Source organism: Dehalococcoides mccartyi (genome assembly GCF_001889305.1).
GTDB classification, from domain to species: Bacteria; Chloroflexota; Dehalococcoidia; order Dehalococcoidales; family Dehalococcoidaceae; genus Dehalococcoides; species Dehalococcoides mccartyi_A.
In genome coordinates, this window is the sequence record NZ_CP013074.1 from 906,201 (window position 1) to 962,638 (window position 56,438).

Here is a 56,438-nt window from a genome sequence, read left to right on the forward strand (position 1 = left end):
AGAAACCCTAAGCGGTGTAGAACTGAAGCCGTTTATAGATATAGATATAGACACAGATCTAAGTGAACTCTGCCCGGCCACCCTGCGTGAACTTGAGAGGCTGGCTCCATTCGGAGAGGCAAACCCGAAACCTGTGTTCCTAAGCCGGGGGCTGAATATTACTGATTACCGCTCCATGGGCAGCAACAACGAACACCTGAAATTGCGTATTAAACATAAAGGCCGCTTCTGGGATGGAGTGGCCTTTCGCCAGGCAAAAGAACTGAATGGTTTTCTCCAATCCCCGGTGGATATAGTGTATAATCTTGAACAGGATAAATGGTGCGGAACAGATACACTCCGCCTGAAGATAATTGATATGTCACCCGCAGGTACCAAGATTTAATAAAAAGGTGAGCAAATGAATAGTTTGATAATGGTTATAATTGCCCTCATTGCCGCATATTTTATCGGCTCTACCCCTGCCCCTTATCTGGCAGGGCGGATTTTTAAAGGCATAGATATCCGTACGGTAGGCTCTAAAAATATGGGGTCTATGAATGTTTTTTACAATGTGGGTTTCTGGCCGGGTATTCTGGTACTGGCGGTAGATATAGGCAAAGGTGCTCTGGCTATGGCAGTTGCCAACTGGCTAGGTGAAGGGCTGGGTATCCAGATGCTGTGCGCCCTAATGGCCATTGCCGGGCATAATTACCCGGTATGGCTAAGATTTAAGGGCGGCAAGGGCGGAGCAACTGCCATAGGTATTCTGGCCTATATGATGCCAGAGGGCATTCCTATATATATCGCTTCTTTTCTTATCCTTATGGCTATTACCCGTTTCCCCACCTTGAGTTACGGCATTTCATTTATCAGCTTCATACTGGTGGCATGGCTTGGACAGCATGATTTGGGGAAAGTGCTATTTTCCCTTTTGGTAGTTATGATACCCATACTTATGTACATACCCCGAATGAAAGAGATAAAAAATAAGGCCGGCTCCGGCAATGCCAAACGGGCTATCTTCCGTAAAAACCTTAAAGAACGGCTTTAATCTTATTTTCCCAGAGCAGACAGAATAATTAAAGACTTGCAGATTTACTTTAAATACATTTGCAAGTCTTATTTTTAATGCTAATAATCCTAAAGTTTAACCTAAGCGTTTCGCGCTTAAGTTATCTTGTCCGCTGCCTTTTGGTTCCGTAAACGGTATATAAAGAGCGGAACAGCTATGGCAATAAGTATCAGTCCCACTACCTGAGCCTGTTCCAGCCCCAAAGCAAAATCATCATTTACCCGCACAAAACCAATGGCGACTCTCCAGGCGGCATAGAGGCTTATGTAAAGCAGGAAAAGCTGTCCGTCAGGTCGCAGCTTTTTGGCAATAAATAAGCTAAAGGCAAAAAGACACAGTAAAAAAATAATTTCGTAAGCCTGGGTAGGTGCTACCGCTATACCATGCGGAGCAGCTGTGGCAGGGTTTGTATAAATCACACTGCAGCCGCTGCCGCCGTATTCACCGTAACAACAGCCATTCAGCAGACACCCCACCCGGCCTATCGCCTGCCCCAGCAGTATGCCCGGAACAGCCACATCCAGCAAGTAACCCAGATTGAAGTGGGAATAACGGCTGTAAATCCACAAGCCTATAGTTGCACCGATAATAGCCCCGAATATGGTTAAACCTTCACCGCTCAAAATAGCTCCGGGGTTAAGGCTGTAATATTCCCAGGCATCTATAACATGCAGAAGCTTTGAAAAAATAATGCCGGAAGGAATAGCAATAATAGCCGCAGTCAGCACCGTATCATAAGAAATATCGGCCCCGCGTTTAATCCGCCAGAATATCCAGGAAATCAGTGCCACCACACCCAGAGCCATCATGATTCCGTACCATTTGATCACCAGCGAACCGATGCTGAAGGCTACCGGGTCTACATTTATTTCAAACATAAATACCAGTCCTGTTTCAATTTTTAAAAAGTACTATATTAAAATTATACCCGAACAAATTCAGCATCACAAACAGGCTTTGCCCAGGCATCTTTCAAGTACGGCTTTAGCCCCGTTTTTATCCAGTGGTTTGTTATTATTGCCGCACTTGGGTGACTGAACGCAACTGGGACAGCCGTCTATGCAGGTGCATTTTCCAATAACGTTTCTGGCGGCTTCCCAAAGGTCGTTGATGACTTCATATCCCTTTTCGGCAATACCTACCCCGCCGGGGTGTCCGTCATATATAAATATGGCCGGGGTACCGGTATCCGGGTGGAGCGGGGTAGAAACACCGCCGATATCTCCCCGGTCACACAGGGCAAATAAAGGCAGCAGCCCGATAAGGGCGTGTTCGGCGGCGTGGATAGCCCCGTGAAAATCCATTTTAGTTTTTTCCATAGCGGAGACTATATCAGAAGGCAGTTTAAACCAGACAGCTATAGTGGGAAAAGTCTGCGGCGGCAAATCCAGCTGCTCCTCGCTCAATACCTGCTCTGTGAACTGGGCTTTACGCCTGTAGCCGGTTACAGTTAAAGTAACATCCACTTTGCCCAGATATACGCTGATATCCCCCACCAGTTTGTTTTTGAGCACTTCAATTATGCTTATTTCGGTAAGGTCACGGGTAACCGTATAGTAGTCCAGTTTTTTCTTTTCCAGCAGGGCTATCTGGGAATTAAGGTCAAAACGGCTTACCAGATAGCTTTCACCCTGATGCAAGTAAACCGCCCCGGGATAAGCTTGCAAAAAGGCGGTTTGAAAGTCCAGCGTTTCAATAATCTGTCCGCTTTCGGCATCTATTAGACAGAAATCCTTGCCCGAAGCCGAACGGATACTGATATCTCCGGCAGGGTAAGAAATATCGGCTGACAGATAATAATTGTCCCGCCGCTTATTAAGCACTCTTTCCTGAGCAAGTGTATCCAGCTCCTCAATCAGGTTTTCACCGAACATATCCGTTTCACTTGCGTTTACCGGCATCTCCCAGGCGGCACATAAAAGATGAACCCTGTAGATATATGAATTTTCCGGATTGATAAAAGTGCCTTCAAAACCGCTGTTAAACAGTTTTTCGGGGTTATTCATATAATACTGGTCAAGGGGGTTATCCAGCCCCAGCAAAAAGGAAAGTGAGTGGCCGCACCTTCGGCCGCTTCGTCCTGCCTGCTGAAAAGTGCTGGAGATACTGCCCGGAAAGCCGGTCAGTATGGTAGCCCCCAGGTCACCTATATCTATTCCCAGCTCAAGTGCATTGGTGGAAACCGCCCCAAGCAATCTGCCTGAGAAAAGCTCTTTTTCTATCTTGCGGCGGTCTTCGGCGGTATACCCACCCCGGTAAGGCTTGATGAGGTCTGCAAACTCCGGCTTTATGGCTATCAGGCGGTCACGCGAATATTTATAAATAAGTTCGGTCAGCCGTTTGGTACGGGTAAAGTCCAGGGTACGGATTTCGTGGCTGACCAGTTCGCTTAAAAGAAACGAAGATTCCGAGTTAGCGCTATGGCGTATGCCGTTAGCCGGGTCAATAATGGGCGGATTCCAAAAAACAAAATCTTTTTCTGACCTGGGAGAGCCGTCATTATCTACCACTGAAAAAGGCAGCCCGGTCAGACTTTGGGCATGAACGCCGGGGCTGGCTATAGTAGCCGAACTGAGAATAAACTGCGGGGAACTGCCGTAGTAACGGCAAAGACGCCTAAGCCTGCGGATAATATTTGCCAGATGCGAACCAAACACCCCCCGGTAAATATGGGCTTCGTCTATCACCACATATTCCAGGTGGCGTAAAAACCGCCCCCACTTCTGGTGAAAAGGCAGTATGGAAACATGGAGCATATCCGGGTTTGAAAGTATAATCCGGGCTTTCAGGCGTATATTCGCACGGCTGTTGCCGGGGGTATCGCCGTCATATACAGCTATTTCCTCATCTGCCAGGAGTGAAGGCACTGCTAGGGATTTCAGGCTCCGCAGCTGGTCCTGTGCCAAAGCCTTAGCCGGGTAAAGGTATAAAGCTCTGGCATTCGGGTCTGAGAGCAGTTTTTCCAGCACCGGCAGGTTATAGCACAAGCTCTTACCGCTGGCCGCCGGGGTGGCCACTATGATATTCTTCCCCTGCCGGCTAAGGTTTACAGCATTTGCCTGATGGGTGTACAAGGGCAAAATCCGTTTTTTTCTGAGGCGTGCATCTATCCGGGGCAACAGCGGGGCGTCAGTTCTGGCATATTCCGCCGGACGGTAAGGCAGGCGTTCAATATGGGCTATCTGCTTCTGATAATCAGGCAGTGATGCAATATAGGCTAAAAATTCGGTAGTTTCCAAAAGCCTTTATCCTAAACCGCCATTATTTCAATCTGAAAATCACGTATAACCAAATCAAACCCGCCGTCAGTCACAAAAGCCAGTACTTTATTCAGTAACTGGTCAGCCACCGCGGCACTGTTGCTGATACAGCTTATACCAATAACCGCCGTCTTCCATCTGTCCATTTCTTCGGCTTCGGCTACCGAAAGATTGAAACGGTTTTGCAGTTGCCTGATTAGCGGCTGAATAAGCTGGCGCTTGCCCTTCAGCGAGGTATTTTCAGGCAAGTCCAGCCACAGTTTTAATATACCGGCGTGCAAACTCACACAAACACCTCTTTTAAAGCCCTTAAATGAATATAGCGTTACCCATATATTACGTCAAGTAAACACTTGCCGGAATATGGTATATTATACCTAAATATAACGCATTTGTTTTACAACACAGGTACAGTGTGATATAATTTTGACTTTAAATTGAGTAGAATAACATAAGGGGAATAAGTTTGGACAAACAGGAAAAATCTCTGATTATTAACGAATTCAAAAAGAGCGAAAACGATACCGGCTCTACTGAAGTGCAGGTAGCCTTGCTCACTGCCCGTATTCACCAGTTAACCACCCACATGATTGCCAATAAACATGACTTTCATACCAAGAGAAGCCTGCTTACTTTGGTTGGCCGCCGCCGCCGCTTGCTCTCATACATGCGCAACAATAACGGGGCCGGTTATCAGGAGCTTATTGCCAATCTTGGCCTTAGAAAATAAATATTGCCAAGGCAAATAACCCTGTAAGGAGATTACGTTATTGATAACTGCCAACTCATTTGAACGAACTATTGGCGGCAGAAAACTTATTATAGAGAGCGGGAAAATGGCCCGCCTTGCAGATGCCGCAGTAACTATCCGCTATGCGGATACCGAATTACTGGTAACACTTTGTGCTGCCAAAAAACCGCGCGAAGGGGTGGATTTCCTCCCCCTGACTATAGACTATGAAGAGCGGATGTATGCCGCAGGCAAAATCCCCGGCGGGTTTATCCGCCGCGAAGGACGCCCCAGTGAACAGGCTATTTTGGCTGGACGTCTAACAGACAGACCTCTTCGCCCCCTTCTCCCCAAGGAGTGGCGGAATGAACTTCAGATTATTATCACCGTAATTGCCTCAGATAAGGAAAATGACGCCGATATCTGGGGTGTAGTGGGTGCTTCCACTGTTCTTGCCATGTCTGAAATACCCTACGAAGGTCCGGTTGGAGCCAGCCGCGTAGGTTATATAAACGGTGAATTCGTGCTTAACCCCACCTTTGCCCAGCTGGAACAAAGCCAGATGGATTTGGTGGTAGTCAGCACCCGCAAAGCCGTGGTTATGATTGAAGCCGGGTCTAAGGAAATTCCCGAAGACCTTATGATTAAAGCGATTGAGTTTGCCCACCAGGCAAATCAGGAGCTGATTGACCTTCAGGATGAAATCCGCGCCAAGCTGGGCAAGGAAAAACTGCCGGTGCCGGTGCTGGAAATACCTGAAGAAGTCAAAGCAGCGGTAGCCGCCTTTGTAAAGGGGCGGGTAAACGAAGCTCTGAGCCATCAGGACAAAACCCTCCGTGAAAATGCGGTTGAAGCCCTTCAGAGCGAACTGGTTGAAGCTTTGGCAGAAACGTACGCCGAGGGCGATATTCTGGCTGCTTATGATAAAGAAATCAAAAAGGCTATCCGCTCAACTATACTTGAAAAAGATATCAGGGTAAACGGACGGGGCATTAAACAGCTTCGCCAGCTGGACGCTGAAACAGGTATTCTGCCCCGCGTTCACGGCTCAGCTTTGTTCACCCGGGGTGATACCCAGGTTATGGCCGTTACCACTCTGGGTTCTTTACAGGAATCCCAGCAGCTGGATGGCTTGAGTGCCGAAGATACCAAGCGTTTTATGCTTCACTACAATTTTGCCCCCTTCTCTACCGGTGAAGTTAAGCGTTCCGGCTCCCCCGGACGGCGTGAAATCGGCCATGGTGCTTTAGCCGAAAGGGCTTTGGTGCCTGTCCTGCCCACTCCCGAAGAATTTCCCTATACCATTCGTATGGTAGCTGACGTAGTCGGTTCATCAGGCTCTACTTCTATGGGCAGTGTCTGTTCGTCCAGTTTGTCACTTATGGATGCAGGTGTACCCGTTAAAAAAGCTGTTGCCGGTATCTCCATCGGCCTTATTACCGGTGAAAATGATACCTACTGCACCATTACTGATATTGAAGGTATTGAAGATAACTACGGCGATATGGATTTCAAAGTTGCCGGTACCCGTGACGGCATAACCGCCATACAGGTGGACATGAAGGTCAAGGGTATCAGCTTTGACGTTATCCGTGACGCTATATATCAGGCCAAAGAAGCCCGCTATACCATACTGGAAGTAATGGACAAGGCTCTTGCCCAGCCCAAGACCGAGCTTAGCCCTTACGCCCCCAGAATGTACAAGATAAGCATTGACCCCTCCAAGATTGGCAGTGTTATCGGCAGCGGCGGCAAGACTATCCGCTCTATTATTGAGCAGACCAATACTACCGTTGATATTGAAAATGACGGCACAGTGGTCATCGGTGCTACTGACGAAGCTTCGGCCCAAAAGGCTATCAAGATAATTGAAGACCTGACTAAAGATATTGAAGCCGGCAGTGTTTACACCGGTAAAGTTACCCGGATAATGACCTTCGGCGCTTTCGTTGAAATCCTGCCCGGCAAGGAGGGCATGGTACACATAAGCGAACTGGCTGACCACAGAGTAGAAAAAGTGGAAGATATAGTCAAGGTTGGTGATGAAATAACGGTAAAAGTTACCGAGATTGATTCCCAAGGCAGAGTAAATTTGTCACGGCGGGTCATTCTCAACCCCAACGCCGTACCCATTTCACGTAACCGTGATTCCCAGCCGCGTCGTTCCGGGCCTTTCCGCCCTCAAGACCGGTCCAACTCATAATATATTAGGAGGCGCTATGACACCTATAAAGGTTGTAGTTCACGGTGCCTCAGGCAAAATGGGCCAGGAGGTCTTAAAGACCCTGTGCCAGGAAAATAACCTTCTTCCGGTGGGAGCAGTGGATATACGGGCTGAAAGCCCATCCCTGACCCTGCCGGACGGAAGCGGCTCTATCCCCTACTCGGCAGACCTTTCATTTATCCTCTCGCAGACCAAGCCGGATGTAATGGTAGATTTTACTATTGCCAAGGCTTCCATGCCTGCCATCCGCATTGCCGCCGCCCACAAGGTTAATCTGGTTATAGGCACTACCGGCTTTTCGCCTGAAGAAATATCAGAAATTGAACTGCTGGCTAAAACCAATGACATCGGGATTATAGTTGCACCCAACTTTGCCCTTGGTGCTATAATAATGGTTCATTTGGCACAGGTTGCTTCACGTTTTCTTTCCAGCGCCGAGGTGATAGAACTTCACCATGATAAAAAACTTGACTCACCCTCAGGTACAGCTTTGGCCACAATAACAGCCATGCTGAGAGCCCGTGGTGAGGCTTTTAACAAACCGACCAAGGAAAATCTGACTGATGCCCGCGGGCAGGAACATGATGGTATAAGGGTGCACAGCGTACGCCTGCCGGGTCTGCTGGCACATCAGGAAGTGATTTTCGGAGCGGCCGGTCAAACGCTGACTATACGGCATGATGCCTTTAGCCGCGAATGTTATATGCCGGGTGTTACACTGGCAATAAAAGAAATAGTCCAAACCAAAGGTTTTGTTTTCGGTCTGGACAAACTGCTTAAGCTTTAGGAGGCAGTCCATGGGTTACAGAGTGGCCATAGTAGGTGCTACCGGTATGGTAGGTCAGGAATTTATAAAAGTACTGGAGAAACGGGATTTTCCGATGGATACCGTTTCACTCCTGGCGTCAGACCGCTCTGCGGGCAAGAAAATGATGGTCAAAGGCGAGGAAATAGAGGTCAGGGAGACCGCCTATGATTCGTTTAATGATGTGGATATCGCCTTGTTTTCAGCCGGTGCGGATATCTCCCGCCATTTTGCGCCTATCGCCGCCCAGCATAAAGCCATAGTGGTGGACAACAGCGCCGCATTCCGTATGGATCCGAAAGTACCGCTGGTAGTGCCTGAGGTAAATATTGAAGACATTACCAAGCATAAAGGGATTATTGCCAACCCGAATTGCTCTACAATTCAAATGGTAGTTGCCCTGTACCCTTTGCATCAGGTAAATCCGATTAAACGCATTGTAGTAACCACTTTTCAGGCTGTATCCGGTACAGGTATAAATGCAGTTGACGAGTTGCGTGCTCAAACACGCCAGTTGCTTGACGGACAGAAGGCTGTTGCCCATGTATATTCGCATCAGATTGCTTTTAATGTACTGCCGGAAATTGATGTCTTTTTTGACAGCGGCTATACCAAGGAAGAATGGAAAATGCTGGAAGAAACCCGCAAGATTATGCATGCTGATAACATACAGGTTTCAGCTACCTGCGTCAGGGTGCCGGTATTTACCGGCCACTCTGAAGCAGTAACTGTAGAATTTGAACGTCCCATGGAACCGGAGCAGGCACGTGATATACTTCTCCGCTCACCCGGCGTCAAAGTACTGGATGAGCCGGCTGTAAAGCTCTACCCGCACCCCTGGCTGGCCACCGGCACCGACGAGGTATTTGTGGGACGGATACGCAAAGACATTTCCAACCCCAATGGTTTGGTTATGTGGGTTGTGGCTGACAATGTCAGAAAAGGCGCTGCCTTAAATGCAGTCCAGATTGCCGAAGAACTGGTAAACCGCGGCATGATAGGAGGTTAGAAATGAAAGACTTAGGCAGACTTATTACCGCTATGGTAACCCCGTTTAAAAAAGATGGGACAGTAGACTATGTTCAGGCTCAGAAACTGGCTCTGGGGCTGCTTGATTCAGGCAGTGATGGTCTGGTGGTAGTTGGCACTACCGGTGAATCCCCTACCGTTACCTGGGAAGAAGAACACGCCCTGTTTGCGGCTGTAAAATCTGCTGTCGGCAACAGGGGAAAGGTTATTGCCGGCACAGGTGCCAACAGCACTCAGGAAGCACTGGAAAATACTTTGAAGGCTGAAAAAATCGGGGTAGATGCCTGTTTGCTGGTAGTACCCTATTATAATAAACCCACTCAAGAGGGTCTATATCTTCATTTCAAGACGATTGCTGAAGCCACCAAGCTTCCCTGCATACTTTATAATGTACCCTCCCGCACCATCACCCACATGAGCCCGGAAACAGTAATCCGCCTGAGCCATATACCTAATATTGTAGGTATCAAAGAAGCCAGCGGCAAACTGGACGATATCGCTCAGATAATAAACAATGTCCGCCCTGATTTTACTGTCTGGAGCGGAAATGACAGCGATACTCTACCCATGCTTGCAATGGGGGCTTACGGTGTTATCTCGGTAGCTTCACATTTGGTGGGTAACCAGATAAAAGACATGATAACCAGCTTTGTGTCAGGCAATACGGATAACGCAGCCGCTATTCACCGCCACCTGACCCCGCTGATACGCTCACTTTTTGTTGTATCAAACCCCATACCCATAAAGTATGCCCTGAATTACCTGGGGTTTAATGTAGGCGGGCTGAGACTGCCCATGACCGAAGCAGATGAAAAGACCGCCGCCCTTATACGTGAAAGCCTTAAGGGCTATACTATCGACCTGCCTATAAAATAAAAATGATACAGTCTGACAATGGTCTCTACCGTTTGGAAAAAACGGATATAAAGCATCTTGCCCAAGCAGCAGCCGAAGCATTCAAGGATGACCCGCTCACTTTGTATCTCCTACAGGGGAATACTCAGAAAGCCCGGCGGCTGCCGATGGTTTTTGAGTACTATGCAGCACTTGGTATAAAATACGGACAGGCTTATGCCTCTTCTCCAAATATGGAGGCGGTTTCAGTTTGGTTTGATGCCCCGGTGCGTATTTCCCTCTTGCAACTTATCAGCTGCGGTTTCCCTGTAAAAAACCTCTGGTGCGGGTTTAATTACTTTCAGCGGGATATGCAGTTAAACAATCTGTGTGACAAAATGAGAGACCAGCTATACCCTTTTAGTAACAAATACCTTGCTTTGCTGGCTGTAGCCCCCAAACACCGTTCAAAAGGGCTTGCCAGTAAAGTCGTCCGTCCTATTCTGGCGGAACTTGACCGGAATAATATAACGTCTTATCTTGAAACCCAAAATTTGCAGAATGTAAATATGTACCGCCACTGGGGTTATGAAGAAATAGGCTCTTTCAGTATACCCCTAGGCAATATTTCACTGCATGCCATGCTCAGGAAAAACAGAAAGGACCAATATGGAGGAAATTCCTCTTCAATATCTCTACAAACTGAATAAATCAGATATACCCAGAGCAGCTGAAGTCTGTGCCCGTGCTTTTCAGAATGACCCTATAATGAAGGAGATTTCAAATGGGAAAGCGGGTATAGATGCTCTTTACCGGATTTTTGAATATATTTTAAAAACCGGGATGGATATCGGGCAGTCATATGCTAGTTCCGCTAACCTGGAAGGAATAGCCCTTTGGGAACCGAATAATGTCCATAAAACATTTCGTCAGCGTATCAGGCACTTGTCCTACCTTTTTCAGGCAAGGAACCAGCTGCCACTTTTAACTGAAATGTCCAGAGTAGATAAAATTAGCCAAAGCCTGCGAACCAAACATGCTCCGGCTATATATTTTCACCTTGCTCTTCTGGCCGTTAACCCTGAATATCAGGGCCACGGGATAGCCGGGCATTTGATACGCCCCATGCTGGACTTTATGAATCAAACAGGCATACCGTGTTATCTGGAAACACAAAGCCCTGAAAATGTGTCTATGTATGAGCATCTGGGTTTCAAAACACTGGCCAGTCAGAGGATTTCAGGTACCAGCCAAACCATATATGGTATGTTGAAAAACCCTGACGGCAAGGTGTCTTAGTTTTTACAGCTAGAATGTAAATATAAAATCCGTCTTGGCAACTATTTGAATTGCAAAAATGGAATAAAAAAGGGGGCTTTTAAGCCCCCTTCGGTATTTAGAGAAATATTAGGTTTATTTGTAGATAGTCTGTTCGCGTGAAGGGCCAATACAAACTGCACTCATCCGGCAGCCTATAAGCTCCTCAATGCGGCATATATAGTCTTTTGCTTCATTCGGCAGATCTTCATAATTTCTGACTTCTTTAGTAGAACAAAGCCAGCCAGGCATCTCCTCATAAACAGGCTTGCACTTAGCAAGTTCCCCTGAGTTTGCTGGAAAATATTTGATTATCTTGCCGTTAAGCTCATACGCAGTACAAATTGATATGGTAGGTAAAATATCCATAATATCCAAGCGGGTCATTATGGCAGTGGTCATACCATTTATCTGGCAGCTGAACTTTCCGGCCACCGCATCAAACCAACCTATCCGTCTGGGACGGCCAGTAGTTGTACCGTACTCGTGGGCTTCATCACGTATGGTATCCCCTGTTTCATCTAAAAGCTCGGTAGGCATTGGCCCGCCGCCAACTCTGGTACTGTAAGCCTTGAAAACACCCAGTGTAGCACTTACTGAAGCCGGTCCTATTCCTATCCCCAGACAACCGCCGGCTGCCAGAGGCGAACTGGAAGTGCCATAAGGATAAGTGCCAAAATCAGGGTCAAGCAAAGCCCCCTGTGCACCTTCCATTATTATCTTTTTGTCCTGGCTGATAGCCTCTTCAATAATATGAGTGGTTTCTTTGATATTGGGTGCCAACTCTTTTCCCCATTTGAGGCAGGTTTCATAAATTTCATCCAAAGAAATAGGCGCTGCGTCATACACTTTGGTAAGCAGCTGGTTTTTACATTCCAGTACATACTCCAGCCGCTCACGCAGATATTCGGGCAGAAGCAAATCACCTACCCGTATGCCCATACGGGCATATTTATCCACAAATGCAGGCCCTATCCCCCTTCGGGTAGTACCCAGTGATTTATTTCCTCTGGCCTCTTCTTCAAGCCCGTCCAGCAGTATATGATATGGCAAAACCAGATGAGCCCGGTCACTTATAAAAACATTGCTAACATTCACGCCGCGGCTGATAAGTTCATTGCGTTCACGTATGAAAACATCAGGATTTATAACCACCCCATTGCCGATAATGCATTTCACACCGGGATAAAAAACCCCTGAAGGAATAATATGAAGTTTAAACTCACCCATAGGGTTGATAACAGTATGACCCGCATTATCACCGCCGGAGAAACGTACTACGTAATCAGCCTCCTGGGCCAGCATATCTACAACTTTGCCCTTGCCTTCATCCCCCCACTGTCCACCGACTATTGCTGTAACAGGCATAACTCCCCCAATTTTGGCTTTAAACATATTTTATCCCCTCACCCAACTACCAGTTGCCGAGGGGAAACCGATAAAGTTTAACAGATTAGGCTGATAAAGTCACTATCATTTGGTCTGGCGGTAAACATTTACAAGCCGCTGAATGACAGTTATCAAACTTAACACGCTTACCAGCACCAACACCGGCACAAGTATGTTAAACATCATGCCTATAGCCAGGGCAACCACCCGTTCAGGTCTGGTAAAAAACCCTTCCTTGCCTTCAAGCCCCATGGCTTCAGCTCTGGCACGTATATAGCTGACCATCAGGGATAAGGTAAGGGTAACTACCGCAAGCACTACTTCAGGTGTTTGCCCATTTTGAGAATAAAGAGCGCATATACCTATAAGTATTGCCGCTTCCGAAATCCTGTCCAAAGTAGAATCAAGTACTGCCCCGAAGCGGGTAACCTTGCCGGTACGTCTGGCCAGTGCTCCGTCCAGCATGTCAAATACACCTGCCAGCAGCATAACAATCCCTGCAAGCAACAGATTTCCATTCACTATAATCCCGGCTGCTACCAGGGTAATAATAAAACCGGTTACCGTAACCATATTGGGGGTAAGACCGGTTTTAGCTAAAAGGTTTATAATGGGATTGGTGACTTTTAGGGCTATTTCCTTACGTAAGCTTGCCATACCAGACATTATATTCAGACTCTTTTCTGCCCTGAGTTGAAGGCAACAGCCAAACTATTTACCTTCCGGACCGTGGTGATTTTTGCTTAACACCAAATGGTAGTACTCTTCAACTTTTTTAGCAACCTTTTTCCAGCTATACTGCTGAACTGTTTTTAAGCCTTCGGCACTAAGCTCAGAACGCATATCGGGATGGGCTACAAGTTTCATCAGGGCTTTGGCCAATTCATCTGCATTTTTAGGCGGCACTAACAGCCCTTCTTTATTATTCGTGAGGACACATTGATATCCTTCTATTTGAGAAGCCACAATCGGCACACCCAAAGCCATAGCTTCCAGAAGTACAATACCAAAACTTTCCTGGCCGGTAGCCGGTGAACAATAAATATGGGCTGTTTTATAATAACGCGGCAGCTCAGTGCAGGAAACCCCGCCCGTAAATACCACATCTGAAAGTTCGTGCCGTTTTACTATATCGCGGTAATGTTTAATTTGCCCGGGTGTACCCGGGCCTACTATCAGAAGCCTTGTCTGAGGGCATAGGGGCTTAATCTGGGCGTACGCATCAATAAGATAACCCAATCCCTTTCGATTCTCCATCCGGCCCACAAAAAGGATATTAAGTTTGTCATCCATATACTCGGGCACAGGCTGAACTTCGGTATTAAATAAATCCAGGTCTATCCCATTGGGCACAATAGTATAGTCACCGGGGATATATTTGGAGGCAAAACGCAAAGCTGCTTTGGAAACCGCCATATGCCCATGGAGGTTGCGCCTGCGCCTTCTCAGGAATATGCGGGTAAAAGGCCAGCCCAAATTATAACCGGGCTTGCCCTGACTGGCATGGAAAGTAGCCACATTACAGGTTTTGGAAAACCGGAGCATAGCACTGCAAAGCATTATCATAAATGGTTCATGCAGATGGATAACATCAAACTTTTCGGTTTCTAGAACCTGTTTTATGCGATTTTTCAGATTCACCGAAAGGCTGATGCGAACTACTGTTCCGGAAGTAGCCAGAGGACGGGGTTTACCGACCCGAATAAAATCAACACCGTATTCGGCCGGAGACTTTGATGCTGGAGCAATGATGCGAACATCATGCCCCAGCATTTTAAGTTCTTTATAAAGCGAGCTAACGTGGTTAACCACGCCACCCGGGTAGGCAAAATCATAAGGACAGACTAAAGCTATTTTCACTGTTAACCGCCAACTAACCTACAGTATCACTAAGGAAGTTCGGGTTATTTTTCTGCCTTCTTTTCAGCCCCAGCCACTTTCTTGGCAGAGGTCTTTTTAATGAACTCTGCAGTCATAAGATGAGCAGCGTCGTCAGTATACTGAACGGGAGGTGACTTCATAAAATATGAAGAGGGTTCGTTCAGTGAACCGGACATGCCGTTATCCATAGCTAATTTGCAGCAACGGATGGCATCAATGACTACACCGGCGGAGTTGGGGCTGTCCCAAACTTCCAGCTTCATCTCCAAATTCAAGGGGACATCACCGAAAGTCCGGCCTTCCATCCGGATATGGCAGAACTTGCGGTCTTCAAGCCACGGCACATAGTCACTGGGGCCTACATGAACACAATCAGGGTCAAGCTTGTAATCAAGCTGAGAGGTAACTGCATTGGTCTTGGAGATTTTCTTTGATTCCAGCCGTTCGCGTTCAAGCATATTCAGGAAGTCAGTGTTACCGCCGAAATTCAGCTGATAAGTTTTTTCAAGCTTTACACCGCGGTCACAGAACAGTCTGGTAAGTACGCGATGGGTAATGGTAGCACCCACCTGTGACTTGATATCATCACCGATAATAGGTACACCGGCAGTTACAAAACGCTGCTGCCAATACTTTTCACGGGCGATGAATACCGGTATGCAGTTAATCATACCGCATCCGGCTTCCAGAATCTGCTCCACATACCACTTGGTGGCTTCCTCAGAACCCACCGGCAGATAGTTGATAACAACATCCGTCTTGGTTTCTTTGAGGATTTTCACAATGTCAGCGGTAGAGCCGGGAGCTTTCTGGATAATCTGGGAAAGATATTTGCCCAGACCGTCATGGGTCATGCCGCGCTCAACTTTGACGCCGGTTTCAGGAACATCAGTGAATTTAAAAGTATTATTTGGTTTAGTAAAAATAGCTTCACTAAGGTCCTTGCCGACCTTATTTTTATCAACATCAAAGGCAGCAGTGAAGTTAATGTCGCTAATGTGATAACCGCCAAGATTGACATGCATCAGACCTGGAACGAATTCAGTGTCCTTTGCTTTCCGGTAATAGTGAACACCCTGTACTAAGGACGAAGCACAGTTACCAACACCGATAATGGCAACGTTGATTTTACCCAATTTTTTCCGTTCTCTCCTTCCAACAGAAGAGGCTATCCTGAAACGTCACTAACCCTTCAGAAGATAACCTCTGAATAATTTGATACCTCTTTAAGCCCACACGGGCATTTTTAAAGCCGTTTGTAAAGATAAACTAAGTAACTTAGCCTATCCTGAAAACCTTCCCGCCGCAAACAGGGCAGGTACCTTGCCAGGCTCCGCGACCATTTTTCAGAGTAACTCTCCTGGCATCTTTGACGTCAATCTTCTTGCGATCCTTGACACAATAAGCCTGTACCATGGCCGGTCTCCTTTCGGGTATTTTGGAATATATCATCTACTATTATAGGCGCATTGTCAAGCATTATAAGTATAATTTTAAGCTAATCCGCATTCTCTTTCAGGCATTGGTTTACGAATACTTTTGCCGGATGCCAACTGCCGTCACTCTCCGGCTGGATTATAGCCGCAAATCTGTTTTTCGTGTTATATACGGCAATTACCTCAGGCCTGTCATTTTGCTCCAGTGTTATCTCCAAACCATTTACCAAGCGTGTTATATTCTTTTCATCAAGGGTCACTCTAGGCAAATGCCCTATGGCTATTTCGGGTGGAAGCAAAATATCCTGGAGTTTTCCTTCATTCTTGGCTGCTTCAAGGTCAGTAAATGAAAGAGATTTTGCCAGATTAAATTGCCCGTAAGCTTCTCTGACCAGTGATTTCAGATATGCCCCGCAGCCCAGTTTTCTGCCCAAGTCAAAAGCGATAGACCGTATATATGTACCATGTCCACATTCTATCCGTAAACGCAGTACAGGCAAATTGCAGTCAAGCAGTTTTATGCTATAAATCATGGCTGTCCGGGGATTTCTTTCTACCTCTAAACCCTGACGAGCCAGATTATAAAGCCGCATTCCGCGATGTTTTACGGCACTATACATAGGAGGTATTTGAGTAATCTCACCCTGAAAATCCAGCAGTGCTGTTTGTATCATTTCACGTGTAATCCGGTCAAAGGGTTTTCGGGAAGTGACCTCGCCTTCACTATCATAACTATCTGTTTCTGTCCCCAGCTCTATTTCAGCCAGATATGTCTTGCTGACAGAAGAAAGGTACTCTATGAGACGCGTAGATCTGCCTAAAAAAACGGGGATAACTCCGGTGGCATACGGGTCAAGCGTACCTCCATGCCCTACTCGTTTCTGAGAGTAAATACGTCTGATTTTTAAAACCACATCAAAGGAGGTTATCCCGAAGGGCTTGTTGATATTCAAGATGCCATCCATGGCTAGTCTTCAGGCTGGTGTTGAGTAACCCGGTCAATAAGGGTATTCAGGCGAACACCCCTCTCTATTGTATCATCCCACACGAAATGGAAAACCGGCATATAGCGGATATCAGTCTTCTTGGCTATTTCGGTACGGAAAAAACCGGCAGCTGTATTCAAAGCAGCCAGAATTTCATCTTTGTGCTCGTTGCCGGATAAATGACTGACATACACGTTAGCATGCCGCATATCTTCAGATATATCTACTTCATTTACAGATAATAACGTATCCAGACGCGGATCACGAACCTCTTTTTGAAGGAGGGCACTTATATCCGCCCTGAAAAGCTGATTCAGTTTCTTTATCCGCCGTGACATCAGCGTGATTTTTCCTTATGATAAAACTCTAAAATATCACTCTTCTGAAATTCATTAAAATCTTTAAGTCCCACGCCGCATTCGTAACCGGCTACTACTTCTTTTACATCATCTTTGAAACGGCGGAGACTGTTGCTGGGTGCATCTACAATCACCTCACCGCCCCGCAGAAGCCTCACCTGAGAGTTCTTTATCAGTTTACCTTCCAATACCATACAACCGGCTATGCTTAGCTTCTTGGTGCTTTCAAAGACTGCCCTAACTTCGGCCCGGCCGTCAATCACCTCTTTGATAGTAGGTTCAAGCAAACCTTGCAGGGCTTTTTCCACATCTTCTACCAGTTTATAGATAATGTCATAATGACGGATATCAATATCTTCGGCATCAGCCAGACGCTGAGCATTGGTTTCGATGCCGGTGCTGAACCCGATAATCAAACCGCCTGACGCCATAGCCAGCATAACGTCACTCTCGGTTATGTTGCCAACACCGCTGCGGTTTATATTTATCTTTATCTTATCCGTACCCAGTTTTTCCAATGAATCTTTGATAGGCTCCAGACTGCCTTGAACATCGGTTTTAAGTATTATGTTAAGCTCTTTTATATTACCCTTGCTCACCTGGTCATAAACATTGGTAAGGCTGACTGCGTTGGTTTTACGGATAACCTGGCTATTTTCATTAACCATATCCCGAGCCTGTTTTTCGGTGGCGACAGCTATAATCTTGTCACCCACTTGGGGTACATTTTCCATACCAAGCAGAGCAACCGGAGTGGAAGGTTCAGCTTTTTTAATACGTTTGCCCACATCATTAAACATAGCCTTTACGCGTCCCCAAGTATTACCTGCAACCACGGTATCACCCAGTTTCAAGGTGCCGCTCTGTACGAGTACGGTAGCCATAGGACCTTTGGTTTTATCCATTTCGGCCTCAATAACCACGCCATTTGCGGGCTGGTTGGGATCGGCTCTTAAATCTTCCAGTTCAGCAATAAGCAAGACTGCTTCCAGCAGTTCGTTTATACCCTTCTTTTCGCGAGCAGATGTCGGGATTGCCAGAGTGTCACCGCCCCATTCTTCAACCACCAGCCCGGCTTCGGCCAGCTGCTGTTTAACTCTATCGGGGTTAGCTTCAGGTTTGTCCATTTTGTTTATAGCCAATATAATCGGCACACCGGCCGCCTTGGCATGATCCAAAGCCTCCAAAGTCTGAGGCATAACGCCGTCATCAGCAGCAACGACCAAAATCGTAATATCGGTAGCCTGGGCACCTCTGGCGCGCATGGCAGTAAATGCTTCATGACCGGGGGTATCCAGAAAAGTTATCTTCTGGCCTTTGATTTCCACCTGATATGCCCCGATATGCTGGGTAATACCGCCGGCTTCTTTTTCCATAACATTAGTGGAACGTATAGCATCAAGCAAGCGGGTTTTACCATGGTCTACATGTCCCATAATGGTTACAACCGGCGGGCGGAGGGGGAAGTTGCTCAGCTTTTCCTTGGCGGGAGAAACTTTTTTAGCGGCACTCTTTTTCAGAATCTTAAGCTTGGCCTCAAAACCAGCCGCTTCTACAATCCCTTTGGCCACCTCAAAATCTATAACCTGATTTATATTAGCCATGATGCCTTTGCGCATAAGGGCTTTAATAACTTCAACAGGGTTTGTATCCAGACTATCAGCCAGTTCTTTTACCGATACCGCTGCCCCAAGTTCAATAACCTTGACCGGCGGAGCAATTTCAGTTTTGGCGCTTGGTTTACTTGTCTTCTCTGCCATTTTCTTTCACCTCACACACTTCGCGCCCATATTTTAACAATTCCTCACGGTTTTCCGTTGTTATGGCAATTTTTAGAGCATGAGTAATATAACTGCCCTTTAGCCCGGATTCCCAGCAGGCTATGTCTTTGCACAAATAGGCGCCACGTCCTTCTAGACGCCCGCTATGGTCTACCCTTACGTCATTATCTTCTGTTCTTACCAGCCGAACAAGCTCCATTTTAGCTTTTTCGGTACGGCAGGCAATACAAGTCCGCATGGGCACAAATTTAGAAGTCGATTTCCTCTGATTCATAATCTGTTACATTCCGCCGTTTTTTGCCCTTCAGCTTGATACCATCTTCAGCGGTATCCTTGCCTTTAACGGTCTTTTTCTTGTTTTTGCTTTTATTTTTGTCATCAATGATAACTTCGCGCCTGGGCAGCAAATCTTCCGCAAAACGCAGTTTGACCGAATCCCCTTCGGATACTTTATCAAGCACATTCAAAGGGACTACCACACCTTGCTCTTCGGGAACAGCTTCTGCCTTTGCCGGTGTTTCTTTAACCGCAGGTTCTATTATTAGTTCCGCAGGCGGCAATTTTCCAACAGATTCCTCTTCAATCTTTGAAACAGGTACCGCCGCAGGTTGTTTCTCAACAGTTTTCTCAACAGCTTCAGGTTTGATGTGCTCAGCCTGCTTGCGGGCAGCTTCTTCTGCGCGTTCAACTTCTTCGTCAGAGGCACTCTTTATATCAATACGCCAGCCTGTCAGTTTAACTGCTAGACGCACATTCTGTCCTTCTTTACCAATGCCCAAACTGAGCTGACGGTCAGGTATAACTACAATGGCAGATTTTTCCGCCTCATTCAATATAACTTTGGTAACTTGAGCAGGGCTGAGTGAATTCGCAATAAAAGTGGCTATTTCATTATCCCAAGCCACCACATCTATTTTTTCTCCGTTCAGCTCGCTGACAATGTTTTGGATACGTATACCCCGCAAACCCACGCAGCAACCTACCGGGTCAATTCCCGGCTGCAAAGCGCCTACCGCTACCTTAGAGCGTGAGCCTGCTTCACGGGCAACAGCCTTTATCTCTACCAGTTGGTTAAAAACCTCAGGTACTTCCATTTCAAACAAACGCCGTACCAGACCAGGGTGTGAACGGGAAACAATGACAGCAGGACCTTTAGCTGTTTTAGCCACGTCCACCACATAAACCTTTATCCGCTGTCCGGCACGATACCTCTCACCATAAGCCTGTTCACTGGCAGGCATTATAGCTTCTACCCGGCCGATATCAACCGTAATCTGTTTGGGCTCTATTCGCTGAACTACACCCACCAGAGTATCTCCAGCCTTGGAGGCATATTCGTCAAATATAGCCGTATTTTCTGCCTCATGCAGACGCTGCAAAATAACCTGCTTGGCAGTCTGAGCAGCAATACGCCCGGCATCAGCCGGAGTATCTTCAACCATCATCAGGTCGCCTATTTTTGCATCTGCTTTTTGCCGTTTAGCCTCAAGCAAACGCATTTCTTGGCGGCTGTCAATCACTTTTTCAACTACCTGCTTTTCGGCCATGACTTTTACCTTACCGGTAAGCGGGTCTATTTTCACCGTGATATTCTGGTTTGGAGCAAAGCTCTCTTTACGATAAGCCGATACCAATGCCGACTCAACGGTAGCAAGTACTACTTCTTTTGGCAGATTCTTCTCTGCCGAGAGCTGGGTGATAGCGAGCAAAAAGTCGCTTTTCATCTCGGTTCTGTATCCTCCTCAGTTTATCCCGATACAACAAAAAAGTGGGTTTGAACCCACCTCAACAACGTGATTTAGCTTTTACGGTAGTATAACACAAAGCCTTGTATATTGGCAATATACAAGGCTTTAAAGTCCTGCGAATATATCCCGTTGACACCCATCAAGCTTAACTGTAACATTAACTGTTATGCTTGCAAAAGTATCAAGTTGTGCCCTTATTGGACTGGAAGGCACTATTGTTGAGGTGGAAACCGACATATCTGCCGGGTTGCCGTCATTTACCATTGTAGGACTGCCGGACGCCGCTGTTCAGGAAGCCCGTGAGCGGGTAAGAGCAGCAATCCGTAACTCCGGTTTTACTTTCCCTGTCAAACGCATAGTTGCCAATCTGGCACCGGCTGATTTCAAAAAAGCCGGCCCTGCATATGATCTTTCAATAGCTTTGGCTATTCTTATAAGTTCCGAACAGTTAAAAGCAGACATATCTCAAATAGTGTTCCTGGGGGAACTCTCGCTTGACGGTAGTCTTCGTCATACCAGCGGCATATTGCCTATGGTTGCGCTTGCCTACCAAAACGGTTATCGCGATATCATTGTGCCCGCCTGCGATGCCCGCGAAGCCTCACTGGTTGAGGGTGCCAATATACTTCCATTTAACGCGCTAAAAGAAATCACTGAATACCTGCAGGGAGACCGACCTGCACCCAAGGTATGTGAAATAAAGGAAGATTTTAAAAATATTACCCAAACTAATTATGTTGATTTGTCTTTCATAAAAGGGCAGGAAAATGTAAAACGGGCGTTGGAAGTAGCTGCCGCAGGCGGGCACAATATGATAATGACCGGTCCGCCCGGCAGCGGTAAAACCATGCTGGCAAGGGCGTTAGTTTCCATACTCCCGCCGATGACCAGCGCTGAAGCTCTGGAAGTTACCAAGATATACAGTATTGCCGGTCTGCTGCCTCCAAATACCCCGCTTATAAACAACCGCCCTCTTCGGTCTCCTCACTATACTATTTCTTCCGCCGGGCTGGTCGGCGGAGGCACTTTCCCCAAACCAGGGGAAATCAGCTTAAGCCACCGTGGGGTTCTTTTTCTGGATGAACTGCCGGAATTCGGACACAGCCTGCTTGAGCTTCTCCGCCAGCCTTTAGAAGACAAAACCGTGACCATAAGCCGGGCGCAGGGGAGTGTCAGTTTTCCGGCCAATTTTATGCTGGTAGGTGCTATGAATCCCTGCCCTTGCGGCTTTTTTGGTGATAATTATAAACATTGTACATGCCCGCCGGGGTTGGTAACACGCTATCAAAGGCGAATCAGTGGCCCGTTTTTAGATAGAGTGGACATAGTTATAGATGTACCCCGCATAGAATATGAAAAACTTTCCAGTGACCGCCTTGGCGAATCATCAGAGGCAGTCAGCCGGAGGGTGGGGAAATGCCGGGATATTCAGCTAAGGCGTTTTGCCACAAGTAAAATACTTTCCAACGCGGAAATGACCCCGGCAGAAATACGCCAGTTTTGCATGCTTGAAGATGCCGCCCAGAACTTGCTGCGTACCGCTACCAAACAACTGTTTTTGTCCGCCAGAGCTTATCACCGTATATTGAAATTAGCCCGCACCATTGCTGACCTTGAAAATAATGATATAATCAAATCACATCACTTGGCCGAAGCGATACAATACAGGCCACGCTGGCAGGTATAAAATGAAGGACCAACTTACTCTTCAAACACCCCGCCTGGAATTGATACCGGCAAACGCCGACATGCTTAATTGCGAAATTCAAGAACAAAAGCAATTGGGGCAATTGCTGGAAGCTGAAATTCCAGCTAACTGGCCGCCGGAAGGTTACGGTTGTGAAACCCTTAAACGCTTGCTGACAAAATATGAAGCAAGTAAATTTAAAACCGGTTATCTAAACTGGTATATAATTCTGAATCAATCCGGCACTCACCGCCAGCTTATCGGGGAGGCAGGTTTTAAAGGTGAACCTACCGCTGAAGGCCGTATGGAAATTGATTATTCTATACTTGCCCACTACCAGCACCACGGATATGCCATGGAAGCCGTCCACAGCTTGATAGGCTGGATACTCCAAGACCAAGATGTCAAAGAGATTATAGCCCAGACTTATCCCGAATCTATAGCCGCCCAAAAACTTCTAGTAAAAATAGGTTTCAGCGCTTCCGGTAAAGGCATGGAACAGGGCACCATACTCTTTGTTCTTCCCCGCGAAGACTATAAAACCGAATTACCTGTGATGACTGAAGGAGAAAAAAACGTGAAAGAAGACCTCAAAGCTAATTCCCGTAAAGCCGCTGAAAGCTTTGGTGATATGCTGGCCGCTTTTGGCAGCGCCGTCAGTGAAATATTTAATGACCCTTCTTTAAAAGAAAAGGCCAAGGAATTCGGCAAGAGTGTTTCAAGTTCGGCAGAAGCGGTAACCAACCGCTTTAAAGACGAGGAAATAAAGGTAAAGTTTAAAGAAGTGGGTGACGCCGCCCAAATTTTCGGCAAAAATGTAAGCAATATCTTCAAAGATGATAAAAAAGAATCTAAAACAACCGATGCCGAGGATTAGTTTATATTCCGCATACTGCAATGCATATATTTAGCAGATGTATTTACAGGTGCATCTGCATTTTGACGTGCTCTATCCCATCCTCCACAAAGGACTCTCCGTCAGGAGCATAACCCAAGCTGGTATAGAAACCTAATGCACTGGTCTGAGCATGAACTACTACTCTATCTACATTTTCTGTTTTTAACATGCTTACAGCGTAGTTCATCATCTTCCTTCCCAAACCAAACTTGCGGTGGTCAATATCTACAGCCACTCTTTCAATCTTAGCAAGGCTTTTATCCAGCATTCTTATACGGCAACAGGCTAAAGCCCGTTCTCCGTTATGTATAACCAGATGACGGGCAGTTTTATCGTACAAATCATATTCGGTATCTGGGTCAATCCCCTGCTCGGTTACAAATACTCTGTACCGAAGGGCAAAAACCATTTGCAAAATATTTTCGTTTTCAACTAAGCATACCTGATACATAATCATGGTATTATATTTAAACTATAACGCACATTCAAACACCACCTATATGCAAAGTGTTTTTACTGCTAAACTATAATAAAACCGAATTTTTCCGGAGGCTAAATATGTCACCACCCAATAATAAGGCCCTAAAAATAATCCGTAATCGTTTTTTTACCGGTCTTGCCTTTGTTTTGCCCATCGGGGCGGCACTGGGACTGCTTATTTGGGTATTTAATATAGTAGACGGTATGCTAAAGCCTGTCATAGAGTTTTTCTTCGATTGGTATTTCCCGGGATTGGGCCTTTTAGTAACATTGCTCCTTATATATCTGGTAGGATTGGTGCTAAGTAACTATTTCGGCAAGCAAATATTGGGGTGGATAGATAAGTTACTGACAAAAGTACCTATATTTAATCAGGTATACAACAGCGCCAAACAGGTCATAGAAACACTGGGGGTGAGTAATAAAGTCTCCTTCAAAGAGGCTGTAATGGTAGAATTTCCCCGGGCAGGTATGCATAGTCTGGCATTCATTGCTAATGAAACCACCAATTCCAGCGGTGAAAAATTGTATCTGGTTTATGTACCCGGCTCCCCCAACCCGACCAGCGGCTTTTTAGAGCTCCTCAGGGAAAATCAGATTGAGAGGGTAAATATATCGGTTGAAGATGCCATGAAAACCCTCCTTTCGTGTGGTTTGGTGTTTCCTGAAACGGTTCAGAGTATTGAGATTGGCAAGGGGGATTTACGCCCCGGCAAAATCTAGGGCATCAGTTTTTTAATAAAACAAAGGGGCAGAGACCTGAAAGTCCCCGCCCCTTTGTTTTTACTTTTATCTGGCTAAAGGTTATTTAATTTCTACGGTAGCGCCGGCAGCTTCAAGAGCCTTCTTGGCGGCATCAGCTTCTTCTTTGCTGACATTCTCTTTAACAGCCTTGGGAGCGGCTTCAACCATATCCTTGGCTTCTTTAAGACCCAGGCTGGTAAGTTCGCGGACAGCCTTGATTACGTTAATCTTGTTGGCACCGACATCCTTCAGGATTACGTTAAATTCGGTCTTTTCTTCTTCAGCAGCAGCAACAGCGGCACCGCCACCGGCAGCGGGGGCAGCTACGGCAACAGCAGCACTTACACCAAATTCCTTTTCGAGGGCCTTTACCAATTCGGACAGTTCAATAACGGTCATGCCCTTAATGGCACTCATCATTTCGTCAATAGTCATGAAAATACTCCTTATAATATTTTATTACTTTATTTAGCCTTCAAGCTGTTTCATACGGGCTTGAAGTACAATGGCCAAACCACGGGCAGGACCATTGAGTACCATCGCCAAACCGGCAACAGGACTCTGCATACCAGCCAAAACCTTGCTGATAAGCACTTCGCGAGACGGTAACTTGGCAAGCTCTGCTACTTCGTCAACGGAAATAAGCTTGTTGCTGAGATAACCGCCGGTTACTTTTAAAGTGGACTTGGAGCTGGCCAGATAGTCCATCAAGACTCTAGCCGGAGCAACCACGTCACTCGAAGAGTAAGCCATAGCCACCGGGCCTTCAAATGCACTCTTGATATTTGTGTGGTGAGTGTTGTCAGCGGCACGCCGAGCCAGGGTATTTTTAAGCACCCGGTAACCCACACCAGCTTCACGCAGTTTTACACGTATAGTGGTCAACTCTGATGTACTGATACCGCGGTAATCAGTAAAAACCGCAGACTGGGCAACAGCTAAAGCGTCAGTTAACTCATCAACTGCTATCTTTTTCTTTTCACGTATCTTCTTTACCAAACCGCACCTCCTTTTCTAAAAAATAAAGTCCTTATGCCAAAGCACAAGGACTTATAAAACCCTTAATAAAAAGTCTTGTATCCTCGGCAGGCAATGTATTAAGCCAATAGGCACCCACGTCTCAGGAAATATTCAGTTATAAATACGGCTGACTTATGCGCCACCCATGGCAGACACAGCCCTGAGATCCATCTTTACACCAGGCCCCATGGTAGTAGCCAGATAAGCACTCTTGATGTACTGGCCTTTGGCACCGGTGGGCTTTGAACGTATAATAGCATCTATCACAGAGGTCATATTCTCCAGCAAAGCCTGCCCTTCAAAACTGGCCTTGCCCAATACGATATGTACAATGCCTGAACGATCCAGTTTGAATTCCACACGTCCTTTGCGGGCTTCGGTAACAACTTGTTTGAAATCTTCAGCAGGGACTACAGTGCCGCTCTTAGGGTTAGGCATAAGACCGCGCCGGCCCAGAACTTTACCAAGTTTACCAACTTTGCTCATCATGTCAGGGGTAGATATAGCAACGTCAAAATCAAGGAAACCGGCTTCAACCTTCTTTATAAGCTCTTCACCACCGTATACATCAGCACCGGCCGCTTGAGCCGCTTTTTCAGCTTCACCCTGGGCGAATACCAATACACGTACGGTTTTACCTAACCCATGGGGCAATACGGCTACACCGCGCAACTGCTGGGTAGCATTTTTAGGATCAAGGCCCATCTTCAGATGCATTTCAACGGTCTCATCAAACTTTGCCGCAGCCATTTTCTTGGCCATATCAATAGCTTCAGCCGGAGCGTAAGCCAAACTCTGGTCAAGCAGTTTTATTGCGTCCTGATATTTTTTACCGCGTGTTACCATCTGTTATTCCACCTTAATGCCCATGCTGCGGGCAGTACCTTCAATAATTCTCTCTGCACCCTCAATATTAACTGCATTCAGGTCCTTCATCTTGACCGAAGCAATTTCTCTGAGTTGGCCCTTTGAGATAACAGCAACGACGCTCTTGCTGGGAGTACCAGAACCTGCCGCAACACCAGCCGCCTTTTTCAAAAGGTCAGCCGCGGGAGGGGTTTTGGTGATAAATGTAAAAGAGCGGTCATCATAAATAGTTATCTCTGCAGGTACAATAGTGCCCATCATAGAGGCTGTGCGTTCGTTATATTCTTTACAGAAACCCATGATATTGATACCGTGCTGACCCAGCGCCGGACCAATGGGAGGTGCAGGATTGGCTTTACCTGCAGGTATCTGTAATTTTACAATTGCCTTTACTTTTTTTGCCACGTATGTCTCCTAAAGCCTCTAGAGCTTTTCGACCTGCAAAAAGTCAAGTTCCACAGGAGTTTCCCGCCCGAACAGGGAAAGAAGCACCTTGACCTTGCCTTTTTCAGTGTTAATTTCGTCTACCATGCCGATAAAATCAACGAACGGTCCGTCAATAACCCTGACACTCTGTCCCTTGCGGAAACCAACCTTAACTCTGGGCGATTCAGCTTCCATTTGGTCCAGTATACGGCTGACTTCTTCGGGCGGCAAATTGGTCGGCTTACCCTCGGAACCTACAAAGCCAGTAACACCGGGAGTATTGCGGACTATAGTCCAGCTTTTATCATTCATGTTCATCTGCACCAGCACATAACCGGGCAGGATTTTCTTTCTGATGGTTCGCCGCTGACCGTTTTTAACTTCAACTTCTTCTTCGGTAGGCAATACAACCCGCTCTATATCATCCTCGGCATCCATAGACTTAATCCGTTCGTCAAGACCTTTACGGACTCGTTCTTCATGCCCGGAGTAGGTATGCACCACATACCAATTCTTTTGTTTAACAGTCATAAAATTTCACCTTGTCAGTCGGCAACCCATAACATTTCTAAACGCATTATTTTACAAATACGTTATCAATAAACCAGCTAAAGCCGTAATCTACAACGCCCAGTACAACACCAACCGCTATAGCAACCACCAAAACCATGGTGGTTAGCTTTATAACGTCTGGCCGGCTCGGCCAGACTACTTTTTTTAATTCGGCAACAAGGTTGGAAAAGAAACCAGGTTTCTTACCAGCCGCCTTGGCAGTTTGCTGTGCGGAAGGACACATATTACCTAGCTCTCCTCCTTTAACTACTTGGTCTCGCGATGTACCTTTGCCTCACGGCATCGCGGGCAATACTTACTTAGTTCTATTCGCCTGGGATCATTACGCTTGTTCTTTTCGGTGGTGTAATTTCTTTCACCACAGTCCGTACAAGCCATATTAATCACAATTCTTGTGTCAGTTTTTTTGGCCATTTTACGCTAATACCTGAGAGATGGCACCCGCACCAACGGTCTTACCGCCTTCACGGATGGCAAAACGCATACCCTTTTCCATAGCTACCGGATAAATAGTGGAAATCTTCATTTTCACATGGTCACCGGGTACAACCATTTCAACGCCTTCGGGAAGATGAATCTCACCGGTAACATCAGTAGTACCAAAGAAGAATTGAGGTTTGTAACCATTGAAGAAAGGTGTATGGCGGCCGCCTTCGTCCTTGCTGAGTACATAAACTTCAGCTTCAGCATTAACATGAGGCTTGATGGAGCCGGGTTTGGCAAGTACCATACCGCGCTCAATATCTTCACGCTCAACACCGCGGAGAAGCAACCCGACAGCATCGCCAGGTTCAGCGGAGTCAAGAATCTTATGGAACATTTCCAAACTGGTAACAACAATCTTGCGGGGCTCATGATGCAGACCGACCAAGTCAACTTCATCGCCGCCTTTAATAACACCGCGTTCAACACGGCCAGTAGCAACAGTACCGCGGCCTTTAATGCTGAATACATCTTCAACCTTCATCAGGAAGGGCTTGTCAACAGGACGGGGAGGAATGGGTATGTAGGAATCAACAGCATCCATCAGTTTCCAGATTCTGCCGCACCATTCACATTCACGCTTGCCACAGCCGCACTCAAGGGCTTTAATGGCACTTACTCTAACTACCGGAATTTCATCACCGGGGAAAGAGTTTTTGGTAAGAAGTTCACGAACCTCAAGCTCAACCAGCTCAAGCAGTTCTTCATCATCCATCATATCGCATTTATTAAGAGCTACGACTACAGCAGGTACTTCTACCTGATGAATCAAAAGTACATGTTCACGGGTCTGGGGCATGGGGCCATCAGGCGCGGAAACCACCAGAATAGCACCGTCCATCTGAGCGGCACCAGTGATCATATTCTTGATATAGTCAGCATGTCCAGGGCAGTCAATATGGGCATAATGCCTGGTCTCGGTCTGATATTCAATATGAGAAATAGCAATTGTCAGACCTCTAGCTTTTTCCTCAGGAGCGTTGTCAATCTGGTCATAGGCGCGGAAATCAGCCCAGCCCTTGGTTGAAAGGGTCTTGGTGATAGCCGCAGTCAGGGTAGTTTTGCCATGGTCTACGTGCCCAATAGTGCCTACATTACAATGAGGCTTAGAGCGGTCAAACTTTTGCTTTGCCATTTCTTTTAATTATTCCCCCTTATTATTATGGAGCCCACAATCAGATTCGAACTGATGACCCCGTTCTTACCAAGAACGTGCTCTACCTACTGAGCTATGTGGGCAACGCTTACATTATATTTATTTTAATACCCACTGTCCAGCCCGACGGGGTCATAAAATACTCTGGAGAGGGCAGGGTTCGAACCTGCGTAGCCCTTAGGGCGGCAGATTTACAGTCTGCTCCGATTAACCACTCCGGCACCTCTCCATGATGCTGTTAAAAAAGCCCAAAAAAAAGTTAGCGGCTCAGCCCGAGAGGGGATTCGAACCCGCTAACCTACCGATTACAAGTCGGTTGCGCTTCCTTTGCGCCACTCGGGCAATATTTTTATCACGTTTCAGGCTGATTGTCAAACAATCAAAGTGAGATTATACGTAAATAAAGCTCTAAAGTCAAGCAAAATCAGCTGTTTTCGTATCTATTTTCGAAAGCATGGCATAGCTGACAGTTATTCGCCCGAAATGGATTACATACCGGTTAATTTACCACCACATATCCACCCTGTGAAAGGATTCGGTTTTTATATATTTTTCGGCATCCGGATACATATCTATATATTTACCGATATCACCATTCCCGCTCAAAGCCAGAATAACTTCATCCATTCTGCCGCCGCCCTGACTTTTGTGGCATGAAATAGATTTGAGCTTCAGTATTGCCGTCTGGCTGATATCTACCTGATAGTTGGGCTCCTGCGGATTTGAAAGTAAAAGTTCGGTAACTTTATGGGGTTCAAGACCTTCCGCAATAAGGTCAGGATAGGCCAGATGGTCACGCGAATACGGGAAAATAGCATCCATCACGGCTTCTCCGCACTGGCGGTGGTCTCTATGCCACCACATATAACGCTGGTATGGGTCAGTAGTAATAACAGTAAACGGTTTAAAAGCGCGTATCTGCCGCACCAGCTCCTTGCGCAATTCGGGTGTATTCTCAAGCCCCTGGTCAGGTTTACCCAGAAAAACCACCTTGCTTACGCCCAAGACAGCTGCCGCCTGACGTTGTTCATCCTCGCGTATTTTTATCAATTCAGATGGTATCATATTGCGGTCAGAAGTACCTTTATCTCCATTGGTACATACCACATAAGCCACTTTTTTACCTTCGGCGGTCATTTTGGCAATAGTGCCGCCAGCACCGAACTCGGCATCATCCGGATGAGGCATGATAACCAATACATCTGCTTTTAAAGACATAACCCCTCCGTTCTAATTAACACCTGCTGCTTTAACATTTAAAAGACTGTAATAAACTGATTCTATTTGAGCAGACACAGACTGCCATGAATATTCTACGGTTGCTCCCCGTATAGCCCCGGGGTCAGATTCTTTCATAAAAAGCCATTCACGAAGACAACCCGCCAGTTGTTCCGGCTGATTATCAGGTACAAGGCAGCCGTTAACTCCAGACTGAATGATATCGGGTGCAACCCCGACCCTCCCGCTGATAACCGGAGTACCGCAGGCCATAGATTCAAGTATAACCATGCCAAAACTCTCATAATACGACGGGACTATACAAACACTGGCGGCATTATAATATTTTACCAGTACACTCTGTTTGACTGCCCCGTAAAATTTCACTTTATCCGAAATGCCAAGCTTTTCAGACATTTTTTTCAGTCTTTTTCTTTCACCCTTGCTGTAATCATCACCACCCACTACAAGCAGTTCCATATCGCCCTCGAGCAGTGAGACCGCTTTGAGCAGATTATCCAGCCCCTTCAGTTTCTCAAGCCGTCCCACAAACAGCGCTTTAGGGGCAGATGAAAGGCACAGTTCAGCTTCAACCTCAGCCCGACTGGTGATGAAAAATAACTCTGTGTTAACTCCGCAGGGGATTACCTTAATTTTGTCTGCTGCCGCTTTGTACAAAGATATCAGGTCATTTTTTTCATTTCGGGTAGCAGCTATTATCAAGTCCGTTTCGTGGACTATGTTCTGCTCGGCATCTAAGCGGAGCTGGGGATCAACCTGTGCCTGCATCAAACGGTTTTTAACCTTTCCAAGTGTGTGAAACATAACCAGATGGGGAACTTCCCAAAGCTTGCTCAATACAAGCCCGGCTCTGGCAGACAGCCAATAATGGCTGTGGATAAGATCATATTTAATACCTTCGGAATTACGGAATGTTTCCAGCCCGCAGACAAAACTTTCCAGATGCTCGTACTGAGCCAATTTCCCCATATCTTCTACCGGCCCGGCCTGAATATGAATAAGCCGGACATTGGGAGCTAAAAACTCCCAGACATCATCACGCGGGTCATGGGCACGGGTATAGACATCAACATGGTGGCCTATACCTCCCAAAGCACGTGCAAGTTCACAGATATATACATTCATTCCGCCGGTATCCCGTCCGCCGGGTTGCCCCAAAGGACAGCTGTGAAGGCTGATAAGGGCAATATGCAATATATTCTTAGCCAATATTTTGCACCTTACTATCCAAAATTATCCGGCACTTGTGAACCGGCTGAGATTTTCCGCCCAAATGAAATTTATACTTTTCTTCACCCCGCAGGAAATCAAAGGCATCACAGCCTTTTTCTATTGCGTCTTTGACAGCCAAAACCTTGGAAAGCACACCCACGCTTAGGTGGGAATACTCGGCACTGTAACCGCTGTTATACAAATATCTTATATTATTATAATCAAAGCAAAACAGGCTTGCCAAAACAGTATCTCCTGCCTTTAGAAACGCCAAACGCAGGTAACCCTGACTACCAAGCCAGTTTGCCAAGCTTTTGAAATAACAGCGCATTTCAGAAGATAGAAAAAGTGCTTTCTCGGGGTGACTTTCTTCCATTTGGTCAAGCAAAATATCAATATTTTCAGAGTTGGTTTCTATTTCCAGTCTGGGTGTTAAAACTTCCTCAAGACGGCGGAGTTTACGTTTAAGCTCGTGGCGTTGGTGTTTTTCTAGTTGAGCCAGATATATTTCAAAGTCATTCGGCAGCTCAAGCAACGGAGAAACATCGGCTTGTTCGCAAATTACCTGAAACCCTTTCTTTTTAGCCAGCGGCAGCAGGTAATTATAAGCTTCAGACCGGGTAGTAAGTGCCTCCAATTCCAGCGTCTCAACTTGATTTTGCTGTAGCAGTTTCAGCAGAAGCTCAAAATATCCCGGCTGGTGGCCGGGCTTTACCACAAAATCCAGATAATCAAAAACACTCCCGGCAGCTATAAAACGGGCAATTCCATTATTTATACTCAAGGCTACTAAGCCTATAGTTTCATCCCCATCATTAACCAGTCCGCAAACCTGCCTGCCGGATGGCAAAAAACAATCTTGCCAGAGATACTGCCAGCTAGGATGAATAAACGGATAAGTAATATTTATCCCTTGTGAGACAGTATCAAAATTACGGCTCAATTCGCCAAGCTCAATTTTTTTAAAAATATATACCATCTTTAAAGGATATCACCTGCCCGCTTGTAAGACAATTTTCATCAAAAACGGAAATATTATTTGACAGTCTGTTAACAAGACATTATTATATTCTTATATGCGCATATGGGGGTTTTATGGAAAAATATGTGAATATCTTTAAGGCCCTGGCAGACGAATACCGTCTGCGTATACTAAGTTTGCTGTTCAAGCAGGAGTGCTGTGTCTGTGAAATCCAGCAGGCACTAGGCATAAGCCAAACTTCTGCATCCCGCCACCTGCAAAACCTGCATCAGGCCGGGCTTATAAAACTCCGCCGTGACAGGTTATGGGCACTTTACTCAGTTGATTTAACCGGCTTCCCGCCTGATGTCAATAAAATCATGCGGGGTCTAGAAGAAATGCTATCTCAAAATCCGCTTACTAAGGCGGATTTTACTCGGCTGAAATCCAGTTGCCGGAGAGGTAACACCTGATGGACTTTATTATCAATCTGCTGGCGGGTGGATTTTCTGCCCTGTTTGAATATCTTTCAGCCCATGTTATAGCCTGTCTGGTGCCGGCATTTTTTATTGCCGGGGCTATTTCAGTATTTTTGAATCCGTCTATAGTAACCAAATATTTCGGCAGTAACGTAAACCCCTTTGTATCATACAGTATAGCCTCTGTATCCGGGTTTATACTGGCAGTGTGTTCCTGTACGGTTTTACCCCTGTTTGCCGGCATTTATAAACGCGGCGGGGGTATCGGCCCAGCAGTCACTTTCCTGTATTCAGGCCCTGCCATAAGCATTTTGGCGGTTTCCTTGTCTGCCGGAGTACTAGGCTATGACATCGGCTTTGCCAGGGCTGCCTTTGCCATCATATTTTCTATACTAATAGGCCTTATCATGGCCTACCTTTTCAGCAAAGATAAACCCGCTGTTTCCCAGCCGGCAGCCGCACTGCCTGCAGATACAGCCCATGAACGCCCCATGTACCAAACCCTTATTTATTTTGGCAGCCTTATCGCCATACTTATATTCGCATCCGCCAAAAATATACCCGCATTTCTGCTTGCTCTTTTAGTATTGCTGTTCAGCCTTTGGCGGTTTTTCAATATGCCGCAGATAAAAGAATGGCTTTCTGAAACTTGGCGTTTTGTAAAGCTGATTTCCCCATGGTTAATAGGCGGTATCTTTATAGCCGGGGTTTTGAAAACCCTTATCCCTACTGATTTTATCACCAGTTACGTGGGCAGCAATAACCCCATTTCAAACCTTATTGCTTCATTCTCAGGTGCTCTGCTATATTTTGCCACCCTGACCGAAGTACCCATAGTCAAGGCCTTTATTGATTTGGGTATGGCCAAAGGCCCGGCACTGGCTTTGCTGCTGTCAGGGCCGGCTGTCTCTCTCCCCAGTTTTTTAGTTATCCGCAAAATATTGGGCAATAAAAAGGCATTTTCCTATATAGGGTTGGTGATACTAAGTTCAAGTTTAGCCGGGTATATATTTGGGATATTTTAAATACAAGGAGAACCAAAATGATAATCAAGATATTAGGTACAGGTTGTGCCAAGTGCAACAAACTGGAGGAAATGGCCAAAGAAGCCGTACTGGAACTGGGGTTGTCAGCTCAAATAGTAAAAATAAAAGATATAGATAAAATATCCGCTTATCCTATACTGATGACTCCGGCTTTGGTTATAGATGAAAAAGTAGTTATCTCCGGTAAACTGCCTACTAAAGAAGAAATGCTGAAAATCATACTATCAGCTTCTAAATAATATTCCATAAAAAAGCCGGCACACTCAAGGTCAAAATACCCTGAACCGTGCCGGCACTCCCTGAGAATGCTTTACTTAACAGCGTTTGCTGCTAGAGATATCTCATATTTACGGCGTACAATTCCACTCCCGTTCGGACTGGCAGGAATTTCATTTACCTTGCCTACCATACTCAATTTCTTAAGCACATCCAACAGGCTGTTGGGTTTATTTTCGTATACAATAATTACAGGGTGATTGGGGCGGGGTATCAATTCCACCACTTCAACCTCACTGGCGTTTTCCAGTTGGTCCATTATTTTGGTAATTTTTACTGCATCTACCGGCGGCAATATTTCCAGTTCTATTTCTTTATCCCGTACAATTACTTCCTGAGTAGTGGATTCTATAATATCCGAGGTAGCAACCGCTTTGGCCATAAAATCATCCGGCTCACTCTTATTGGTTTCTTTGGTTGCAGAATGTGCAAGTTCAACAACCGCGGCTTCACCTTCAGACTTAAAATCAAAATCTTTATCCAGACTGTTTACCTGCTGTTTCAGAGTATTCAACTGGCGATAAATCTGTTCATATACTTTTTTAGCTTTTTCCTCAGCCTTGGCAAGCAAACTGTCAGACTCCGCTTTAGCTTTGCTTATAGCCTCTTCTTTAATCGTAACCGCAATTTTATCAGCCTCCACAACAGTTGCATCCGCCAGCCTTTTTAAAGAATCCAGATGCTCAGCCTGTTCTTTCAGCTTTCCCAATTCAGTTGAAAGGCGGCCGTTTTCTGAAAGCAGATTCTCAACGAAGGATTTTACCTGCTCAGGATCCAGACCCTTTTGGATTATATTAAATTCGTTATCTTTTATGTTAAATATATTAGGGTTGTTTCCAGCCATTTCCGTACCCTCCAATCAGTATGCTCTAACAGAATAGTTGTTTATCTGAGTATAGTTAAATAGCCAATTAGTAACTTTTAGATAGTTACCTAAGTACCATTAATATTTAGCATCATAACCCTTAACCCCATCAGAAAAACCTGAATTAATTTAGCTATTGCAAGTGCAAATATCTGTCTTTCCAAAACTAAATTATACCACTGAAACTACCATATCTATACTTTAACTATATCAAACCATAGTACGGGGTTACAAACCCTCAAACAGTTTTTACCAGCTAAGAATATGCACACAGAGATACCGAATTCAAACTGAAAAGCGGAAAATTAATAGCGGCTTAGAGACTGTCCATTAAGACTGACGGTCTTACGAATTAATCTACCCCAGATATAAAAACCCACAGCCGAAAGCAAAGCCAGAGCCGCCAGAGTACCCCAAACCGATAAAGCACTGTCAGGGTGAGCATCAAGCAAAGCACCGCCTACCATAGGGCCAAGTGAAAACCCCAGCATTTCGGATAAACCATAAAATCCCATATATCTTCCCCTCTGCTGGGGCGGAGAAAGATCTCCAACCACCGCCAGAGTAGTAGGTGCAAAAACTATTTCGCCCATAGTGATAACACTCATAGCCAGGAAAGCCATACCAAGACTGGATGTCCAGGCAAACATCAGATACCCGGCAGCATAAATCAAACTGCCCATGACTACTACATGCGACTTAGAGACGTTATGCAAAATCCGGGTAACCGGTAATTGCAGGGCAAACACCATCAGCCCATTCAAAGTAAGCAGCATGCCATAATCAGCCTCCGAAAAGTGCAGGCGGTCAACTGTAAAAACAGAAAGGGTACTGATAAATTGCCCTACTACTATGAATAAAAGTATGCTCAAAATGGTAAACCAGAGAAATGCCCTGTCCTTGCCGGCCGAAAATATTTTGGTCAGGCTGACCCATTCCACCGAATTTGATATGGATTCTTTGATATATTTTGAAATTATATACAAGGTTATTAGGCAAACGATTGCCCCCACGCCAAACAGATAGGCATAAGGAAGCCCGATGAGCAAAAATCCCCCCAGCATCGGCCCAATAGCCCATCCCAGGTTGTTACCAATACGTACTATTCCGTAAGTTTCCGTCAGACGGTCTTTGGGGGTAAGGTCTGCAATCATAGCCTGTGAAGCAGGGCGGGTAGCCATTAAAGCACAACGCAGCAGTATATAGGTTAGAATAATCATCATAACGGGTACATCAAACCCGATAAATATCGTCATAGCCCCGTAGATAACGGCACTGGCAACTGAAGTTAACAGCATCACCGGTTTTCTCCCGAAAGTATCCGCCAAAGCTCCTGCAATCATCTGGATAATAGCCGATGCAAATCCGCTAAGCAGGATAACCAAACCTACTTGAGTCATGGAAAGTCCCCGTTCCTGGTAGAGGTATAGCGAAATAAACGGCAGTGACAGGGAAAATGCGGCACTGTTTATCAACCCGATAAGGGTCAGTATCCAAACCCCGCGGTCAAAGCGGTCTATCAACCCTGTCTTTAGACGGGTTTTCAAGTATGATGGAGAAAACCAAAAAGAATTCATCTTTAACTCTGGGACAAAATAGCGAATGCCGGACAGCCTGCATGTCCAGCATGTGTTTTATACTTTACTACCATTTTCCAGCATATTCAAATAAACAGATCGTCTTTTATTTCTTATAGTTCTTTTAGCAGTTTGCCAGCTTCATAAATTCTCCATAATATATTCATAACCCCTGCACAGCCGCCCGCTAGACTATAAACATGTTCAAAAATCCTTTTAAACACCTTTCTGCCGCAATTGCAGGATTTTTTCTGGCGGTAACAATTCTGCTGTCCACACCTAATCCCATACTAGCCTGTGATATATCTATTTTACCAGCAGTGCCTAGCGGTGCAAGCGGCAGCGAAATAAGCCTTACGGTAAATGTGGCATTGACCCACCGTGTCTGCACAGTGCCAATCAGCCAGACAGATATCACCCTGACCAATATGACACTGGTCAGCCAAACCGACTGGAACAAAATAAATAATTCGCTCTATCAAGCCACTTTGATAGTCAAGCTGGGAAACAGCGGAACAGGTACAATCACGGTGGTACGGGAATGCACCAAAGGAGGAGATACTGCCAGTGTAAAAATAACCATACAGTCTGCATCGGCAGATGTATCTGTAGCTTTGCCGTCAGATACCATTCCCGCAGTGACTGACCCTCCGGATGAAAATCTAATACCCACCATACTACCCGCAGACATTATAAATACGCAGACAAATACTCCTGCCGAACAAGAACTGGGATGGATGGAAGCGATATATCAGGCATTAAGTGAGCCGTACATGCTAGCTTATATAGCCCTTATGTCGGCCGGTACTATCAGTTTTCTGAAAGGCTGGCGGAAAAACCGCCCTATTCTGATGGCGGTTTCATTATTTTATCTGGGTTTTTTTGTGGGAGGCTGTCCCTGTGCCATTGGTTCGCTTCAAAGTGTACTCTTGCATACCGGGGAAATGAAGATTTATATGGTTCAGTACATACTTCTCTTTATCCCCGTAATTACCACTCTTTTCTGGGGAAGAATATTTTGCGGCTGGGTATGCCCAATGGGAGCACTGCAAAATTTTATCTACCGGAAAGAAACGGGCATAAAGATAAACGCAAAGCTGAACCATTATCTTGGTTTTATAAAATATATATTTTTATTCGCCCTTATAGCTGCGGTACTGATAACAGGTACCACAGTGTTTGCTCATATAGACCCGTTCAAAGCCCTTTTCAATTTTGATTTCAACTGGTTTACCGGGATTTTTCTAGGTCTAGTTCTCACGGGGTCTATCTTTATATCCGGTTTTTGGTGCCGCTATTTATGCCCGTTGGGGGCATTTCTGGGACTGTTGAGCAAACTATCATATTTCAAACTAAAGTTTGGCACTTCCTGCAAACATTGCGGCATTTGCCAAAAAACGTATTGCGAATACGGAGTTATAAACGGCAGCGGCAAAGAGCTTAAATTAGATAATTCGGAATGCGTACGCTGCGGAGAGTGTTTAAAGCGCTGCCCTAAAAATGCAGTCAAACTCAGCCATAACAGGGTAATCCTGATTTCAGGTATCCCCAACCCCGTGTCCCAAGAAATCATCTCCAAGGAAGAGTTCAAGCCAGATCTTTTAAAAAGCCCTTCATTCGGCTCTGAGCCATAGACAGTACCAGGGCACTGGTAACCACTGCAATAAATACCCCGGGGCTAAATCCGGTTATAGCCACACCCAGTGCCGTACCGGCCGCCGGGGCATGTTTCAAGTTCATAACTACCATCAGGAAAATACAAAACCCCACTGCCATAGCATAAACAAGGGCATCTGTCAGCATACAGTGGTGAGGTATCAAATTTACCAGACAACCAATACAAAAACCCAGTATATGTCCCCAGAATATGCGGCGTGGTACTGCCGGAGGGGAACTGGGTTGAGTAAAGACAATGAAGGCGGTAGAAGCAATGGAAGCAATGACTACCGCATTTTCTATACTAAGGGTCAAGGCTATTATAAAGAGTACAAGCGTGGCCAGAAAGCTTTGAAAAACATACAGCTTCCAGTGTGTTTTAAGTTCACGTATCTGCTTTTGCAGATAACGGTAAACCCTTTTTAGATAATTAAGCTGCATCTAAGTTTCTTCATTACCCCCGGCCACACCAGCCTTTTTCTATCCGAAATACATATCCTTGGCAGAAGCTACAAACTCACTGTTGCAGATAGGGCAATAGAATGCAGCCTTTTCCACTGATAAAACAGTGGTATCATTTTTCTCCACCCGTGACACCTGTGCCTCAAATCCGTCGTTAGGGCACTTGGCACATATATAACGTTTGAGACCTGTCTCCGTCTCGGTGAAGACTTTGGCATCAGCCAACAACTCGCAAATTAGATCGATATCAGACATGTAACCCTCCGGATAATATTATTTTTTTATTATACCCTAAAACTGTTTTTTTTAAATCCCGATTTTATATATACAGAGCGGAATATAGCTAATAACAGCTTTATTTTGCCAGTTTTCAGCCCTGAAATGCATTGTTACTTGACTGCTCAAAGCAAATGTATATTTAAAATTTCCCCAAATAAAAAACCGGCTCCTTTTAGGGGAGCCGGGTAGCTTTCTAATTCAGCTTTGGGTTAACCGTGTTATTTCTGGGTTTTGTTTTCATGGGTGGCAAGCTCTGTAGTAATGTCTTCCACCATCTTGTTAAAGACGTTGCGGATCTTTTTCATAACAGCTTCGGCTGCTTCTTCGCCGGCCCTGCGCGCTTCTTCAGCTGCCTTTCTGGCATCAGCGGCGGCCTGTTCTGCCCGGATAATACTGCCGTCAATTTCGTCCAGTATCTGGGGCAGGGGCTTGCTTAAGATCTCGTGACTGCCTTTTGTTGGTTGGTTCACTGCTTTCCTCCTCCTCTAGCACATCCTGATAGTATTATACAATTTATAAATATTTATTATTTAAGCTACTCATAGCTAAGGTCAAAATAATTTTTTTTATGTAAATTAGCTTACCGTCATCATCGCCCTGTCAAATACATATCCCGCCGCATAATGGACGGGATATGTACCATATTTATGTATCAGAATCAGGCTAAAATTGTCTCCGCCTTTTCCGGGTTGCTTACCTTAAGTACAATCCTGGCCTTACCCGGTGTGGAGTCCAAAAAGGCGTAAAAATAATCTATATTTATATCTGCCTTGCTGAGAGGCTCAACTACTGTTTTTAAAAGTCCGCTGGGAATATCCGGGATCTCAGCGGTAACCATCATATCAGTACGGCTGGTGAATCCAGCGGCTTTCAGGGCTTCAGCCCCGTTATCCGGATTATCCAGAATCATACGCACAATTCCAAACTCGTCTGTTTCGCTGACGGATAATGCCCGGATATTTATTTTTGATTTATCCATAGCCTTAAGTATGGCAGACAGCCGCCCTGGTTTATTTTCCACAAAAACGGAAACCTGTTTTATCATCATTTTCCTCTTCCTCCTGTTGCTACCTGTTTTCAGGTAATTCGGAACGGTCAATAATCCTTTTTGCCTTGCCTTCAGTTCTGGCTAGGGTACGCGATTCAACCAGTTTTATTTTGGCGCGTATCCCCAGCACACTATCCAGTTCGGCCTGAAGTTTTTTCTGAAGGGCATTCAAGCGGGACATCTCATCAGAGAAAATGCCTTCGGAAACCTCCACCCATATTTCCAATTCGTCCGAGGCAAAGGCATTGTGTCTGTCCACTATTATCTGGTAATGGGGTTCGATACCCTCTACAGTAAGCAATACACTCTCAATCTGCGAGGGGAATACTGAAACACCTCTAACCCGTATCATGTCATCACTGCGGCCGGTAATTTGGGACATACGTACCATAGTCCTGCCGCAGCCGCATTTTTCGGGCATCAGACTGGTAATATCTTTTGTCCTGAAACGCAGTACCGGCTGGGCCTCTTTATTGATGGTAGTGATTACCAGTTCACCTTTCTGGCCATACGGAAGCACTTCACCTGTTTCAGGGTTTATTATTTCGACCAGAAAATTATCCTCCCAGATGTGTAAGCCGCACTTCTCGGGACATTCCATAGCTACACCCGGTCCGGTTATTTCAGTCAAGCCATATATATTCAGGGCAGTAATACCCAGTTTGGTTTCTATCTCACGGCGCATATTTTCACTCCATGGCTCGGCACCCATAATGCCAAGCTTGAGCGACGAATTATGGAAATCCAGTCCCATTTCGCTACCGGCTTCATACATTATCAGAGCATAAGACGGGGTGCAGGTAATCACGGTGGTACCTAAATCCTGAAGCAGCATAAGCTGCCGTTTTGTGTTGCCGGTAGAAGCTGGAACTACCGCCACCCCCATTTTCTCCGCCCCGTAATGAATACCCAAACCGCCGGTAAAAAGTCCGTACCCGTAGGCATTTTGCAGGATATCTTCTGGCACAACACCGGCGCAGCTTAAGGAGCGGGCTACCAGTTCAGCCCAGGTATCCACATCTTTAGCAGTATAGGGGGCGATTACCGGTTTACCTGTAGTGCCAGAAGAGGATTGAATACGGGATATCTCATTTTTTGGCACACAGCATAACCCGAAAGGATAATTCTGACGGAAATCTTCTTTACTGGTGAAAGGCAGCCGGGCAATATCTTTCAGGGTTTTAATATCTGCGGGTTTTACCCCCAATTTGTTCATACTCTGGCGGTAAAACGTATTTCTTTCATAGATATAAGAGACTGTTTCTTTAAGCCTTTTCAACTGCAGCAGGTCCAGCTGCTGTCTGGGCAGCGTTTCATATTCGGGGTTACGTATAACCACTTGCTCCTCCTAATATAGCGGGAACTATTACAGGGTAAACGCCATTACCAAAATAGTATTGCTTTTACCGAAATAACAGAAAATATTTTACCCCTTTTTCTTAAAATGAGGAAATGTTTTGTTCATAAAAAAGCCCCAGTCGAAACACAGGCTTGCATACTCTTTCAGCATCGCATATGACGGCTCTAATATTCAGACAAAATTTATATCAGTCTGCTTTTGAAAGTATCTTGGCCAGTGCACTTTTTAACACTGCAATATTAAACGGCTTTTTAATACACGGGATATCATGGTTAATCAGAAGCTCACTGGATGTATCACCGGTAATAAAGATAACCCGTTTAGTCAATTTTGGCCATTTGGCAATTATCTCTGAATAAAGTTCAATGCCACTCACCCCGGGCATACGTATATCTAAGAGAATTGCATCGTATCTATTTTTTTCAATCATGGACATAGCTTCCTGAGGCACGGCACACTCATCCACTTTGTAACTATCCTGAACAAGCACAATCCGTATCAGTGTCCGAATTGTAGCTTCATCATCAATTACCAGTATTGATGCTTTTTGGGTTGGACTTTGAACCGCAGCATTTGGGTCAGTAACTGCATGCATTCTATCTGAAGTCATTACCGGCAGTTCAATAATGAATTCAGCTCCTTCACCGGATGTACTCTCACCCCGAATAGTACCCCCATGTTCCAGAATAATGCCATGTGACAGGCTTAGACCCAAACCGGTACCTTCACCGGGTTCTTTGGTAGTAAAAAACGGCTGGAATAGTTTTGCCAGTATTTCAGGCGGCATACCCAACCCGTCATCACGGAAAGACAGTTTCACCCTATCACCTGCTCTGCTGACAGAGATATTCAGAGTACCTTTTTCATGAGCTTTTTTCATAGAATACTCTGCATTCAGTATCAAGTTTAAAATTACCTGCTGCATCTGGCCGGGGTCAACCGTCAATAACGGCAGATCAGGCTCATATTGCTTTATCACAGCTATATTGGCAGTTTTAAGCACATAACTGCGTAACTCCAAAGTATTATCAATAAGTTCGGTAATATTTACCTGATGTCTGACCGGTTTGGCTTGACGGGCAAACGTAAGCATACGCTTTACAATATCTACTACCCTTTGGCTGCCGGAATTTATTATCTGTAGCTGCTCCATTACATCTCTTGGTAAATCTTCCCTTTCCATAAGTATAGAGGCAAAACCTATTACCCCGGTGAGAGGGTTATTTATCTCATGTGCAATGCCAGCCGCCATTTCGCCTACTGCCGCCAAACGGCTGGACATCTCTGACTGGTAACGCAGTTTTTTCTGTTCCTCTTCCAGCTTTTTACGTTCGCGTATATCTCTGGCAAGTGTAATAACAGTACGCTTACCACCAAGTTCAAACATACGTGAATGCAATTCCACTGGGATTAATTCGCCTTTTTTGGTTACCAGTGTATACTCAGCTACCACTTCATTGCTTTGCTCCACGTTTCTTATAACATCGGGGGCTTCATCTATCCGATATTTACCATCCAGTAAAATTTCCGCCGGAGTAATTTGCAGCAGTTCTTTCCGGTTGTAGCCCAACATTGACATGGCAGCATCATTTACTTCTATAAATTTCCCGACTGAATAATCTGCTTCAGGCTGATGCACTAAAATAGCATCCGTAACACTGTTAAAAAGCACCTGATAATTTTGCAAGCTTTCATTAAGTGCATTTTCAGCCTGCTTCCTTGCAGTGGTATCACGGATAATATTTATCAGGGTTGTTGTGCCTTCAATATCTGCTCCGCGTGAACTGACCTCTACCGGGAAAATACTACCGTCTTTACGCATATGGGAAGTTTCAAAAAGCATACCGTGAGCATAAGCATAATCAATCTGCTTTTCGGTAAGCATTTTAGCCTGTGGGTTACGCAGGTCCTGTATTTTCATGGTCAACAGTTCTTTACGGCTATACCCATAAGCTTTTACAGCTGCATTGTTAGCTTCCAATATTTGTCCTGTTATTCTATCCATAAAAAGGATAATATCCCGGCTGTCTTCAGCAATTAGTTTGTACTTTTGCAGTGCATCTTCGGCTTCTTTGCGTGCGGTAATATCCATAATCATAGCCAGATAATATAAAAAGTTACCATCTGAATCCTTGATAATCGCAACTGAAATATGTGCCCAGAAAATACTGCCATTTTTGTGGAGATATCTTTTATCTGTTTCATAACGGTTTATATCCCCGTTTTTCAGGTGATTTAATTGGTCTATATCCTGATCTAAATCATCTGTATAAGTGATATCTCGTACTGTCAAACTATTAAGCTCTTTATCAGAGTACCCTAACATCCGGCAGAATTTATCATTTACCTGACGGTATTTTAAATCCGAATCATATATTGCAGCACCTATGGGTGACTGGTCAAAAGTTGAGCGGAATCTGGCTTCACTGACACGGAGCAATTCTTCAGCCTGTTTTCTTTTAGTAATATCCTGTATAGTCCCGAAAACCACATTCCGCTCAGGGTCAAACTCTGCTATAGAGTGTATATATAAGATAGCCCCATCGGAAGGACGCTTAATTTTGAACTCGATATCATACGGAATATTTTGGGTAATCAGGTTATTTAACGCCGTATCCAAAAAGGCACGGTATTCTGGGACAGGTATCATCTGAACAAAAGAAATGGTCACTGTATCTTCTGTCAAGCCATATATCGCTCTGGCTCCTTCAGATGGATTCACCAACCCGCTTGACAAATCAAACTCCCAATACCCGAACCCGGCTACCTGTTCGGCTTTTATCAAACGGCTATGGCTTTGTTCCAGTTCATAGGCAGCTATTTTACGGTTGCTGATATCGTGGGCCAGAGTCAACACCGCCGGTCGGCCCTGCAAATCAAATAAATGGAATGTTATTTCCACAGGGATAATATGTCCATCTTTATGCCTCAGATTTGACTCACGGGTTATCATATGCTGCGCATACAGGTCATCAGTAGTCTCTTTTAACAGGAGACCGGATGAAGCGTAAAAAAACAGATTTTTTGCAGATATTTTCAGCAGTTCTTCATGTTCATACCCCAGCATGGAAGATGCCATTTTATTCAGCTCAACAAATTCATCAGACCATTTGCGGCTTTCAATATAGCAGACAAAAACCGCATCGCTTATACTTTCAAAAAGAGCTTTATACTTACGCTGGTTTTCCTTGATAGCTTCTTCCGCTAAATGCTTTTGGGTGATATCCTGCAACGTACAATGTGTTTGTTTAAAATTTCCTTTAGCATCACGGGCTATTTTCCCGCTGAATGCCATCAGCACTACTGAACCATTTTTTCGGCTCATATAAAACTCAGTTGAGGCATTGCCGGTAGCTTTGAAAACGGGAAAACGCTGTCTAAAAAGCTCCACCTGGTCAGGCAGTAAAAAATCCCCGAACCAGTGCCCGATAACCTCGTCCCGTTGGTATCCCATATCATCAAGCCAGGCTTGATTTATCTCTATAAAACGGCCTTCGGAATCCAGTGATTGATAGCCAATTGGTGATTTTTGATAAAACTCCCGATAGCGTTCCTCGGTTTTGCGTAATTCTTCTTCGGCCAATTTCCGGTCTGTAATATCCCGAAAATTGCACTGGAGGATTTTCTCTTCACCCACCCGGTAAATATTACTGGTAAATTCAACCTCCTGCACTTTACCGTTTTTTGTCAGAAGCGGAAAATCATCATAGCGGATATAGTCTTTTCTTTGCAGATCGTCAAAAGCTTTGCGGCTGGAAGCTATATTTTGGAATACACTAATTTCCCAGATTCTTTTATCCAGAATTTCTTTCTGAGTGTATCCCAGCATATTTAACAAAAATGGGTTGATATCAGTTACTTTACCGGATAATACATCAACAATAAGAATACCGTCTTGGGCGGTTTCGAAAAGGCGGCGGTATCGCAGTTCGGAAGCTTCTAAGTCCAGCCTTTTGTCATTCATATATATTTATCCTGATATCCAGAGAGTTGAATAATCTTGATAATACACAATTATTTACAGTTATGTCAGCTTTTTATCCGAAACATTCAAATCTGCACACTATAACTTTACCCCGTAATATTGCTGTTGTCTATGAAAATTAGGTTTCCCCGTAATAACCGCCAGCATCAAATCTGCCTTATTTTATAGAAATTAAACCCTCAGCAAACCGCGAAATCCTCTGCTGCTATACCATGAAGTGGCGCTGTTATGAAAAACAAAAACATGCCCGTAACGATAATCAGCAAAAACAGCCCCGCCCAGTTTTCTGATATCAGGCGGCGTTTTTAGCCAGCTCTCGGTCTTGGTGTCAAAATTACCGTATTCCTGCAATTGGCGGTATTGCCCCTCTGTTAAAAGCTCAATACCCATGTCCTGTGCCGCATCCACAACGTTACCGCCGGGTGCTGCCCGTTTTTTGGCTGCCTCACCGTCATAACACATTTTGCGGCGTCCTTCGGGGCTTTCGGCTGAACAATCATAAAATATATATTCACCTGTTGCCTTATCATAGTCAATCACATCCGGTTCACCGCCGGATTTTTCCATTTCATTTAGTGACCACAGCTTTTCAGCATTTGCCGCCAGCCTTTTTTCTATCTCACCCCATTCAAAACCTTTATGGCGGTTCGTATTTTGTTCAAAACGGGTTTTCAGCACGTTAAAAACTTTGACACGCTGATCCGCCGATAATTCTTTTCCGATACCATTATTGTTATCCATACTTTTATATTACCCCTATTTCTGAGGCTTTTAAAAGTACATATTCAGCCAATGCAAAAACTTTTTTCGACTCATTCTAATGAACAGGTTTTATACGGCAGGCTCACAAATATTATACCTATAACAATTGCCCGCAAGTATATTTAATCATAATATTTATGCAGGTATAAAACGAAACTGATGCAAAGATTACATCTGGATATGTTGAAACCCGGAATGGTCTTAGGGCAAAACCTGTTCGATCAATGAGGCCGCCTGATTTATGGCAATGGCATGAAACTTTCCGAAGAATATATACAGGTCCTGCAGAGTTATGGAATGAAGGAAATACTGGTCCATAACTCTAACATGCTGGATATACCCGTCCAGTGTTTGTACTCACCTCTCATTGAAGCAACTTTATCAATAGAATTGCGTGAACTTTTTACTGAAATGCGGGGTGGGGCTGAAATCAGTGAAAAAATGATTGATAAGGGATTTGACCCCATATATTAAATGGCAGGCGAACTTTTCCCTGAACTCATTGGTGAACCAAATTTAAATCTGAAATTAAAAGCCAAAGTATACCAATTTGTATATCTCGTAAAAGTAGCCGGAATTTGCATGCTTCTGGGTAAACGGGCAGGATATGGCATATACGACCTGCCAGTCTTAGGAACTGCCGCTTTGCCGATGAATTTGGGATATATAAACCTGAGCGGAAATGAAATAAATATGATAGACCCGTTTTGTGAACCTCAATCTGTCAATATAAAAAATCATCCGCTTGAAACATGGAAAATACTCTTAAACTATAAATGCATTCACCCCGACACACTGAATGCTATTAAACACCACGAACGGTACGATGGCAACGGATACCCTGATAAGCTCTCAGGAGTACTTACCCCTCTATCATCCCAGATACTGGCTGTAGCAGACTCTTATGACGCTATGACATCACTCCGTCCGTACCGTCAGCCTCTAAGCCAAGAGGCAGCTGTAAAAGAACTTCTGGCCTGTAGGGGCAGTCAATTCAATCCAAAGGTGGTAGATGCTTTTGTAGAAGTACTTAACAATGTAAATAAACCCTCTGCGAAACCAATTTATCTTTAGCGATAAGGCACATTATGATAAATCAGAATACTATAAAACAAAAATATCTGTTATCACTGATGGAATCTGAGGGATGCCCCGGTTGCGGCCGCAAGTTCAACAGCCCGGTTTGCCCTTTTTGTGGTTTTCCCAACGCAATTACCCAGCCAATAAATCCGGTAAATAGCAGTCAACCTTTGCTTCTGCCTGAAGACAATTCCGTTTTACCCGTACTGCCGATTAAACCAGTATGCCAGTTTACCTCACCTAACCAGATTACTCGTATTGCCACGCAATCAGAAAATATTCCGAATGAACAACAGCACACTATGGGAAATACCTTTGATCCTGAAAGTATTCAGTCAGAGGCAATATTAAAACTTCAATATCAGATGGAATGCGAACTGCACTCATCACTTAATCAGGCACGGCATGAAGCCCAGCAGATTATCAGAAAGATGCTCAAAGCTGCCGAAAAGAGAAAGCCTGGCTGAAACATCTAAACTTCGAGCAACAATAAAAGCCAAAATAAAAGAAGAATCCCGAAATGTTGTTGAAAAAGCCAGTATTAAATCAGAGCATTTATTGAAGCAGGCACGCCGAAAAATATCCCGCAAAAGAGAGCTTGAAAGCGTCAAGTTTGTTTCCCGTTTGCGTGACCAATCCCGCCATAGTATTAACACTTTGACAGATGAAGTCCAACAGGAATTGGAAGCCACAGTGAAAATTGTAGTAGATGAAGCTTTGAAATGCTCTGAAAATAACGCTGCAAAAGCAATTTCAGATGCCCGCTTGGAAGCTGATATTATTCTCCAGAAAGCTATCAGCAGACTAAAAAACAGGCTGACAGCTTAATTTCAGAAGCTCTGCATCAAACAGAAGAAAAAAACATGCTCCTGCTGGCAACGTATCCCACAGACTGACTATCCTCAAAAACACAAAAACCACCGAACCTATTGAAACTGTGACGGTGATATCGGAAAAAACCAGCCCTACCCTGGCGGATAATTATCCGTCTGAAGCGGTCAATTTTTATAACCAGGGCAATGATAAAGCCTGTCAGGGAAATTTCGGAATAGCCATTAATTTTTATACCAAAGCCATATCTTATGCCACAGGCTTCAGTTTGGCTTACACTAACCGTGGCTTTGCCTATTTCGCCCTGAAAGAGTATTCAAAAGCTATCTCGGACTGTAACTATGCCATCAAGTTGAACCCAAATGACTCCAGAGTATATTTCAATCTGGGTCACTGTCTGTTGGCAAAAATAAAACGAATAAAGCTAAGGAAAATTTCAACAAATGCCTTAACCTTGCCAATGACCCCTCTCTTATAGAAGCCGCAAGTCAAAGCCTCAATACAAAACACATGCCAAATAACACATTACAGCTGAGTAAAGTATCTCAAATAAATTAATAATAAGATATCTTGGCCTCATATTGACTGTTTGTACATATAAGTGTACATTAATTCCTAATAGTCATTAAGGAGTACCCATTGAAAAGATCACACTGGGTTTTATGGATAGTATCGGGTATTATTTGTACAGTTCTTTCAGGCGTGATTTCTTCCATTAGCTCTGTTTTTATAGTTCTGGCAATATATTGTTTCGCAGGCGCAATGGGTTTGTTAAACTTTAAATCTAAGAATAAACCTTCTTAAATAAATTCATCTAACCCATCATGAATATCCAAAACAGGCAATTAATAATGTGCAGTACACACAAGACATCTGCCCATTATCTAGAACGATTAAATGCTTATCTGTAACTAAAACCATATTTAAAGAGTAAATAAACAAGATATTTAGCATTTTTTCACAACACTACTATTTGATACAAATGGAAAAGCCCTAAGATTAACATTAATCTTAGGGCTTCGCTGCATTTATTAATTTTCATTCAACACTTTCCCGAAGAGATTTTATGAAGGCTTTATGGTGGGCCATCTTGGTCTCGAACCAAGGACCTCAGTCTTATCAGCTCCAACGGCTAAAACCAGTAACTCTCCTGTTAGCCGCCTCCTTAATGTTTTAACCTCTTGGTTACTTCAATTATTACAGCTATTGCCTGGCATTCTTTTACAGAATGAGTACCATCACCATTCTTAAGGATATATTCTCCATTATGTTCAATGATTTTTGCTACTCTGAGTTCATCGTCAATAAGGCATAGGACAATATCTCCACGCTCAGGAACCATATCTCTATCCACAATTACAATGTCACCATTTTCAATCTTGGGTTCCATACATTTACCCTTAACTATATACGATTCTATATTATGGCGCGGAGCTTCACGTACACGTGTTCGATAAATGTATTCAACTGGTGCAAATCCCGTATCACCTGCATGCGCTCTAAATTCAGAATACACAGGGATACTCATTGGAGTAGCCAATCTTAATCGTTCAAGTATTTCTTCAGGACTTTCAAGCCGACGTTCTGGTACCTGAGCAGTATTATTACGTATTCCCATCGCTTCATAAAATTCATTAATATTTACGTCTAAGACACTTGCGAATTTTACTAGCTTCTCAGCACTGGGATTTGGCCTCCGGCCTTGCTCTAATTGACTAATATTAGTCCTAGGAACACCAATCTTATCAGCAAGTTGTTGCTGAGACCATCCCTTAGCGATCCTTAAGCTCCGTATCTTTTGAGGCAAATTATTCATAAATCACCTATCTTTACCAGATACTATTATACCTGATATTACGCAAAATAGAGAGATTAAGCAAGATAGTAAGCTCAATCAGGCGGTTCATTTTGTACCACTTGGTGCATTTGCTTCCTTTTCCGATTGACCCGTTTTGTGCCAAGTGGTACATTTGTACCTATGAATAACTTGCTAAAACTACTTACCAAAAAACAGTCCGAGTTAAAGCTAAGTGACAATAAATTCGTCGATTTCCTTAATAACCATAGCTCTGTTACCGTCTCTCGTCCTCTATGGTCACAAACAAGCATAGGTCGCCGTCCAATCGGCATCACATTGTTAAGGGCCACAGTACAAACGTTCCCTGATCTTGAAATCGCTGTCATCGATTATCTTAAGAAAGACAATACCAATGAGTAAGACAGCCTGCGGTAATTCCACCTTACAAAAATACGGACCGGAATACTATCGGGCAATAGGTCGTCTGGGTGGTAGACCTAAATACCAAAACAGCAAACAAGGGCGTACAGCCTCGTTAGTATCAAATGAAGGAGTTTGGCATGGAGAAGACAAATCCCTTAAAGGTCTTAAGAGGCTGTACGCAGAAAGGAGTACGAGGCAATGCCTCAACAAGTAACTTATCGTATCAGGAATGAACACACCGGTCAATGGTGGTCTGGGTCAGCTGATAGTCCGGCCGATGCCATGCGCAAAGCCGCCCTCGAATTCCCTGTAAAAAACCCTAAGTTCGGCTGGACGGCTGAGAACTGCTGGGTACGCCAATGGTGCTCTGGCGGCTACGGGTCATGGGTAACGCTGACTATGGCCGCTAAAAAAATGGAGATGGTGCAGGCATGAAGTTCAGATTTCTAATGTCCAATGCTTTCGCGTTCCTCGGCGGCGAGTATCTTCTCCTCGCAGTGTGGTCGTTTAGCGAGGGGTCATTAACGGGCATCGCCTTTTTGATTATGGCACTCCTATTTTTATATGTAACTCACGTGCTTAATAAGATAGAACAGGAGACTGACGAATGAAATCCTTTAACACTGATAAAAATGCCGAGAAGACTGACGATAAGAATGAACCTGCCGCCGGCGCAGCACACCAGAACCGGCAAGGGCGTAGAGAAGAGGTTTATAAATCCAATAAGAAAAAGGGTGACCTCACTCGCCAGTCAACCCACAAAATGCGCTCTCATACCGGTCAGCGGGATTATGTTGATAAGGTTGTCGATGGTTTTAACCGGATACAGGCAATTGGCGGTAAATCCAAAGAGAAGGAACTGCGATGAGCGCCAAAATGTTTATCTCTCTGCTAATACTCATAACCGTAATATTTTTGGTGTTATTGGTAGTGCTATGTGGAGTGATTTTATACATTAAGAGGAGTAAGCGCGGAAATGACTAGTGGAATGGTTATCTTAGCTGAAATACGTACCGAGACTGAACAAGGCCGTCCTGCCCCTACTCCGGGCTGGGAATGGACTGCCGGCGATACTCCCAAAACAGATCCTAGCCCGGGCACATGGTTTGTACGGCGTATGGAAGACTGCTTTGCTGTCTGTTTCCGTTCAAAGCTGATACCGGGGCTTAAGGGTAACTGGCCTGAATATCAGATTATCACCTGCCCGCCTACTGAGGCCGGAGAATATGTAGCCCGCGAAACCGCTCTTAAGCTGCGCAACGAATCTCACAGACAGGAGGCCGAACGCAATGGTCACAGCGACTAAATCTATTGAATTGTCCCAGCGGCGTTATCGCCAGGGGAATTATATGTACTGCCCGGTAAAGGCTGACCACAACTACAAATGTCCGGCATGCGGCTGCCTGGTACAGTGCGGGGAAGTAGGGTTTATGCGCTACCGGATTATACATGATCTGGTAACCGAGCCAATTGGTGACGTACTGCATGCCTGCTGTGTGGAGGTGGGGAAATGATCAAACAAGAAAATAATTGGGATTTCTGGAAAGACTTAGTATGCAAACCAGACGGTAGCTTAGATATAGAAGCAGTTAAGAATGAACTCGCCGATTATTCCTGGCTTATGGATGCATACAGCAAACTGATTTATCACTTCAGCGGAGGGGCTGCCAGCAAACCGGACACAGATCCTCAGTATGTCATCGATAAAGCTCAAGAAATCATGGACAAGGAAATGAAAATATGCGAACAAGAAGCAGTAGAAAAACATTTGGATGACATTTCCCAATTAGCAGCCTGGTCAAAAAAGTTACCCGAGGCCGAAGGCCTTTACTGGTGCTGCTATCGTCCAGAATATAAAGTTGTCTTATTTATCGTAAAAATTTCCGGCGATACTCAAAACTCTATGAGACTTTCGTTTATTGGTAATCGTGGAGATGTTCCGCTGTCATCATTCATTTCTCCCGATCCTGAGGGCTACTATTGGAAGCTAATCCCATCTCCTGCTTTACCAGAAGTAAAGGCAGCAAAATGAATCGCACTAAGATTGAATATCTAGACTACTGCTGGAACTTTGTTACCGGCTGTAATAACTGGAAGGATCCGAGAATTTGCGGCGGCGGCGGTTCAGAGTTTGAGTGCTGGGCTAAGGCTATGGCCAAACGCTTCGGCCGTAGTTTTGAACCCACTGTACATACTAATCGGCTGTATGAACCATTTACAGTAAAAACTCCGGGAGCCAGAATAGGCGTTTGTTTCACCGGAGACCTATTCGCAGATGATATCAACCCATTTGAAAAAAAATGGCTGCCGATTGATGATTCAGGTTTAGTCGAATGCTCATTACGTGATTCGGTATTTTCCATTGTCCGGGCTAATCCTGAACAGCAATTCTATTTCCTGACAAAATGCCCTTGGAATCTGAGCAAATGGGGTGTATTCCCGGACAATGCTTATGTGGGTATATCCATGACGGGCGGGAAATCATTTCCCGATTGCTTCGCCTTAATCAACTTTTTAAAGGTAGCCCAGGCAAAACATAAATGGATATCGTTTGAACCGCTGACGACCTATATTCCTTCGCTATTAACCCTCAGAGCCATTCAATCCGTTGACTATGTGGTCATCGGGGGATTCTCTCCCTCCCGCTTCCCTGTCCTGAATAAATAGTAATCGAGGTCCATTATGACAACAGCAACACGTAAATATACGATAGACGATATACTGGCCAAACTACAAGGCGTTAAAAAGAATGGCTCCGGTTGGATGGCCTGCTGCCCTGCCCATGCCGATAAAAACCCGTCTCTGTCCGTCAGTGAAAAGGATGGCAAAGTACTCCTGAAGTGTTTCGCAGGATGTAGTTATGAACAGATAGTAGCCGCTTTAGATATGCCACCAGATGAACAACCCCATGAGGTTAAAGCACCTTCGAAGCAATCCAAGAAAAATTCACCGCTGGGCAAGATAGTTATAGCGTACCCTTATGAGAAAAAAGACGGGTCTTTATGCTACGAGCATGTACGCTACCAACCAAAAACTTTCAGATTTAGACATCCGGACGGCAAGGGCGGATATATCAACAATATGGATGGGATAGACCATATTTTATACCGGCTGCCTGATCTGGTACGCGGGATAGCCGAAGGTAAATCAGTCTACATTGCTGAAGGTGAACGGGACGTTGATAACGTACGCGGCTTAAACTTGGTCGCAACGTGTAATGATTGTGGCGCCGGTAAATGGGAAGACAGGTACTCTGACGAATTAAAAGGTGCGCCCCAGGTAATCATAATCTCCGATAAAGACGAACCTGGACGTAAACATGCGTCCGAGGTTGCCCTATCTGTCCATAACAGAGGCGTACCGGTCAAGATTATCGAGATGCCGGGGGAATTCCAAAAGACCGAGGACGGCTATACCGGGGTTAAAGACTTTACTGACTGGCTGAATGCCGGCGGAACTGCCCCCCAGCTGGAAAAACTGGTAGCCGAGGCGCCGGTCTATGTACCGCCGCTAATTCAGGACTCGCTCCGTGAAATATCCGGAGAGCGGTATTGTGTGGAAAACGGCCGGGTCTGCCAAATAAAAGGCGGCAGAGACGGGTCTTTAACTCTCCCCCTGTGTAATTTTACAGCCAGGGTAACAGAGGAAATAACCAGGGACAACGGGGTAGAAGTATCCAAGTTTTTCCGGATACTTGGCCATGATTACGCCGGTAATAATCTGCCCGCTATTGAGGTATCAGCTTCTTCCTTCCCCGGGTTAAACTGGGTAGTATCTGAGTGGGGTATGAGGGCTATCATAGGCGCCGGCCAGAGCGTTAAAGACTGCCTGAGAGAGGCTATGCAGCTGCTCTCCCAAAATGCCCAAGCCCGCCATATCTACACTCATACCGGCTGGCGCCATATCAACGGGCAGGATATATTCCTCTCCCAGGGCGGGGCTATCGGCTGTGACGGTGTGGATGTAGACCTTGAACCCCAGCTCCAGCGCTACTTCCTGGGCACACCAGATCCAGAGAAGTTAAAAGAATCTATCAGGGCCAGCCTGAACTTTCTCTACATTGCCGACCTATCCGTTACCCTGCCGCTCTGGACAACGATGTATCTATCCCCGCTAGCCGAAGCTCTTGAACCGGCTTTTACCCTGTGGCTGGTAGCCGTATCCGGCAGTTATAAGTCAACACTGTCTGCCTTGGCACTCTGCCACTTCGGGGATTTTGATAATAACCATCTGCCGGCGTCTTGGCGGGATACCGGTAACCAGCTGGAAAAGTTGTTATTCACCGCCAAGGACCTGCCGTTGGTTATAGATGACTGGGCACCCGGTCAGGATAATAATAAAAAACGAGAGTTGGAAGCCAAGGCTGAACATATCATCCGTGCCCAGGGCAACCATCAGGGGCGCGGCCGGATGCGCTCAGATACAACCTCACGCCTGAGTTATTATCCCCGCGGCATGCTTGTTACATCCGGAGAGCATACACCCTCCGGCCATTCTCATACTGCCCGTATTATCAGTGTCCGGCTGGAAAAAGAAATGGTTGACCTGGGCTTAATGACCGAGGCTCAGACTAAGGACCGCCATCTATACCGCCAGGCCATGGCCAACTATATCGCCTGGCTACAACCGAACTGGCTTGAGCGCAAATGTGAACTCCGGCAGCAATTTACCCGGCTGCGGGCAGAGATTACCAATGAATTAAGCGACTGCAAAATACATTCCCGCCTGCCGGATGTAGTAGCCATCCTGTTGATTGCGCTGACTACTGCTTTAGAGTTTGCCAAATCTACCGGCGAGCTTAAGGCGGATGAATACGATTTATTCATGAATGAGGGCCGGCGGTATTTCATGGACATGGCCAAGGAGCAGGGCGAAATGGTTGAAGAGCAGCGCCCGGGCCAGAGGGCTATTGAGGCTATCCAGGCATCACTGCGTATCGGTACGGCAGTACTACGCAATAAAAACGATGCTGCCCTGACTGAACTCCCCTCAGGTAAAACTGCCATCGGCTGGCGAGACTACATGAACGGGCATACCCTGCTGGATCCGGCTGCCACTTACCAGGTAATAGTCCAGCACTGCGCTAAGTCCAACAATCCCTATACCATCAACGAGCTGGAAACATGGCGGGATTTAAACCGCATGGGATTTACCGAGGCCTCAAATGACGGCAGGCCTACGGTTATGGCCAGAGTTACAGCTATCCCGAAGTCATTCAGGGTAGTTAAGGTGAAAAATGAGGCTATCGGGTTGGCAGAAACAACATCCCTGCCGCTGGATGGTATGGAAAATGTGTAAATATTTTTTACCGGCGGGGGGTATATCAAAATTTTGGAAACATGGAAACAAACCACTTTTTCCAATCGTGGCTCACGTTGTTTCCAAGACCTGGAAACAAGCCCCAAATTTTGGAAACATTGGAAACAGACATAATGTTGGCTGGAAACATTTTGGTAACACGATTGAATTACGAATAAATAAACTACTTAACAATAATAAAATGGAAACATTTTGGATACAACGTAACTTAGCTTTGTCTTTAACTCATTGTTTCCGTGTTTCCAAGAAAATAGGAGTTGGCTGACATGAATATGGATAAAGAATCACAGAAAAAGTTATGGCTGAGAATTTGGAAGGAGACGTTTTTCATTTCTAAATTCATTAGCCTGCAATGTGTTTTTATTACTTTTATTATATTTTTCCCTGACATCGTTACTAAATTTACGGCGGCCGAATCAATCTTTAATCCCAAGCTGATATTTTTAACTGCATTAACCCCTCCTTGCTTATGGTATTGTTTCCTATTTTGGTATTTCTATTTCACCTTCAAATTACTACAGGGTATTAAGGGATAACGATATGAAAGTAGCGTTATATGCCAGGGTAAGCACTGTTGATAAGAACCAGAACCCGGAAGTCCAGATGGCCGAGC

The 56,438-nt window shown here is 45.1% G+C and carries 64 protein-coding genes, 3 tRNA genes and 1 other annotated feature (2 of these 68 cut by a window edge); of the genes, 29 read left to right on the forward strand and 38 right to left on the reverse strand.

From position 1 onward, the window contains the following. Both recJ and ASJ33_RS04900 read left to right on the forward strand, forming a co-directional pair. Nucleotides 1-385 carry the final stretch of a single-stranded-DNA-specific exonuclease RecJ gene (recJ, locus tag ASJ33_RS04895; RefSeq protein ID WP_041330959.1) on the forward strand. The gene continues 1,316 nt to the left of window position 1, outside the view, so the window shows 385 of its 1,701 coding nt (coding positions 1,317-1,701); its start codon lies beyond the left edge, outside the window; it ends in the stop codon at nt 383-385. A gap of 15 nt (nt 386-400) precedes the next feature. Further along, entirely contained in the window at nt 401-1,033 is a 633-nt protein-coding gene (locus ASJ33_RS04900) for a glycerol-3-phosphate acyltransferase (RefSeq protein WP_023652382.1), read from the forward strand. 116 nt (nt 1,034-1,149) lie between these two features. Here the strand turns inward: ASJ33_RS04900 and ASJ33_RS04905 are convergent, their stop codons facing one another. From ASJ33_RS04905 to ASJ33_RS04915, 3 genes are all read right to left on the reverse strand, one after another. Beyond that, nucleotides 1,150-1,932 carry a prolipoprotein diacylglyceryl transferase gene (locus ASJ33_RS04905; RefSeq protein WP_041330961.1) on the reverse strand — a complete coding sequence of 261 codons (783 nt, stop codon included), beginning with the start codon at nt 1,930-1,932 and terminating at the stop codon, nt 1,150-1,152. Between the two features lie 66 nt (nt 1,933-1,998). After that, nucleotides 1,999-4,293 carry a DEAD/DEAH box helicase gene (locus ASJ33_RS04910; RefSeq protein ID WP_041330963.1) on the reverse strand — a complete coding sequence of 765 codons (2,295 nt, stop codon included), beginning with the start codon at nt 4,291-4,293 and terminating at the stop codon, nt 1,999-2,001. 11 nt (nt 4,294-4,304) lie between these two features. Beyond that, complete coding sequence (locus tag ASJ33_RS04915) at nt 4,305-4,601, reverse strand: DUF503 domain-containing protein (protein WP_023652385.1); 297 nt, start codon at nt 4,599-4,601, stop codon at nt 4,305-4,307. Nucleotides 4,602-4,780: 179 nt separating this feature from the next. On the opposite strand from ASJ33_RS04915, the gene rpsO reads away from it, so the two are divergent. The 7 genes from rpsO to ASJ33_RS04950 are packed head-to-tail and all read left to right on the forward strand — an operon-like array spanning nt 4,781 to nt 11,235. Then, on the forward strand, nt 4,781-5,044 hold the full coding sequence (rpsO, locus tag ASJ33_RS04920; RefSeq protein WP_010936671.1) for a 30S ribosomal protein S15: 264 nt from the start codon (nt 4,781-4,783) through the stop codon (nt 5,042-5,044). 40 nt (nt 5,045-5,084) lie between these two features. Then, nucleotides 5,085-7,247, forward strand: coding sequence for a polyribonucleotide nucleotidyltransferase (locus ASJ33_RS04925; RefSeq protein WP_023652386.1), 2,163 nt, complete (start codon nt 5,085-5,087; stop codon nt 7,245-7,247). Between the two features lie 16 nt (nt 7,248-7,263). After that, a complete protein-coding gene (dapB, locus tag ASJ33_RS04930; protein WP_041330964.1) occupies nt 7,264-8,055 on the forward strand; it encodes a 4-hydroxy-tetrahydrodipicolinate reductase in 792 nt (263 codons plus the stop codon). A 10-nt stretch (nt 8,056-8,065) separates the two neighbouring features. Next, nucleotides 8,066-9,082: an aspartate-semialdehyde dehydrogenase gene (locus ASJ33_RS04935; protein WP_041330966.1), complete on the forward strand. Its 1,017-nt coding sequence runs from the start codon at nt 8,066-8,068 to the stop codon at nt 9,080-9,082. A gap of 2 nt (nt 9,083-9,084) precedes the next feature. Next, nucleotides 9,085-9,978 (forward strand): 4-hydroxy-tetrahydrodipicolinate synthase, encoded by an 894-nt coding sequence (dapA, locus tag ASJ33_RS04940; protein ID WP_012882128.1) that lies wholly within the window; start codon nt 9,085-9,087, stop codon nt 9,976-9,978. Between the two features lie 2 nt (nt 9,979-9,980). Next, nucleotides 9,981-10,646 (forward strand): GNAT family N-acetyltransferase, encoded by a 666-nt coding sequence (locus tag ASJ33_RS04945; protein ID WP_023652390.1) that lies wholly within the window; start codon nt 9,981-9,983, stop codon nt 10,644-10,646. After that, entirely contained in the window at nt 10,606-11,235 is a 630-nt protein-coding gene (locus ASJ33_RS04950) for a GNAT family N-acetyltransferase (RefSeq protein ID WP_023652391.1), read from the forward strand. Before ASJ33_RS04945 ends, ASJ33_RS04950 begins: the two co-directional genes overlap by 41 nt. 114 nt (nt 11,236-11,349) lie before the next feature. On the opposite strand, the gene ASJ33_RS04955 is transcribed toward ASJ33_RS04950, so the two are convergent. The 10 genes from ASJ33_RS04955 to nusA form a co-directional block, all read right to left on the reverse strand. Then, nucleotides 11,350-12,621: an adenylosuccinate synthase gene (locus ASJ33_RS04955; protein WP_041331738.1), complete on the reverse strand. Its 1,272-nt coding sequence runs from the start codon at nt 12,619-12,621 to the stop codon at nt 11,350-11,352. 105 nt (nt 12,622-12,726) lie between these two features. Beyond that, on the reverse strand, nt 12,727-13,308 hold the full coding sequence (locus ASJ33_RS04960) for a CDP-alcohol phosphatidyltransferase family protein (RefSeq protein WP_041330968.1): 582 nt from the start codon (nt 13,306-13,308) through the stop codon (nt 12,727-12,729). Between the two features lie 45 nt (nt 13,309-13,353). Next, nucleotides 13,354-14,502 carry a glycosyltransferase family 4 protein gene (locus ASJ33_RS04965; RefSeq protein WP_012882133.1) on the reverse strand — a complete coding sequence of 383 codons (1,149 nt, stop codon included), beginning with the start codon at nt 14,500-14,502 and terminating at the stop codon, nt 13,354-13,356. Between the two features lie 44 nt (nt 14,503-14,546). After that, complete coding sequence (locus ASJ33_RS04970) at nt 14,547-15,659, reverse strand: inositol-3-phosphate synthase (protein WP_012882134.1); 1,113 nt, start codon at nt 15,657-15,659, stop codon at nt 14,547-14,549. A gap of 142 nt (nt 15,660-15,801) precedes the next feature. Next, nucleotides 15,802-15,939 (reverse strand): DUF5679 domain-containing protein, encoded by a 138-nt coding sequence (locus ASJ33_RS08480; protein ID WP_023652395.1) that lies wholly within the window; start codon nt 15,937-15,939, stop codon nt 15,802-15,804. Nucleotides 15,940-16,021: 82 nt separating this feature from the next. After that, complete coding sequence (truB, locus tag ASJ33_RS04975) at nt 16,022-16,924, reverse strand: tRNA pseudouridine(55) synthase TruB (RefSeq protein WP_041330970.1); 903 nt, start codon at nt 16,922-16,924, stop codon at nt 16,022-16,024. Between the two features lie 2 nt (nt 16,925-16,926). Further along, nucleotides 16,927-17,283: a 30S ribosome-binding factor RbfA gene (gene rbfA / locus ASJ33_RS04980; protein ID WP_012882136.1), complete on the reverse strand. Its 357-nt coding sequence runs from the start codon at nt 17,281-17,283 to the stop codon at nt 16,927-16,929. Next, entirely contained in the window at nt 17,283-19,064 is a 1,782-nt protein-coding gene (gene infB / locus ASJ33_RS04985; RefSeq protein WP_023652397.1) for a translation initiation factor IF-2, read from the reverse strand. Before infB ends, rbfA begins: the two co-directional genes overlap by 1 nt. Further along, nucleotides 19,045-19,359: an RNase P modulator RnpM gene (gene rnpM / locus ASJ33_RS04990; protein ID WP_023652398.1), complete on the reverse strand. Its 315-nt coding sequence runs from the start codon at nt 19,357-19,359 to the stop codon at nt 19,045-19,047. The genes infB and rnpM overlap by 20 nt, the downstream gene beginning before the upstream one ends. Beyond that, nucleotides 19,334-20,809, reverse strand: a complete 1,476-nt coding sequence (nusA, locus tag ASJ33_RS04995) for a transcription termination factor NusA (RefSeq protein WP_023652399.1) — start codon at nt 20,807-20,809, stop codon at nt 19,334-19,336. Before nusA ends, rnpM begins: the two co-directional genes overlap by 26 nt. 190 nt (nt 20,810-20,999) lie before the next feature. Between nusA and ASJ33_RS05000 the strand changes: the two genes are divergently transcribed. Together ASJ33_RS05000 and ASJ33_RS05005 are read left to right on the forward strand one after the other, a co-directional pair. Continuing rightward, on the forward strand, nt 21,000-22,520 hold the full coding sequence (locus ASJ33_RS05000; protein ID WP_041330972.1) for a YifB family Mg chelatase-like AAA ATPase: 1,521 nt from the start codon (nt 21,000-21,002) through the stop codon (nt 22,518-22,520). A gap of 1 nt (nt 22,521) precedes the next feature. Then, on the forward strand, nt 22,522-23,397 hold the full coding sequence (locus tag ASJ33_RS05005; RefSeq protein WP_041330974.1) for a GNAT family N-acetyltransferase: 876 nt from the start codon (nt 22,522-22,524) through the stop codon (nt 23,395-23,397). A 43-nt stretch (nt 23,398-23,440) separates the two neighbouring features. Here ASJ33_RS05005 and ASJ33_RS05010 read toward each other — a convergent pair whose 3' ends face one another. Then, nucleotides 23,441-23,869 (reverse strand): GNAT family N-acetyltransferase, encoded by a 429-nt coding sequence (locus tag ASJ33_RS05010; RefSeq protein WP_236886579.1) that lies wholly within the window; start codon nt 23,867-23,869, stop codon nt 23,441-23,443. A gap of 107 nt (nt 23,870-23,976) precedes the next feature. Between ASJ33_RS05010 and ASJ33_RS05015 the strand changes: the two genes are divergently transcribed. Further along, complete coding sequence (locus tag ASJ33_RS05015; RefSeq protein WP_023652403.1) at nt 23,977-24,621, forward strand: DUF502 domain-containing protein; 645 nt, start codon at nt 23,977-23,979, stop codon at nt 24,619-24,621. Nucleotides 24,622-24,702: 81 nt separating this feature from the next. Here ASJ33_RS05015 and rplL read toward each other — a convergent pair whose 3' ends face one another. The 14 genes from rplL to ASJ33_RS05085 all read right to left on the reverse strand — a co-directional run bounded on the left by rplL (nt 24,703) and on the right by ASJ33_RS05085 (nt 32,597). After that, entirely contained in the window at nt 24,703-25,077 is a 375-nt protein-coding gene (rplL, locus tag ASJ33_RS05020) for a 50S ribosomal protein L7/L12 (RefSeq protein ID WP_012882143.1), read from the reverse strand. A gap of 33 nt (nt 25,078-25,110) precedes the next feature. Beyond that, nucleotides 25,111-25,641: a 50S ribosomal protein L10 gene (gene rplJ, locus ASJ33_RS05025; protein ID WP_023652404.1), complete on the reverse strand. Its 531-nt coding sequence runs from the start codon at nt 25,639-25,641 to the stop codon at nt 25,111-25,113. A 12-nt stretch (nt 25,642-25,653) separates the two neighbouring features. Next, nucleotides 25,654-25,785: a sequence feature (ribosomal protein L10 leader region), on the reverse strand. A 9-nt stretch (nt 25,786-25,794) separates the two neighbouring features. Further along, a complete protein-coding gene (gene rplA / locus ASJ33_RS05030; RefSeq protein WP_023652405.1) occupies nt 25,795-26,508 on the reverse strand; it encodes a 50S ribosomal protein L1 in 714 nt (237 codons plus the stop codon). A gap of 3 nt (nt 26,509-26,511) precedes the next feature. Further along, complete coding sequence (gene rplK, locus ASJ33_RS05035; RefSeq protein WP_041330976.1) at nt 26,512-26,934, reverse strand: 50S ribosomal protein L11; 423 nt, start codon at nt 26,932-26,934, stop codon at nt 26,512-26,514. A gap of 18 nt (nt 26,935-26,952) precedes the next feature. Continuing rightward, nucleotides 26,953-27,486, reverse strand: a complete 534-nt coding sequence (gene nusG, locus ASJ33_RS05040) for a transcription termination/antitermination protein NusG (protein WP_012882147.1) — start codon at nt 27,484-27,486, stop codon at nt 26,953-26,955. Between the two features lie 46 nt (nt 27,487-27,532). Beyond that, nucleotides 27,533-27,751, reverse strand: a complete 219-nt coding sequence (gene secE / locus ASJ33_RS05045; RefSeq protein ID WP_023652406.1) for a preprotein translocase subunit SecE — start codon at nt 27,749-27,751, stop codon at nt 27,533-27,535. Nucleotides 27,752-27,774: 23 nt separating this feature from the next. Next, a complete protein-coding gene (gene rpmG, locus ASJ33_RS05050) occupies nt 27,775-27,942 on the reverse strand; it encodes a 50S ribosomal protein L33 (RefSeq protein WP_011309437.1) in 168 nt (55 codons plus the stop codon). A gap of 1 nt (nt 27,943) precedes the next feature. Beyond that, entirely contained in the window at nt 27,944-29,146 is a 1,203-nt protein-coding gene (gene tuf / locus ASJ33_RS05055; RefSeq protein ID WP_012882149.1) for an elongation factor Tu, read from the reverse strand. Between the two features lie 28 nt (nt 29,147-29,174). Next, nucleotides 29,175-29,250 (reverse strand) — tRNA-Thr (locus ASJ33_RS05060). 62 nt (nt 29,251-29,312) lie between these two features. Next, nucleotides 29,313-29,396: transfer RNA gene (locus ASJ33_RS05065), tRNA-Tyr, on the reverse strand. A gap of 40 nt (nt 29,397-29,436) precedes the next feature. Next, nucleotides 29,437-29,509, reverse strand: a tRNA-Thr gene (locus ASJ33_RS05070). Nucleotides 29,510-29,671: 162 nt separating this feature from the next. Beyond that, a complete protein-coding gene (locus ASJ33_RS05075; RefSeq protein WP_023652408.1) occupies nt 29,672-30,385 on the reverse strand; it encodes a PIG-L deacetylase family protein in 714 nt (237 codons plus the stop codon). 12 nt (nt 30,386-30,397) lie between these two features. Further along, a complete protein-coding gene (locus ASJ33_RS05080) occupies nt 30,398-31,615 on the reverse strand; it encodes a glycosyltransferase family 4 protein (protein WP_023652409.1) in 1,218 nt (405 codons plus the stop codon). Beyond that, nucleotides 31,608-32,597: a GNAT family N-acetyltransferase gene (locus ASJ33_RS05085; protein WP_023652410.1), complete on the reverse strand. Its 990-nt coding sequence runs from the start codon at nt 32,595-32,597 to the stop codon at nt 31,608-31,610. The genes ASJ33_RS05080 and ASJ33_RS05085 overlap by 8 nt, the downstream gene beginning before the upstream one ends. 116 nt (nt 32,598-32,713) lie before the next feature. On the opposite strand from ASJ33_RS05085, the gene ASJ33_RS05090 reads away from it, so the two are divergent. Genes ASJ33_RS05090 through ASJ33_RS05100 form a run of 3 tightly spaced genes read left to right on the forward strand, consistent with a single transcriptional unit; the run spans nt 32,714 to nt 34,343 of the window. Then, nucleotides 32,714-33,052, forward strand: a complete 339-nt coding sequence (locus ASJ33_RS05090; protein ID WP_023652411.1) for an ArsR/SmtB family transcription factor — start codon at nt 32,714-32,716, stop codon at nt 33,050-33,052. Further along, a complete protein-coding gene (locus ASJ33_RS05095; RefSeq protein ID WP_023652412.1) occupies nt 33,052-34,083 on the forward strand; it encodes a permease in 1,032 nt (343 codons plus the stop codon). Before ASJ33_RS05090 ends, ASJ33_RS05095 begins: the two co-directional genes overlap by 1 nt. Nucleotides 34,084-34,100: 17 nt before the next feature. Further along, nucleotides 34,101-34,343: a thioredoxin family protein gene (locus tag ASJ33_RS05100; protein WP_023652413.1), complete on the forward strand. Its 243-nt coding sequence runs from the start codon at nt 34,101-34,103 to the stop codon at nt 34,341-34,343. Between the two features lie 71 nt (nt 34,344-34,414). Here the strand turns inward: ASJ33_RS05100 and ASJ33_RS05105 are convergent, their stop codons facing one another. Together ASJ33_RS05105 and ASJ33_RS05110 are read right to left on the reverse strand one after the other, a co-directional pair. Further along, nucleotides 34,415-35,224 carry a DivIVA domain-containing protein gene (locus tag ASJ33_RS05105; protein WP_023652414.1) on the reverse strand — a complete coding sequence of 270 codons (810 nt, stop codon included), beginning with the start codon at nt 35,222-35,224 and terminating at the stop codon, nt 34,415-34,417. 326 nt (nt 35,225-35,550) lie between these two features. Then, a complete protein-coding gene (locus tag ASJ33_RS05110) occupies nt 35,551-36,822 on the reverse strand; it encodes an MDR family MFS transporter (protein WP_012882157.1) in 1,272 nt (423 codons plus the stop codon). Between the two features lie 200 nt (nt 36,823-37,022). On the opposite strand from ASJ33_RS05110, the gene ASJ33_RS05115 reads away from it, so the two are divergent. Further along, complete coding sequence (locus ASJ33_RS05115) at nt 37,023-38,456, forward strand: 4Fe-4S binding protein (RefSeq protein ID WP_041330978.1); 1,434 nt, start codon at nt 37,023-37,025, stop codon at nt 38,454-38,456. On the opposite strand, the gene ASJ33_RS05120 is transcribed toward ASJ33_RS05115, so the two are convergent. The 7 genes from ASJ33_RS05120 to ASJ33_RS05150 form a co-directional block, all read right to left on the reverse strand. Further along, nucleotides 38,410-38,919: an HPP family protein gene (locus tag ASJ33_RS05120; protein WP_041330980.1), complete on the reverse strand. Its 510-nt coding sequence runs from the start codon at nt 38,917-38,919 to the stop codon at nt 38,410-38,412. The genes ASJ33_RS05115 and ASJ33_RS05120 overlap by 47 nt on opposite strands. A 39-nt stretch (nt 38,920-38,958) precedes the next feature. Continuing rightward, the gene (locus ASJ33_RS05125; protein WP_012882160.1) at nt 38,959-39,195 is read right to left on the reverse strand and encodes a hypothetical protein; all 237 of its coding nucleotides are present in this window, start codon (nt 39,193-39,195) and stop codon (nt 38,959-38,961) included. 242 nt (nt 39,196-39,437) lie between these two features. Continuing rightward, complete coding sequence (locus ASJ33_RS05130) at nt 39,438-39,689, reverse strand: hypothetical protein (protein ID WP_023652419.1); 252 nt, start codon at nt 39,687-39,689, stop codon at nt 39,438-39,440. A gap of 188 nt (nt 39,690-39,877) precedes the next feature. Then, nucleotides 39,878-40,267, reverse strand: coding sequence for an ACT domain-containing protein (locus tag ASJ33_RS05135; protein WP_012882161.1), 390 nt, complete (start codon nt 40,265-40,267; stop codon nt 39,878-39,880). Between the two features lie 19 nt (nt 40,268-40,286). Further along, on the reverse strand, nt 40,287-41,606 hold the full coding sequence (locus ASJ33_RS05140) for a phenylacetate--CoA ligase family protein (RefSeq protein ID WP_023652420.1): 1,320 nt from the start codon (nt 41,604-41,606) through the stop codon (nt 40,287-40,289). A gap of 208 nt (nt 41,607-41,814) precedes the next feature. Continuing rightward, nucleotides 41,815-45,591 carry a PAS domain S-box protein gene (locus ASJ33_RS05145; RefSeq protein WP_023652421.1) on the reverse strand — a complete coding sequence of 1,259 codons (3,777 nt, stop codon included), beginning with the start codon at nt 45,589-45,591 and terminating at the stop codon, nt 41,815-41,817. 192 nt (nt 45,592-45,783) lie between these two features. Then, entirely contained in the window at nt 45,784-46,353 is a 570-nt protein-coding gene (locus ASJ33_RS05150; protein WP_023652422.1) for a DUF4256 domain-containing protein, read from the reverse strand. A gap of 318 nt (nt 46,354-46,671) precedes the next feature. On the opposite strand from ASJ33_RS05150, the gene ASJ33_RS05155 reads away from it, so the two are divergent. The 5 genes from ASJ33_RS05155 to ASJ33_RS05175 all read left to right on the forward strand — a co-directional run bounded on the left by ASJ33_RS05155 (nt 46,672) and on the right by ASJ33_RS05175 (nt 48,763). Further along, entirely contained in the window at nt 46,672-46,848 is a 177-nt protein-coding gene (locus ASJ33_RS05155) for a hypothetical protein (RefSeq protein ID WP_155760393.1), read from the forward strand. Beyond that, the gene (locus ASJ33_RS05160; RefSeq protein ID WP_023652424.1) at nt 46,849-47,448 is read left to right on the forward strand and encodes an HD-GYP domain-containing protein; all 600 of its coding nucleotides are present in this window, start codon (nt 46,849-46,851) and stop codon (nt 47,446-47,448) included. It abuts the gene before it with no gap. 14 nt (nt 47,449-47,462) lie between these two features. Beyond that, a complete protein-coding gene (locus ASJ33_RS05165; protein WP_041330985.1) occupies nt 47,463-47,921 on the forward strand; it encodes a hypothetical protein in 459 nt (152 codons plus the stop codon). Between the two features lie 91 nt (nt 47,922-48,012). Then, nucleotides 48,013-48,282 (forward strand): hypothetical protein, encoded by a 270-nt coding sequence (locus tag ASJ33_RS08400; RefSeq protein WP_041330987.1) that lies wholly within the window; start codon nt 48,013-48,015, stop codon nt 48,280-48,282. Nucleotides 48,283-48,391: 109 nt separating this feature from the next. Further along, nucleotides 48,392-48,763, forward strand: a complete 372-nt coding sequence (locus ASJ33_RS05175; RefSeq protein ID WP_158407978.1) for a tetratricopeptide repeat protein — start codon at nt 48,392-48,394, stop codon at nt 48,761-48,763. A gap of 687 nt (nt 48,764-49,450) precedes the next feature. Here the strand turns inward: ASJ33_RS05175 and ASJ33_RS05180 are convergent. Continuing rightward, nucleotides 49,451-50,101: an XRE family transcriptional regulator gene (locus ASJ33_RS05180; RefSeq protein ID WP_058292952.1), complete on the reverse strand. Its 651-nt coding sequence runs from the start codon at nt 50,099-50,101 to the stop codon at nt 49,451-49,453. Between the two features lie 603 nt (nt 50,102-50,704). Here ASJ33_RS05180 and ASJ33_RS05190 point away from each other — a divergent pair. The 8 genes from ASJ33_RS05190 to ASJ33_RS05240 form a co-directional block, all read left to right on the forward strand. Further along, a complete protein-coding gene (locus ASJ33_RS05190; protein WP_072555680.1) occupies nt 50,705-50,941 on the forward strand; it encodes a hypothetical protein in 237 nt (78 codons plus the stop codon). Nucleotides 50,942-51,113: 172 nt separating this feature from the next. Next, nucleotides 51,114-51,374, forward strand: coding sequence for a hypothetical protein (locus ASJ33_RS05200; RefSeq protein WP_072555684.1), 261 nt, complete (start codon nt 51,114-51,116; stop codon nt 51,372-51,374). A 108-nt stretch (nt 51,375-51,482) separates the two neighbouring features. Beyond that, entirely contained in the window at nt 51,483-51,812 is a 330-nt protein-coding gene (locus ASJ33_RS05205; protein ID WP_155760394.1) for a hypothetical protein, read from the forward strand. Continuing rightward, nucleotides 51,796-52,020, forward strand: coding sequence for a hypothetical protein (locus ASJ33_RS05210; RefSeq protein WP_072555688.1), 225 nt, complete (start codon nt 51,796-51,798; stop codon nt 52,018-52,020). The genes ASJ33_RS05205 and ASJ33_RS05210 overlap by 17 nt, the downstream gene beginning before the upstream one ends. After that, on the forward strand, nt 52,017-52,538 hold the full coding sequence (locus ASJ33_RS05215; protein ID WP_072555690.1) for a hypothetical protein: 522 nt from the start codon (nt 52,017-52,019) through the stop codon (nt 52,536-52,538). Before ASJ33_RS05210 ends, ASJ33_RS05215 begins: the two co-directional genes overlap by 4 nt. Continuing rightward, nucleotides 52,535-53,173: a DUF5131 family protein gene (locus ASJ33_RS05220; RefSeq protein WP_072555692.1), complete on the forward strand. Its 639-nt coding sequence runs from the start codon at nt 52,535-52,537 to the stop codon at nt 53,171-53,173. Before ASJ33_RS05215 ends, ASJ33_RS05220 begins: the two co-directional genes overlap by 4 nt. Before the next feature lie 15 nt (nt 53,174-53,188). Beyond that, on the forward strand, nt 53,189-55,804 hold the full coding sequence (locus ASJ33_RS05225) for a CHC2 zinc finger domain-containing protein (RefSeq protein ID WP_072555694.1): 2,616 nt from the start codon (nt 53,189-53,191) through the stop codon (nt 55,802-55,804). Nucleotides 55,805-56,365: 561 nt separating this feature from the next. After that, nucleotides 56,366-56,438 carry the beginning of a recombinase family protein gene (locus ASJ33_RS05240; RefSeq protein ID WP_072555700.1) on the forward strand. The gene runs 611 nt beyond the window's last position, so the window shows 73 of its 684 coding nt (coding positions 1-73); the start codon lies at nt 56,366-56,368; its stop codon lies beyond the right edge, outside the window.

What these genes read in the sequence shown, in the direction of transcription:
- rpmG (WP_011309437.1), bottom strand. Translation starts at nt 27,942, where the DNA reads ATGGCCAAAAAAACTGACACAAGAATTGTGATTAATATGGCTTGTACG.
- rnpM (WP_023652398.1), bottom strand. Translation starts at nt 19,359, where the DNA reads ATGAATCAGAGGAAATCGACTTCTAAATTTGTGCCCATGCGGACTTGT.
- ASJ33_RS05120 (WP_041330980.1), bottom strand. Translation starts at nt 38,919, where the DNA reads ATGCAGCTTAATTATCTAAAAAGGGTTTACCGTTATCTGCAAAAGCAG.
- ASJ33_RS05010 (WP_236886579.1), bottom strand. Translation starts at nt 23,869, where the DNA reads ATGTATCAGGTATGCTTAGTTGAAAACGAAAATATTTTGCAAATGGTT.
- ASJ33_RS05215 (WP_072555690.1), top strand. Translation starts at nt 52,017, where the DNA reads ATGATCAAACAAGAAAATAATTGGGATTTCTGGAAAGACTTAGTATGC.
- ASJ33_RS05105 (WP_023652414.1), bottom strand. Translation starts at nt 35,224, where the DNA reads ATGGCTGGAAACAACCCTAATATATTTAACATAAAAGATAACGAATTT.
- ASJ33_RS05075 (WP_023652408.1), bottom strand. Translation starts at nt 30,385, where the DNA reads ATGTCTTTAAAAGCAGATGTATTGGTTATCATGCCTCATCCGGATGAT.
- ASJ33_RS05090 (WP_023652411.1), top strand. Translation starts at nt 32,714, where the DNA reads ATGGAAAAATATGTGAATATCTTTAAGGCCCTGGCAGACGAATACCGT.
- ASJ33_RS05210 (WP_072555688.1), top strand. Translation starts at nt 51,796, where the DNA reads ATGGTCACAGCGACTAAATCTATTGAATTGTCCCAGCGGCGTTATCGC.
- rplL (WP_012882143.1), bottom strand. Translation starts at nt 25,077, where the DNA reads ATGACTATTGACGAAATGATGAGTGCCATTAAGGGCATGACCGTTATT.
- ASJ33_RS05165 (WP_041330985.1), top strand. Translation starts at nt 47,463, where the DNA reads ATGATAAATCAGAATACTATAAAACAAAAATATCTGTTATCACTGATG.
- ASJ33_RS05220 (WP_072555692.1), top strand. Translation starts at nt 52,535, where the DNA reads ATGAATCGCACTAAGATTGAATATCTAGACTACTGCTGGAACTTTGTT.
- tuf (WP_012882149.1), bottom strand. Translation starts at nt 29,146, where the DNA reads ATGGCAAAGCAAAAGTTTGACCGCTCTAAGCCTCATTGTAATGTAGGC.
- ASJ33_RS05005 (WP_041330974.1), top strand. Translation starts at nt 22,522, where the DNA reads ATGAAGGACCAACTTACTCTTCAAACACCCCGCCTGGAATTGATACCG.
- ASJ33_RS05015 (WP_023652403.1), top strand. Translation starts at nt 23,977, where the DNA reads ATGTCACCACCCAATAATAAGGCCCTAAAAATAATCCGTAATCGTTTT.
- ASJ33_RS04960 (WP_041330968.1), bottom strand. Translation starts at nt 13,308, where the DNA reads ATGTCTGGTATGGCAAGCTTACGTAAGGAAATAGCCCTAAAAGTCACC.
- ASJ33_RS05125 (WP_012882160.1), bottom strand. Translation starts at nt 39,195, where the DNA reads ATGTCTGATATCGATCTAATTTGCGAGTTGTTGGCTGATGCCAAAGTC.
- ASJ33_RS08480 (WP_023652395.1), bottom strand. Translation starts at nt 15,939, where the DNA reads ATGGTACAGGCTTATTGTGTCAAGGATCGCAAGAAGATTGACGTCAAA.
- ASJ33_RS05190 (WP_072555680.1), top strand. Translation starts at nt 50,705, where the DNA reads ATGCCTCAACAAGTAACTTATCGTATCAGGAATGAACACACCGGTCAA.
- rbfA (WP_012882136.1), bottom strand. Translation starts at nt 17,283, where the DNA reads ATGTCACGGCGGATAAAGAAACTGAATCAGCTTTTCAGGGCGGATATA.
- ASJ33_RS04945 (WP_023652390.1), top strand. Translation starts at nt 9,981, where the DNA reads ATGATACAGTCTGACAATGGTCTCTACCGTTTGGAAAAAACGGATATA.
- ASJ33_RS05115 (WP_041330978.1), top strand. Translation starts at nt 37,023, where the DNA reads ATGTTCAAAAATCCTTTTAAACACCTTTCTGCCGCAATTGCAGGATTT.
- nusG (WP_012882147.1), bottom strand. Translation starts at nt 27,486, where the DNA reads ATGACTGTTAAACAAAAGAATTGGTATGTGGTGCATACCTACTCCGGG.
- ASJ33_RS05225 (WP_072555694.1), top strand. Translation starts at nt 53,189, where the DNA reads ATGACAACAGCAACACGTAAATATACGATAGACGATATACTGGCCAAA.
- ASJ33_RS05095 (WP_023652412.1), top strand. Translation starts at nt 33,052, where the DNA reads ATGGACTTTATTATCAATCTGCTGGCGGGTGGATTTTCTGCCCTGTTT.
- infB (WP_023652397.1), bottom strand. Translation starts at nt 19,064, where the DNA reads ATGGCAGAGAAGACAAGTAAACCAAGCGCCAAAACTGAAATTGCTCCG.
- ASJ33_RS04900 (WP_023652382.1), top strand. Translation starts at nt 401, where the DNA reads ATGAATAGTTTGATAATGGTTATAATTGCCCTCATTGCCGCATATTTT.
- ASJ33_RS05200 (WP_072555684.1), top strand. Translation starts at nt 51,114, where the DNA reads ATGAAATCCTTTAACACTGATAAAAATGCCGAGAAGACTGACGATAAG.
- ASJ33_RS05205 (WP_155760394.1), top strand. Translation starts at nt 51,483, where the DNA reads ATGACTAGTGGAATGGTTATCTTAGCTGAAATACGTACCGAGACTGAA.
- ASJ33_RS05180 (WP_058292952.1), bottom strand. Translation starts at nt 50,101, where the DNA reads ATGAATAATTTGCCTCAAAAGATACGGAGCTTAAGGATCGCTAAGGGA.
- truB (WP_041330970.1), bottom strand. Translation starts at nt 16,924, where the DNA reads ATGGATGGCATCTTGAATATCAACAAGCCCTTCGGGATAACCTCCTTT.
- ASJ33_RS05085 (WP_023652410.1), bottom strand. Translation starts at nt 32,597, where the DNA reads ATGGTATATATTTTTAAAAAAATTGAGCTTGGCGAATTGAGCCGTAAT.
- secE (WP_023652406.1), bottom strand. Translation starts at nt 27,751, where the DNA reads ATGTGTCCTTCCGCACAGCAAACTGCCAAGGCGGCTGGTAAGAAACCT.
- ASJ33_RS04955 (WP_041331738.1), bottom strand. Translation starts at nt 12,621, where the DNA reads ATGCCTGTTACAGCAATAGTCGGTGGACAGTGGGGGGATGAAGGCAAG.
- dapB (WP_041330964.1), top strand. Translation starts at nt 7,264, where the DNA reads ATGACACCTATAAAGGTTGTAGTTCACGGTGCCTCAGGCAAAATGGGC.
- ASJ33_RS05145 (WP_023652421.1), bottom strand. Translation starts at nt 45,591, where the DNA reads ATGAATGACAAAAGGCTGGACTTAGAAGCTTCCGAACTGCGATACCGC.
- ASJ33_RS05150 (WP_023652422.1), bottom strand. Translation starts at nt 46,353, where the DNA reads ATGGATAACAATAATGGTATCGGAAAAGAATTATCGGCGGATCAGCGT.
- ASJ33_RS05135 (WP_012882161.1), bottom strand. Translation starts at nt 40,267, where the DNA reads ATGATGATAAAACAGGTTTCCGTTTTTGTGGAAAATAAACCAGGGCGG.
- rplA (WP_023652405.1), bottom strand. Translation starts at nt 26,508, where the DNA reads ATGGTAACACGCGGTAAAAAATATCAGGACGCAATAAAACTGCTTGAC.
- ASJ33_RS05160 (WP_023652424.1), top strand. Translation starts at nt 46,849, where the DNA reads ATGGCAGGCGAACTTTTCCCTGAACTCATTGGTGAACCAAATTTAAAT.
- ASJ33_RS04935 (WP_041330966.1), top strand. Translation starts at nt 8,066, where the DNA reads ATGGGTTACAGAGTGGCCATAGTAGGTGCTACCGGTATGGTAGGTCAG.
- dapA (WP_012882128.1), top strand. Translation starts at nt 9,085, where the DNA reads ATGAAAGACTTAGGCAGACTTATTACCGCTATGGTAACCCCGTTTAAA.
- nusA (WP_023652399.1), bottom strand. Translation starts at nt 20,809, where the DNA reads ATGAAAAGCGACTTTTTGCTCGCTATCACCCAGCTCTCGGCAGAGAAG.
- ASJ33_RS05000 (WP_041330972.1), top strand. Translation starts at nt 21,000, where the DNA reads ATGCTTGCAAAAGTATCAAGTTGTGCCCTTATTGGACTGGAAGGCACT.
- ASJ33_RS04905 (WP_041330961.1), bottom strand. Translation starts at nt 1,932, where the DNA reads ATGTTTGAAATAAATGTAGACCCGGTAGCCTTCAGCATCGGTTCGCTG.
- ASJ33_RS05100 (WP_023652413.1), top strand. Translation starts at nt 34,101, where the DNA reads ATGATAATCAAGATATTAGGTACAGGTTGTGCCAAGTGCAACAAACTG.
- ASJ33_RS04950 (WP_023652391.1), top strand. Translation starts at nt 10,606, where the DNA reads ATGGAGGAAATTCCTCTTCAATATCTCTACAAACTGAATAAATCAGAT.
- ASJ33_RS05155 (WP_155760393.1), top strand. Translation starts at nt 46,672, where the DNA reads ATGAAGGAAATACTGGTCCATAACTCTAACATGCTGGATATACCCGTC.
- ASJ33_RS05110 (WP_012882157.1), bottom strand. Translation starts at nt 36,822, where the DNA reads ATGAATTCTTTTTGGTTTTCTCCATCATACTTGAAAACCCGTCTAAAG.